Source organism: Mycolicibacterium aurum (genome assembly GCF_900637195.1).
GTDB classification, from domain to species: Bacteria; Actinomycetota; Actinomycetes; order Mycobacteriales; family Mycobacteriaceae; genus Mycobacterium; species Mycobacterium aurum.
The window spans coordinates 344,523-402,193 of the sequence record NZ_LR134356.1 but is presented as its reverse complement, the minus strand read 5'-3'; the positions used below and the strand labels follow the sequence as shown (position 1 = coordinate 402,193).

Sequence of the window (57,671 nt, the reverse complement as noted above, 5' to 3'; positions counted from 1 at the left end):
TGGTTCACGGGTCTACCGGCGTCGGGTAAGTCGACCGTCGCCGTGGCGGTGGAGCGGGCGTTGGTCGATTCGGGTCAGGTCGCCTACCTGCTCGACGGCGACAACATCCGCCACGGCCTGTCCGACGACCTCGGCTTCTCCGCGGGTGACCGCGCCGAGAACATCCGCAGGGTCGGGCATCTCACTCGGTTGTTCGCCGACGCGGGTGTGGTCGCGCTCGCGTCCCTGGTGTCGCCGCTGAAGTCCGACCGTGAGATCGCGCGGGCCCTCAACGACGCGGCGAAGCTCCCGTTCATCGAGGTCTATGTCGCGACGCCGCGGGAGGAGTGCGAGAAACGTGACCCGAAGGGGCTGTACGCCCGGGCGCGGGCGGGCGAACTGAAGGGGCTCACCGGCGTCGACGCGCCCTACGAGCCTCCCGACAACGCCGACCTGGTGCTCGACACCACCGGCGCAGACATCGATCAGCTGGTGGCGCAGGTCATCGAGCTGCTCGACCAGCGCCGCTAGTCCTTCACCTGGGCGACAACGAATATCCGCCGAAACGGGAAGAACGTGATGCCGTCGGAGCGGACGGGATAGGCGACGTCGAGCACGGGGATCAGCTCATCGCGAAACTGCGCCCACTGCTCGTCCGACAGGGCGGCGCGCACCGGCCGCAGCGCCGTGCCGTGGATCCATTCCAGCACCGGGTTCGCCCCGGTCAGCTCGTGCACATAGGTGGTCTCCCAGGCGTCGACCGCGCAGCCGGCGTCGGTCAGAAGCCCGGCGTAGCCGTCGGCCGTCCTCACAACTTCCGACTTCTCGAAAGGAAAGTCGCGCAACAGTTCTGACCACTCCGGCCGGCGCACCAGGTCGCGCACAGCCTGATGGGACGGCGCATCGAAGTTCCCCGGGACCTGGAAGGCGAGCCACGACCCCTCGGCGAGTTGCGCGGCCCAGCGGACCAGCAGCTCGGCATGCTCGGGCACCCAGTGCAACGTCGCATTGCTGACCACGACGTCGGTGTCGGGCGCCGGAGTCCAGTCGCGGACGTCGCCCACTCTCGCGTCGACGCCCCGTGCCCGCGCGGACTCCACCATCTCCGGGGACGAGTCCCAGGCCTCGATCGCGGCGTCGGGCCAGCGCACCGACAGCGTCTCGGTGAGATTGCCCGGCCCGCAGCCCAGATCGACGATGCGGCGTGGAGTGCGGGCCCCGACCCGTGCCAGCAGATCGTAGTAGGGCCTGCCACGGTGGTCGGCGAAGGTCAGGTAGACGTCCGGGTTCCACATGGCGACAGTCTGACACTTCGCATCGACGCGCGGTTAGCATGCCAGACGTGGAACCCGACAGTGTGCCCGATGAGGCGCCGCCCATCCCGGTTCCGGACGTCCCCGGCGCAGACGCCACCGCGCGCGGGTTGCCGCGCCGGATCGACCTGACCACGCGGCAGCGGCTGATCGTGGATTCGTCGGCCGTCGCGGACCTGGCGCTGCGCACGTCCATCGCGTCGCTGTTGAGCGCCACGATGCTCCCATCCGTGGCCACCGCACTGCGCCGTTCCGAGACCCGCGCCGAACAGGACCATCTGAGGTTCTATGCCGAGCTGGCGGCGGCCAAGGACCCGAACCTGTCGTTTCCCGCCCCGGCGTCACCGCCGCGGGTGTCGACGCGGCCCGCGAACCCGATCGCCGAGTGGTTGGCGCACGGCAACGTCCGCAACATCCGGTTCGAGAGCAGCTTCCAGGCCGTCAACCCTGCCCTGCGGGACCAGTGCGCGCGCTACGTGCGCAACAACGTGGTGCACGCCCAGCACTGGCGCCACGACGACGGCCCGCGGCCGACGCTGTGCCTGATCCACGGGTTCATGGGGTCGGCGTATCTGTTCAACGGACTGTTCTTCTCGCTGCCGTGGTTCTACCGCTGCGGTTACGACGTCATGTTGTACACCCTGCCGTTCCACGGCCGCCGCGCCGAGAAGTACTCGCCGTTCAGCGGGCACGGGTACTTCGCGCACGGGATGGCCGGTTTCGCCGAGGCGATGGCACAGGCGGTGCACGACTTCCGCTCGATCATCGACTATCTCGAGTTCACCGGCGTCGATCGGATTGCGCTGACCGGAATGTCACTCGGCGGCTACACCTCGGCGCTGATCGCCAGTGTCGACGACCGGATCCAGGCGGTCATCCCCAATGTCCCAGTGGTCACCCCCGACCGCACGGTCGATGAGTGGTTTCCCGCGAACAAGGTTGTCGCGCTGCGTGATTGGCTGGCCGGTTCGGACACCGAACTGGCCGACGCCGCAACCATGTACTCGTCGCCGCTGAACTACCGTCCACTGCCCGCCAAGGAGCGGCGGCTGATCATCGCCGGGCTCGGCGACCGCCTGGCACCTCCCGAGCAGGCCGAGCTGTTGTGGAAACACTGGGATCACTGCGCGTTCCACTGGTTCCCGGGCAACCATGTGCTGCACGTCAGCCAGCCGGACTACCTGCGGCGGATGACGCGCTTCCTCGGGGAGTTCATGTTCGACTGAGCGCGGCGCCGGCCGGCCAGCTCAACCCGGCAGGCAGCCCCGACGGAACCGGCACCGGATGCGCGGACAGTCGCAGATCCGATCCCGGTGCGAGCGCGGTGAGCGAGGAACCGTGCACGCCGTGCTGGGGTGTCAGACCGGCGACCGGTGCACGACTGCCCGGCCGTTCACCCGTGCGCAGTGCGCACACTGCCGCCACCTCGGGACGGGTTCTGCTGCCGGAGAACTCGAGGGCCGTCCAGGTCTCGTCGGCGCCCGACGACCACACCGACGACAGGGTCTCGGCCAGCTGCTCGTCGACCGCGATCCGGTACGCGGCCAGATGGCTGCGACCGTCGGTGACACCACGCCAGGTCTCCCTGCCCCCGTCTTCCACCGGTACGTCCGGTGCGTCGTCGAGGGACACCTCCCACCCGATCTCCCGGAGGTGATCGGCCAACCGTCGGGCAGCCAGCTGGGCGGTGGCGTGCAGCGGGATCTGCGGGGACCGCGCGGTCAGAGCCGCCACGTTGTCCGCCGCGCCGAGGGTCAGCGCGATCCAGGTGGTCCGCACGGCGCCGCGGTCGCGGCCGGTGATCCGGACCTTGTCGAAGCTGATGCCGTACCGATCCAGGTAGCCGGCCACCAACGCCACCGGCAACTCCGACGTCTCACGGGGGGTTACGCGGAGCGTCACGGTGGCGTACTCGGCCGAGCTGCTGGTGCCGCGGGGAACGCGACGACGGGTCAGCATCGCGAGACGGCGCGCGACAATGGTGGTCACGAACATGCCACGCCACCAGGCGAACAGCACGACGACGATCGCGACGGCGACACCGAGCAGCCAGCGCTGTGATGTGGACTGCCACGGGAAGGCCATCGCCGCCGGGATGACGACCAGCGCGGCGAGGGTGAGCCGGACGTTCATGACCGGGTGTCCTTTCGATTTCTGTTCCACAGGAGCGCAGCCAGCGCGACGAGTGCCAGAACCGCGGTGCCCGCGAACGCGACGACGCGTGGCAGCGGATCCTGCGGCGCAGGCAATGCCGGAGCAGCGACCTGCGTGGCAGCCGCGGAATCGGCGTCGGGGCCGGCAGGTACGTTCCACGTCAGCGCCGCCACGGGATCGACGCTGCCGGCACCGACCAGGTTTGACGGTGAGCGGGCGGCGGCGTGCGCGGTCCCGGTGAGACGGTCCACCACCTGCGGGGCGGTGAGTTCGGGAAACCTGCTGCGCACCAACGCCGCAACGCCTGACACATAGGCCGACGCGTAACCGGTGCCGCTGATGGGGACCAGCTGCTGGTCGGCGCCGGGCAGCCCGTTGGCCAGGCCGCCTGCCGCGTCGTTGCTCACCGACGTGATGTTCTCTCCCGGTGCGCCGATCCCGAGCCACGGTCCGGCCATGGTGAACGGGGAGGGCTGCCCACCGGGCCCCAGCGAACCCACCGACAGCACGTACTGCTGCCACCAGCCGGGAACGGACAGGGTGGCCACACCAGACCAGTTGCGGGGGTCCGAAGGCAGCGCGGGATCGGACAGGGGGTTGGACTCGCACGCGGCACCCGCGCCGGCGTCACCGGAATCTCCTGCCGCAGCGATGATCACGGCGTCCTTGTCCACAGCGGCGTACCGGAGGGCGGCGCCGAGTTCGCTCTGGTCGAAGTTCTTGCCGACGGGAATGCAGCTGACCGTGGAGATGGTGATGACGCGCGCGTCCAGGTCGGCGGCGCGCACGATCGCACGAGCCAGCGTCTGCGCGTCCAGGCTGGCGCGCGCGAGCACCGGGTCCTCTCCCGGATCGCTCGGGGCGTACCGGGACGACGACTGCCGGATGGACAGGATCCGCGCGGCCGGCGCGACTCCCGAGAACCCGTCCGGACCCGGCTGTCCGGCGATGAGCCCTGCCACCAGGGTGCCGTGGCCGTCGCAGTCTGTCAGGCCGTTGCCCGACTCGATGAAGTCGCCGCCGGCCTCGACGTTGGGCAGCCGTGGACCCGGCGCGACCCCGGTATCGATGACCGCGACCAACTGGCCGTCCCCACGACTGTGCCGCCAGGCCTCGGACAAGTTGAGCGACAACTGGTTCGGGCTCGGCACCGTCGTATCGGTGCCGGGGATGGCGCCCCCGGTTGTGCAGGGGTTGCGCTGCGTCATCGACGCGACGGGCCCGGCACTGCCCGTCGGCGGGGCGACCGCCGGATCGGGCTCGGGGGGCGTGACCGCCGCGGCGGACGGTCCGCTGACCGCGACGACCGCCGCGACGACCGCCAGCACGGTACCCACGCGACGGATCACCGACTCACATCCCATGCCTGCGCACCCACGCTCAGAAGCCGTTCAGTACCCACGCGAACAGTCCCACCAGGTAGGCCATCACCGGGATCACCGACGCGTCGAGAGCCGCAGCCACGAAGCCCAGCACCCGGCGCATCGGCAGCGAATAGCTGTCGGGCCGCGTGATCTGCGGGTTCAGTGCCGCCACAACCCACACGGCCACCAGCACCACCAGTACGCCCAGCGCCCACCAGGCGGCGGCGTAGTTCCCGTGTGCCGCGAACATCGCGAGAAGCACCGAGGACACGAGGTAGGCGTGTCCCAGCAGCCAGGCTTTGCAGGAGACCGAATCCCACACTCGTGCCCGCAGTGCGGCGGCGAGCGCGGTGGCCACCACCAGATACCAGGCCCACGGCGACGCTGCGCCGTCACCGGTGACGGCGGGCCACAACAGGATCACCGACCCCGCCACCGCCAGCAGAACGCCCGCGGCGATGAACCCGGTCTGGTGCGCGTCGGTGACGCGGATGCGGCGCGGCAGATCCGCGAGTACCCGCAACGGAGGGGCCGACGGCGCAGGATCGCCGGGCGCGGGGATGACGGGTACCGGTAGGCGCGCGCACAGAGCCGACAACTGCGCGGCCTGCACGGTGACTACCAGAGCCACCAGGATCAGGCCACAGCCCACGCTCACGGTGTCCAACGTCCACAGCGACGCGGCCCCAGCGGCCGACAGCACACCCAGCGCCGACGCGGCGGCGGCGGTGAAGAGCGCGACCGCGCGTTCGCCGACGGTGATGCTGATGATCGACCAGGCGGCCACGCCCGCCGCTCCCAGCAGGACACTCGCGGGGCCGAAGGCGCCGGGCACCGCCAGCGCGAACGCGGCGGCGACGGACGGCAGCGCGGCGGCGGCAAGCGCGGTCGCCAGTCGCGGTGACCCCGTCCGTGCCACCAGAGCACCCAGGACGGCGGCGATCGCCACGCCGCTGACGGCGAACAAGCCGATCAGCGAGCCGGTGACGGCACGGTGAGCCACGGCCAGCGCGGTCGCGACGAGGATCAGCCCGACGGCAGCAATGGTGGCGCCGTTGCGAATGTGGGCGATACCCCAGGGTCGTTCGCGTGCCGCCGAGAAGATCATCGCGGCGTCGGCGATGTCCTCGACGATGCGTGGGGCAGGCGGGCCCGACGGGACGGGCTGCAGCGCCAGCAGGTCGCCGTCGACCACGCCCACCGTGTTCAGCGTCGCGTCCAGGCTGAACGGCGCGCCACCGATGGGCGCGAGGCTCAGCAGCTCCGCCGCCCCGACGGTTTCGTCGGAGGGCGCCACGATGCGCTGTACAGCAGGGATGACCTCACGCAGGGGAAGCTCGGCGGGCAGCGCGATCTCGGTGAGACGTCCCGCGCCGTCCGCGGCGCCGTCGTCGTCCACCGTCGCGGTGAGGACGGCGACCCGCACGATGGGCATCACCGTGCCACCCGCACCGAGAACGGAACTGGTGCTCAAAGCCGACTCTGGCATTTCTCTTCTCTCTGGCCTGTTCGTGTTGACGTGGGTTCGTCGAAGTCTCGGGTGACCGCCTGGTCGGGGAACCAGCGGCCGTCGGGCAGTTCGGCGGTCAGACGCTCGACCGCCGCCGCGATCGCCATCGGGATGCCCGGGGCGAACGTCGATATCCATTCGCCGTCATAGGCTTTGGCCGGGCTGACCAGGACCCGGCCCAGGGTGGTGTCGACGATGCTGACCCCGATGTCGGTGCTGACCCGGTGGCCGTCACGGTGCGCTCCGGCGACGATCTCGACGTAGCTGCGGGACTCCTCGAACGCGGCCACCACCACGGGGCGCGCGGATGAGGGGACACCCAGGAAGTCGAGCAGGTCATGGGCCGAGGCACCCTTGCGGATCTGATCGTCGGCGGATGCGCCGACGCGGGCAGGCAACGCAAAGCTCTCGAAGCGGGCGGGTGTCTGCCCGGACAGCCCGATGGTGAGCACCGGCACCAGCGCATGCGGGTGGTCGATGTCCATCTCGGTCAGGGTGATCAGTCCGCCGGTGCGCAGCGCCACGACGGTTCCCGCGGCACTGCGGGCGACGATGCCGCGCAGCATCGCCCCGCGGTCACCGACGAACCGGAGCTCAAGCCACTGAGTGGGCCTGCAGACCAACCGGATCCACCGCGCCACCGAGATGTCCACCTCGCGGGCGGTACTCATGACCCCCATTCGGGTCAGCTGCTCGGTCTGGTCCTCCTCGAATGTCTCGCGATGCGCGAGATCGCTGTAGGGCGGCGTGATCGCCAGTACCCAGGGGAACGACCCGGCACCAAGGACATCGGCCAGGAACCAGGCCGCGTCGGCGGTCAGCTCGACGGCGTTAGCGCCCACTGGAACCGATCAGCCCCACTTCGCACCTTCGGCCTGATCGCGTGCGGCCATCGACGTGGTGTTCATCTCGTGGGTGCCGGCCATCGCCCGGTAAGCCCGGACCAGCTCCTCGAGGCTCGTGTTCCATTGCGCCTGCCACGCCTGGTAGATCACGCCGGTATCGCCCTGCCAGGCGTTCTGCAGCGCGGCCTGCTCAGCGGCGATATCGGCGCCGACGGCGTGCAGAGCGCCCGCGTAGCTGTTCATCTCGCCGGCGTGAGCGAGCATCGCCGGATAGTTGTACATGATCTGTGACATCGAGGTTCTCCCTGGTGCTGTCGGTGCGCCGGATCAGATGGCGGTGTAATTGCTTGCGGCTGCGGCGTCTTCGGCCACATAGGAGCCTGCGGCGTCGCCGAGGTTTGCCTGCGCGATGTCCAGGAGCGCGTTGACCTTCGCCGAGACCTCCACGAAGCGGGCGTGGGCGGCCTGGAACGCGGCCGACGACTCGCCCATGTGGAATGCCTGCGCGGACTGCGCCGCCTGCTCGGCCTGCGCGATGGTGCTGCGCATCAGCGCCGTCTTGGCGCCGAATGCCGCCTCCGACGCCACGATCTGCGGGATGTGAGCATCCAAGAGGCTCATGGTTTTTCCTTCCGGTGGTGGTTATCTGGTGGATCGTCGGTGGTGGCGGCGCCATCGGGGTCGGCCGACGGATCCCATGTGCCGGGGAGCATGGGCGAGGTGGGCCCGCCGCCGTATCGGTCGCCGGCGAGTGTGGTCAGGCCCGTCGCCGCGTCGGTGGAGGTGCCGACGGTGCCGGAGAAACCCATCGGACCGGCGCCTCGTCCGGAGGCGGTGACCCGTGGTTCGGTCCGCGGCGGCTGCTCCACATCCGGTTCGTCCTCGTAGTCCAGATAGGCATCGGCGAATCCGCGCCCCTTGATGTCCTCCTGCTGCTTGCGGCGGCGCTTGCGCCGCGCCGCGGCGGAGGCGGCGGCACCGGAGGCGGCCGCGGGGATGGTCGCGGCCGGGGCCTTGGCCCCCGTCGTGTCACGCGCCGTCGGCGAGAAGCCTTCTCCCGGGTCCCGGCCCGCCACCACATACGGCACGATCGGCGCCGCGGCAGCAGCCGGCGCACCCGGGGCGGGCGCCGTTCCGGTGCTGACCGTGTTGGCCGAGATCGGGGCACTGCTCGGCGCCGGGGGCGAGGTCATCACCGGGGGAACGTTCTGCTGATCGGCCCGGGCCGGCGCCGGGGACTGGGTGGCGGGCTCTTCGGCCGGAGCCTCTGCCGGTGGCAGGTTGAACAGTTCCAGCAGGCGCTCCAGCACACCCGCCACGATCGCGAGCGTCGTGATCAGCAGCGGGAGCAGTAGAAGCGACGGGTACAGGATCGAGGCGCCGATCCAGGAAATGGCCTGGTAGGCCACCGCGAAGAGGAAGGGGCCCCATGTGATGAGTGCCTGGAGGGGGTTGGTGAGGAAGTCGGTGATCAGCTGGATCGTGTTGCCGATCGGGTCCATCAGGAACCTGATGATGGGCTCGAATAGGAACCTCAGGATCTCACCGTAGAACTTCAGCAGTTCTTCGATGATGTTCGAAACATTGAGTGCCGCTCCGGATTCGACAGCTCGCGCCTGGGCCGCGAAGGCGGTGCCGGTGGCTGCGGCGGCGCCCGCCTCGCCGACTCCGGGTAGCAGCACGAACGGAGCAGGGGTGGACGCGGGCGTCGCGGCGAGCGCGGCGCTCGACACCGCCTGGTAGGTCGCCATCGTGGTGGCCGCCTGGATCCACATGCGGACGTAGTCCGCCTCGTTCACGGCGATCGGGATGGTGTTGAGCCCCAGGAAGTTCGTCGCGACCAGGACGGCGTGGGTGGTGTGGTTGAGCGCCAGTTCCGGCAGCGTGGGCATGGTCGCGACCGCGGTCGAGTAGGCGGCGGCCGCGGTCTCGTGCTGGACGGCGGCGGCGGCGCTGGTGGCGCTCTGCTGGGCCAACCACGCGAGGTAGGGGGTGTGGGCGGCGACGTACCGCTCTGCGCTCGGACCTTCCCAGGAGCCGGCCTGCACAGCAGCCAGGATGCCGGTGAGTTCTGCTGCAGCAGCGGAGTATTCGACGCTCATCGAGTGCCAGGCACCGGCCGCCGCGAGCAGCGAGCCCGGCCCGGGGCCGCTGCTGAGCAGCGCCGAGTGGACCTCGGGCGGCAGCGCCATCCATACCGGTGCTGTCATGTCAGCCCCGGGCGATCACGTAGGTCGAGGCGGCCATCGCGTCGCCGCTGGCATAGCTGGCCGCGGACTCACCGACACCGATCCCGGACCGGCCGAGTTCCTGGACGCCCTGGGCGGCCACCGTCTGATGCTCAGCGCCGCTGAAGCTGAATCCGGCGGCGGTCTGCAGTGACACCGCGTCGGCCGCGGGCGGCAGCACAGCGGTCACCAACGGAGCGGCAGCGGCGTGGGCGGCGGCCATCCGGGCGGTCAGCGCCTCCACGGCCGCGCCGGCCGCGGTCAGACCTTCTGGGACTACTCGCAGGGTCATCAGCTGTATTCCTTTCCGCTGCGTCCCGACTGGGCGGCCGCACCGTCGGCGGCGTGGGGGTTGACAAGCTGGACGAACGTCGGCGTATCGGTGGCGTCGAGCAGCATGCCGCGCCCGACGGGCAGCCGGCTGAACCGGTGCCCCCGAATCTTGCCGCTGTCCTGAGGATTTCCCGACAGCATGAGGGTGGTGGCCTGCAGGTCGTTGAGACGGCGCAGCAGCGGGGCCGTCATGACCGCGTGGGCCGACCCGGCCGCTCTGGCAGTGACGATCACCCGCAGACCCAGGTCGGAAGCCTGCGCCAGCAGCCCGATCAGCGCGGTCCACGGACGTTGGCCGACGAAGGGACCGCTGACCGCGGGACCATCCGGAATCTGGTCGACATCGTCGATGATCAGGTAGTGCAGGTGGTTACCCGCGCCGTTCCCGTTCCCGTTTCCGTTCCCATTCCCTGAGCGGTACGTCCAGCCACTCAGCTCCTGCGGGCTCAGACCCGCAGGCGGCCTTCGGTTCTCGAGCAGCGATGACAAGCCCAGCATGGCGGGCAGGACCCGGTCGATGTTGGGGGTGTACTCGTTGTCGGGGAAGATCGGCTCGTCGACCAGTTGGAGACGCCGGTCGATGACCGTGAAGGCTACCTGGTCGGAACGCGAGTTCTCCCGGATGGTGCGGATGAGGTGGCGCAGCAACGTCGTCTTGCCAGTCTTGGCGTCGCCGAACACCATCAGCAGCGGATTGTCGGTGAAGTCGACGGTGACCGCAGCCAGATCCTCTTCGCGCTGCCCGATGGCCACCTGCTCCGGGGCCGGATACAGCGTCCCGAGAGCCGACGGCGCCAGGTTGGTCGGCAGCAGCCGGATCGGTGGCGCGCTCTGTCCCGGATAACGGGCGTTGAGTGCGGCGATGGACCCGAGTGTCGGTCGGGCGAACAGGAAGTGCTCGGCGGCCATGGTGAGACCGCGCCCGGGCTGGTCGACCGGCACGCTGTCGGCGGGCCTGCGAAGCGCCCCCACCACCCGCACGTTGCTGTCGTGCGAATCGTGCAACCGCAATTCCAGCCGAAGCCCGAGACCGTCGCGCATCGCCAGCGGCACCTCGAGCCAGTTCGGGGTGGTGATCACGACGTGGATGCCGTAGGACAGACCGGTGTTGACAAGCTCGGTCACCCTCGCGAGCAACGGGTTCCGGGTGTTGAAGGTGTCGGTGTTGTCGCGGCTGAACGCGTAGAGGTTGTCGATCAGCAGGAAGACCTCGCCGTAGCCGTCGCGGTAGTCGCCGTTGCGGGTCGCACCGTGCCTCTGCCGGGCCCGCAGCAGCTGCTCGAGCTCGCCGAATGTGCGGCGGATCCGCTCCGGTTCCAGTGGCGAGGCCACGCTGCCCACGTGCGCGAGATCCTCCAGGGTGCGCAGTTGACCGCCGCCGTAGTCGAGGCAGTAGAACGACACGTCGCCAGGGGCGTGCAGCGTGGCGGCGGAGAGCACGAATGTCTGCAGTGCCGTGGACTTTCCGGACTTCGGTCCACCGTGGATCACCATGTTGCCCGCCGCGGACGTCGCATCGAACACCAGCGGATCGCGCCGCATGTCGAACGGGCGGTCGATCTCGCCGAGCGGCCAGCGCAGGTGTCCGGCTCCGATCCCTGAGCGTTCGAGCAGATTCTGCAGCGGGATGGCCGCCTCCAGCGGGGGCAGCCACAGCTGGGGTGCACGGGGTCCATAGTGGGCCAGCTGGTCGCCGATCGTCGCGATCAGTTTGCGTGGCGGCAACACGTCGACATCGGCGCCGTCGTCGACGATGACGGTGTCCGGTTCGGGGTCGACCCAGCCGGCGCTGAACAGCTGCGGTGTCGGAATCGCATGCACAACAACGGATCTGTCCACTCGCGGCGGCTCGTAGATGCCGTCGACATAGGTGCTGCGGAACTTGATCGGCAGGGCGCCCGGGGCGGGCACGAGGAAGCCGATGCCCTTGTGCTCCCGACCCGACTCGATGTGATACGCGTCCTCCACACCGATGATCTGGCGGGAGACACTCGGGCTGGCCACCTTCAGGCCGATCCGGTATGACGTGTTCTTGTCGATGTCTTTGATCCGGCCGACGTCCAGCGTCTGGGAGGCGAACAGGATGTGGATGCGGAACGACCGACCCTTGCGCGCGACGTAGTCGAACAGGTCGGCGTACTCGGGGTGGTCGGCGAGCATCAGGGTGAACTCGTCGGCGACCACGAACAGGGTCGGCAGTGGCGGTAGGTCGTGGCCTTCCGCGATCGCATTCTCGTATTCGGTGACCGAGTTGAACGCGCTGCCCTGGACGCGGCGTCCGGCCTCCTTCAGCAGTTGTTCGCGCCGGGCGACCTCGCCGCGCAGGGTATCGGCGAATCTGTCTGCCAATGACTTTTTTTCGGCCATGTTGGAGATGACGGCGACGACCTGGGGGAAGTGACGGAAGATGTCGGCGCCCGCCTCGCCCTTGAAATCGGCATAGATCACGATCAGGCGATCGGCGGAATGAGTCGTCAACAGCGACAACAGAATCGACATCAGGGTCTGGGACTTGCCCGAACCGGTCATGCCGATCATCAGGCCGTGCGGGCCCATACCGCCTTCGGCCTCGTCCTTGAGGTCGAACATCAGCGGCTCACCGGTGGATGTCACACCGATGGGGACCCGCAGCTCGTCGTCGCGGTTGCGCGGCGCCCACAGCGCGGCGACGTCGAGCGCGGACGCGTCGGGAATTCCGAGCATCGTGGTGAACGCCGCCCCGCTGGTGCTCGCCGACCGCCCGTGGCTGGGATTGGAATCCCACCGAGACAGCCGTCGTGCGATGTGCCGCGCGTCCGCGGACCGGAGCCGGTCGGCGGCATCGACATAGGCGACCCATGCTCCGTTCTGCCAACGCTGGATCCGGCTGCCGGTGACGCGCAGGATGGGTCGCTCCGGATCCGAGTACTGCTCGCGGTGGGGATCTGCGGAACGGCGATGAATCACCGTCACCCCGGCCAGATCGCGTCCGACGACATCATCGGGATCGGCGTCGGGATCGTCGAGCACGATGAGCAGATGCTTGGAGTTCGCCGTGGCGTCGCCTGCGAACGGGCCACGCCCGGCCAGCGCGGGCTCGAGCAGCCGGCGCAACTCCGCGGGCCCGGTGGCCAGACAACGGGCGGGGCCGACGCCGTCGATCTGGCCGGGCACGTCGGCGTGGGGCAACCACTTCAACCATGACCAGGCATTCGATTCCAGACCTGCTCCGGCGTAGGCGATTCCGAGGACCGTGGGGTCATGCCAGGTCACCGCCTGCGCGATCCACGCCCGAAGCGCGCCTGCGACGTCGGCGTCGTCGCCGATGACGGTGATCCGCGCCAGTCGTTTGAGGTCGATTCCGGATGGGGCGCGGTGCAGAGTGCGCTGCGTCTGCAGAAGACCACGCAGGGTGGTGTGCGACACCGGTTCCAGATCGATCTCGTCCGCGGTGTCCTTGACCCGCAGCGTGGCATCGAGGGTCTGGTCATGCAGCCCGGCCCGCAGCACCAGGAAATCCGGGTCGTGCGGGTCGCGTTCCCATTGTCTGCGGGTGCCCGGAATGCTTGCCAGGGCGGCTGGTTCGGGGTGTGACCACTGCAGCGCGGCACGCTGTTCGTCGGCGTGAGCCCGGACGTTGTCCCGGACCACCGACAGGTAACGCAGATAGTCCGCGCGCTCGGCGTCGACTTCCTCTGTGCGCATCTTGTTGTCGGTTCCGCGATACATCGCGGTCGCCGCCAGCAGCAGGACGAACGGGAAGAACAGCGTGGTCGGTGAGATCAGCCGCAGACCGGTCGCCACCAGGGCCACGATCATCCCGACGATGAGGATGACGATCAGGTAGGGCAGCGCTCGGCGCAACAGGGACGGCGGCACCACCCGCGGCAGCTCGGGAGGCGGCTCGATGGTGATGGTGCCCTGCCGAACGACCGGTGCGGCAAGTCGCTTCCGGTGCTCGAAGATCAACCTGCTCATGGATTCTCCAACCGGGGTGTGGTCTCCACGCGGGCCGGCTCCGGGTTGGGCGCCAGCGTGTCGTGGGCCAGCAGCGCGTCGGTACGCGACAGGGTCGGACCCGCGGCGAACTGAGAAAGCACGGACCACGGGATGGGCAGCGGCGCAGTGGAAAGGCCCAGGGCGGCCACGGTGTCGGTGCCGGCGGACTCGCTGTCCTCGATGCCGTACCGCACGCCGGTGTCGCTCACCCAGAACAGCGATCCGCCGCTGTCGACGAAGTACCCGGTTCCGGGCGCAAGGGCGACCCGGTTCGCGGGTCCGCCGTCGGCGCCGGAGCTGACCAGCGCGACGGTGCGCTGCCCGTCGGGCACGGGCAACATCGCCCCGGACCGCAGAATCAGCGAACCCTCCTGTGCACCTTCCGGTTTCGCCCATGTCGCACAGGTCACGGGAGCGATGGCCGGGTCCACCAGCGTGACGCGGTCGGCCGGGTAGGCGTCGACGTCCACGGCGGCGGCTTCCGGGATGCGCGCGACGACGTCGGCATCGAGGCGGGGTGGCTGCGCCAGTCCCCAGGAGTTCGTGTTGCGCAGGATCGCCGCCACCACCGGTGATATCGGCTGGAGACCATCGGTGAGCACGACGTAGTGCCGCAGCGTGTTGTCGGCGTCATAGGCGACCACGACGGCGCCGACCGGCACCTGCTCGGGCAGCGGGAGGTCGGAGAGCAGACCGGCATCGGGGATCACCGGCGTCACCAGCGCAGGCCCCTCGGGGATCGCGTTGAACAGGCCGGTGGCGATCGGTCGCGGCGCCACGATGTCGACGCCGATGCCGAGTCCGGCGGTGACGGCGCGGTCGGCCAGGTCGACGACGCTTCGTCTGCCGTTCCACAGCAGCCAGGTGCGCCCGCCGTTCTCGGCGAGCACCGCGGTGCCTGCGGGCAGCGCCGCCGCACGTTCACCGCCGTCGGCGGGCCGCCCTGCGATCACCGTGACGCCGGCGTCGTCGCCTGCCGCCGCATCACACACGGTCCAGTACGCATCACGAGTCATGTTGGCCACCATGCGTTCCGGAGCACCCGGGATACCGAGCAGGTTGCCGCGCGGGAACCGGTCGAGCTCGCTGCTCTTGACCATGGCCGGGTTGTCCGGCCGGCCGGTGATGAGCCGCGCCGACGTCAGGTTAAGCACGGGGTGCAGTTGGTCGCCGAGTTTGACGTACAGCGCCGCGGTGTCGCGGTCGGCGAGCACCGCATCGTCGCCCGCGGACCCGGAGGGCCGGATCAGCGAGAAGAGGAAGCAGCCGATCACACCGGTCACCAGGATGAGTGCGCCGACGAGCACCGACCGCGACTGGGTGCGCAACGGGTCGACGAGCATCCTGGTGTCGTGCAGTGCCACGCCGGAGGCGATGCGGCGCATGACGAAACGCCATCCCGTGACCTGGTGGCGGGTGACGAAGCCACGACGGTAGGTGACGTGATCGGGATTCTCGTTGGCCGGGGTCCGTGAGGTGAACGAGCGCCGGTCCCCGTCGGGCGCGCTCACCGGGAGTCCGTGAGGCGTTGTGGGACAGTCAGGCCTTCGGGTATCGACAGACCAAGGCCGCGCAGCTGCGGACCCGCCGAATTGCCGACGTCGGCCGCGGTGATGGTCATCAGCTCGTCGTCGGTGAAGTCGTCGGACTCGGAGTGGTCCAGCCGGTATTCGCGCTCTTCCTCGGAGCGCTCGACCAGGTTTCGGACGAAGCGGCCGTTGCCGGCGATGTCCAGACTGCGCCGTTCGACACCGTTGGCATCGGGGGTGGACGACGCGGCGAGGTGGGCGAACAGCCTTTCCATGTCGGCGCGGGCGTTCTCCTCGAAGCGCGAATCGCGCTTCTCGGCCATCCGCGTGGCGATTTCGACGAGCTCCTCGGGTGAGTAGGACGGGAAGTCGATGCTGCGGGTGAAGCGCGATCGCAGACCTTCGTTGGCGTCGAGAAACGCGTCCAGGTCCTTGCGGTAGCCGGCGACGATGACGACCAGCCGGTCGCGGTCGTTCTCCATCCTGGCCAGCAGTGTGTCGATGGCGACAAGACCGAAGTCGTTCTTGGCGCCGGTGGACACCAACGCGTACGCCTCGTCGAGGAACAACACGCCGTCGAGGGCACTGTCGATGATGGCGTTGGTCTTGGCCTCCGTCTCCCCGATGTGCTGGCCGATGAGGTCGGCGCGGTGCACCTCGCGGACGGTTTCCTTCTTCAACAGCCCCAGCCCGCAGTAGATCTTGGCCACCACCCGGGCGATCGTGGTCTTGCCGGTGCCCGGCGGCCCGGCGAAGACGAGATGGTTGGTGCGTTGCGCGACCGCCAGCCCGCGCTCCTGACGCCGGATCGCCATGGCGACGGAACTCTTCAGCCGGGCGACCTGATACTTGACCTCGTCGAGGCCGATGAACTCCGCGAGTTCCGCCTCGGCTTCGACGAGTAGATGCGCCTTGCGGTCCTTGGCGCCCGGGTCGACGAAATCGGCTTCTCCGGGCTCGGTTTCGGGATCCCACGGGTTGCTGCGTGCCTCGATACGGGCTCCGGTGGTGGTGGGGATGCCGAAACTCGTGTCCGAGAGCGCCTCTTCGACCTGGGTGTTCTCCGGATTGCCGGCGTAGAGCTCCTGCAGGAGCTCATGGGCGTCGTCCTCGTCACCCTGGGCCCGCAACGACAGCGCTTTGGCCAGGGCACCGTCCACTGCTGCCACCGCGATGGGGCCGTCGGTCCGCTCGAGATGAGACAGCGCGGGGGCGAACATCCCCAACCGGGCGAGCGCGATACCGAGGGTGACGCGGGCGGCATGAGCGGTGGTCTCGTCGAGCGTCTGGTCGGTCACCAGTGGGGTCAGCATCCGCACCACCTCGGCCCAGCGGCCGGCCCGGTAGTAGATCGCGATCTTGACCCACCGCGCGTGCAGCCAGCCGGGTCGGCGGCCGAGCAGGTCGGCGATCAGTTCGTCGGCCTCCTCGTAGCGCGCGGCGTCGCTGAGGCACACCGCGTAGGCGAGCGCGAAGTCGTCGGGGGTGGCCGCACGGAACTGGAGGTACAGGCCGGTGTCGTAGGTGAAACCGAGCGCTTCCGGCGCGAGCTCGATCCGGCGCTGCAACACCCCTGCGGTCGCAGAAGTTTGCCAGACCACCTCGATCACCTCGGGTGTCACCGCGCCCGCCGCGGCCAGTCCCGTCCACGCGTCACACTGGTCTCCCGCGATCCGCGTCAGCGCGGTGAACCCTTGCGTGGCAGCCACCATATCCGCAGGTCGACGCCGCTCGTGCACGGACAGCCCCAGCGCTCGGCAGCACGTGGCGAACCGGCTGACCACGTCCTGATCGACGCGGTTCGTCCCCGCTGGAACCACGAGTGTGTCACTTCCCAAGTCCATGATCGTTTCGACGGCGCCCAGCTCCAGACGTTTGCCTGGGCGTCGGCCCCCGCCTTCTCCCTTGCGGATTCTTATGTATGGCTAAGCTAACTTGCGCTGAAGTTAGCACCGCAGAGGCAGGGTGTCGAGACGCACGGGTGGCGGCGACGACGGCCGGCCCGCACTGACGATTCGGTGTTCCGGGCGTGCCGGTCAGACCAGCGGTCGGCCGGCGCGCATCCGCCGGTCGACGTCCTTGAGCAGAACGTTGAACGGGAACTGGCGCACCACAGTGGGCGAGACGGTGTTGACGGTGCGTAGCACTGCCATGAGTCGGTCGAACCTGCGCTGCCGTCTCGCATCCCACGGAAGCCGCATCTCGTCCCGGAAGCGTTGCGGCAGAAAGCCCGTGGTGATCAGCAGGGCAAGCTCTTCCGATCGCCGTTGCAGCGGAGCGGGCAACGTGACCCCGCGCAGCCGGGACGCCGCGATCGGATAGAGATAGTCGCGCACGGTGTCGTCGATGTGCACGTCGTCGAGCGCAGCCTGCCAGTACCGGTCGAACGCCGCGCGGTCGGCGGGCCACATGGTCTCGGGGACCTGCAGCATCGTCGCCAGGGCGCGGCCCTGCAGGTAGAGCCGGTCCGCGGTCTCGTCGTCCATCTCCCCGACGAACAGTCGATGCACGTCGACCACACCCTTGTAGAGGCACGCACCCACCCAGAGCTGCAGGTCCCTGTCGAACGCGTGATACTCGACCGGACTCTCGTCGGTGGAGAACACCTGCGCGTGGGCGCCGTTGACGGCCCGGCGGAACGCGGCCTTCTGCGCGTCGGAGCCGTTGGTCGATACGGCGAGGTAGGTGAAGGTGGTGCGGGCCCGCTTGATCGGGTGGCGGTCCACCCGGCCGCTCTCGACCCGGCTCTCCAGCACGCCGTAACCGACGCCCGGACGGGCGAGCTGCATGATCACGTTGGCCGGGCCCGCAAGCAGGCCGAGGCCCAGCATGCCGTCATCGGCTCCGGCGGACTTCCCGCTCCTGCGGCGCACGCCGATGGTGTTGTCGCTCACCGGACGTTCCACCAGCGGGACGGGTGCGTTCACCGACTCATTCAGCGTCATGGACAGCTCCTCCGGGCGACAGCGGCAATCTGCGAACCTATGTTTCCTGATATTGCTCTCGACGCCGGTCAAGTGTCAATATGGGTCGCATGGGCCAGGTTCGTCCGTATCGCGGGGTGGACGCCCCGCAGCGGGTCGCCGAGCGCCGGCGCCGGCTGCTCGAGGCAGGTCTCGACCTGCTCGGTGCCCACCACACCCCCGCCGACCTCACGGTCCGTGCCATCTGCGCGCAGTCGGGCCTGGCGGCGCGCTACTTCTATGAGAGCTTCACCGACAAGGACGAGTTCGTCGGCGCCGTCTTCGACTGGGTCATCGCGGACATCGTCGCGACCACGCAGGCCGCGGTCGCCGCCGCTCCCGCGCGGGAACAGAGCCGTCAGGGCATGGCCAACATCGTGCGCGCCATCTCCGATGACGTCCGGGTGGGCCGGCTGCTCTTCAGCGCTCGCCTCGACAACCCCGTCGTGGTCCGCAAGCGTGCGGAGTCCGGCGCCTTGTTCGCGCTGCTCTCCGGTCAGCACGCAGGGGTCGCGCTGCAGCTCGACCCGAACGAACGAATCAAGGCGGCGGGGCATTTCGTGGTCGGCGGGGTGGCACAGACACTGAGCGCGTGGCTGGCGGGGGATCTCAGATTCACCCCTGCCCAGCTGGCCACCCAGTTGGGCGCGCTGATCGACCGGCTCGGCGATCCGAAGCTGTACCGGGACTAGCGCGACACCGGTACCCGGCGATCGGCCGCGGTCTTCGGCACCGTCCCGGTGTCGCTGTCGCCGAACTCCTTGGTCCAGCAGGCGAACTCCAGCGTGATTCCGTCGGGGTCGAGGAAATAGAACGACCGCACGTACACGCCGGGATGCACGGTGGCCGAGACCTGCGCCGGGCTCTCGTCGTGGTTGAGAATCGGCCCGACACGGACGCCTTTGGCCTTGAGCCGCTGCCGATACTCGTCGAACTTCTCGGCGGGAACGTGGAAGGCGAGGTGGTTCATCGTGCTCACCGCACTGACGATGTCCCCGATTCCCGGGATCGCCTCCGGCGACGAGATGCCGGCGACCCGGTCCGGCGCAGCGACGAACCAGAAGAACGCGACGCAGTCGCCGTTGCCCGCGTCGAAGAAGAAGTGCTGCCCCATGCCACCGGGCAGATCGAGCGACTTGATCAACGGCATGCCCAGCACGTTGCTGTAGAAGTCCACGGTGCGTTCCATGTCCGAACACACCAGGGCGACGTGATTGATGCCGCCCAGTTCGAACTCGGTGTTCTCGTTGTGCGGCTTGATCACGATCGCGTGCCTCCCAAAAATGCTGGCCACAGGCTGGATCTGAATCTAACATCAGGGTCAGTTTCGAGACAATGATCGGAGCGCGGCAGGTCGTGAGCCCTCGTGAACAGTCGCCGACGCTGCGCGGCCGCCAGACCCTGGTCCCCATCGGTTCCTCTGCCCGCACTTCGCCCGCCGCGCTCAGCTGGTCACCGGCCAAACAGGCTCAGCCACAGGACTTTCATCCAGACGGGGACGTACTCATCGCGACCCAGGCCCGGTTCTTCCTTCGAACCATCCATCATGGGAAGGGCCGACAGCGGTGAGCCGAACAACCTCTACCCAGACACCGGGCGTGACACGTGAATTCGTCGGCCTGGATTCACCTACCGCGCGTCGGGCGGGCTCCGGTGGACACCCCTGCCAGGGGCTCTACCACCGGGGCATGGGACGTAAGCCCAAGGTGGGCATGATCGCCACGCACTATCAGATCGATTTCTCCGAGCACTACCTCGCCGACTACATGGCCACCCGAGGAATCGGGTTCCTCGGCTGGAATACCAGGTTCCGGGGATTCGAGAGCAGTTTCCTGCTCGACCACGCCCTCGTCGACATCGGCGTCGGCGTGCGCTGGCTCCGCGAGGTTCAGGGCGTCGAAACCGTGATACTGCTGGGCAATTCGGGGGGCGGCTCGTTGATGGCCGCCTACCAGGCCAACGCCGTCGACCGACATGTGACCCCATTGGAGGGGATGCGGCCGGCGTCCGGACTCGACGACCTGCCCGCCGCCGACGGCTACGTGGCCAGCGCGGCGCACCCCGGCCGCCCCGACGTCCTCACCGCATGGATGGACGCGGCGGTGGTTGACGAAAATGACGCTGTGACAACCAATTCCGATCTCGATCTGTTCAGCGAACGCAACGGCCCGCCCTTCACCGACGAGTTCGTCGCGCGCTACCGGGCGGCTCAGGTGGCGCGTAACGAGGCCATCACCGACTGGGCCGAGGCAGAGCTCGTCCGGGTCCGCGCCGCCGGCTTCTCCGACCGGCCGTTCACGGTGATGCGCACGTGGGCGGATCCGCGCATGGTCGACCCCAGCCTGGAACCCACGAAACGCCCCGCCAACATGTGTTACGCAGGCGTCCCGGTCAAGGCCAACCGATCCACGCACGGCATCGCCGCGGCGTGCACGCTCCGCAACTGGCTGGGCATGTGGAGCCTGCGCCACGCGCAGACGCGCGCCGAACCGCATCTGGCCCGCATCACCTGCCCGGCGCTGGTGCTCAACGCCGAGCAGGACACCGGCGTGTACCCCTCCGACGCCCGGCGCATCTTCGACGCGCTCGGCAGCGAGGACAAGACGCTCTGCTCGATCGACACCGATCACTACTTCACCACCCCGGGAGCGCGATCGGAGAAGGCCGATACCATCGCCAAGTGGATCACGCGCCGCTGGTGAGAGTTCTCGCGCATTTCGTTCCAGGCTCCACTCACAGCAAGGTCGCGGATTTCCTTGCACCGCATCAGGATTGGCTGGACATTCGGTACTGCTCCGAGGACGACGACGACACCTTCTACCGGGAGCTGCCCGACGCCGAGGTGATCTGGCATGTGCTGCGACCGATATCAGCAGACGATCTCGCGAAGGCGAGCAAGGTGCGACTCGTGCACAAGTTGGGCGCGGGGGTCAACACCATCGACGTGGAAGCCGCGACGGCGCGCGGCATCGCGGTGGCGAACATGCCCGGAGCGAACGCCCAGTCGGTCGCCGAGGGCACACTGCTGCTGATGCTGGCGGCGCTGCGCCGGCTGCCCGAGTTGGACCGCGCCACTCGTGCGGGCACCGGCTGGCCGTCGGATCCCACGCTCGGTGAGACGGTTCGCGACATCGGCGGCTGCACCGTGGGACTCGTCGGGTACGGCAACGTCGCCAAGCGCGTCGAGACCATCCTGGCCGCAATGGGCGCCGACGTCGTGCACACCAGCACCGGTGACGACGGACACCCGTCGTGGCGAACCCTGCCCGCCCTGCTGGCCGAATCCGACATCGTCTCGCTGCACCTGCCGCTGACCGACTCCACCGCGGGGCTGGTGGGCCGGGAGGCGCTGGCCCGCATGAAACCCGACGCAGTACTCGTCAACACCTCCCGCGGTCCGATCGTCGACGAGGATGCCCTGACCGACGCCCTGCGCACCGGCAGGCTGGCCGCCGCCGGCCTCGACGTGTTCGCCGCTGAGCCTGTTCGCGCCGACAATCCGCTGCTCACGCTCACCAACGTGGTGCTCACCCCGCACGTGACGTGGTACACCGCCGACACCATGCGCCGCTACCTGGAGTTGGCCGTGGACAACTGCGAACGGATCCGTGACGGTCGCGACCTAGCCAACGTGGTGAACCAGGTGGCGGGGTAACGTCGGTCCCAACCAACCGGTTGGGACCGACCACGACGACGTGAAGAACAGGTGCAGTAGCCATGCCCATCGCGATTCTCGAAGAGCACAACGCCCTCGCCGACTCGGTGCGGTCCCTGGTGGCCCGCGCCGTCCCGTCCGAAGTGCTGCACGAGGCACTCGAAACGCCGATCTCCAATCCGCCCCCGTACTGGAAAGCGGCCGCTGATCAGGGGCTGCAGGGTGTGCACCTCGCGGAGTCGGTCGGCGGCCAGGGCTTCGGCATTCTCGAGCTCGCCATCGTCGCCGCCGAGTTCGGCTACGGCGCGGTGCCCGGGCCGTTCGTGCCCTCGGCAATCGCCAGTGCACTGATCGCCGCGCACGATCCCGAGGCCGAGATCCTCACGGGTCTGGCCGCCGGTGACGTCATCGCCGCCTACGCGATCGACTCGGGCCTGACCGCGACCCGCCACGGCGACGGACTCGCCATCCGCGGTGAGGTGCGCGCTGTCCCCGCGGCCGCGCAGGCCTCGGTGCTGGTGCTGCCCGTGTCCATCGAATCCGGCGAGGAGTGGGTGGTCATCGACGCCGACCAGCTCGAGATCGAGCCGGTGGCCAGCGTCGACCCGCTGCGTCCCATCGCGCACGTGCGGGCCAACGCGGTCGAGGTCGGCGACGACAGGGTCCTGAGCTCACTGGGTCGGTCGCTGGCGCGCGCGCTGATCACCACCACGCTTGCGGCCGAGGCCATCGGTGTCGCGCGCTGGGCCACCGACACGGCGGCGGCGTACGCGAAGATCCGCGAACAGTTCGGCAGGCCGATCGGGCAGTTCCAGGCCATCAAGCACAAGTGCGCAGGCATGATCGCCGAGACCGAGAGGGCCACCGCCGCTGTCTGGGATGCGGCACGCGCCATCGACGAGCATCGTGAGAACGCACGCGGCGACAGCGCTTTCGAGTTCGCCGCTGCCGTCGCGGCGACACTGGCCCCGGTGGCCGCCCAGCACTGCACGCAGGACTGCATCCAGGTGCACGGCGGCATCGGCTTCACCTGGGAACACGACACCAACGTGTACTACCGGCGCGCGATCGTGCTGGCGGCGTGCTTCGGCCGTGCGGCTGATCATCCGCAGCAGGTGGTCGACACCGCGACCACGACCGGTATGCGTTCCATCGACATCGATCTGGACCCGGACACCGAGAAGCTCCGCGAGGAGATCCGGGCGGAAGTGGCTGCGCTCAAAGCGATCCCGAAGGAGGAGCGCTTCACCGCGATCGCCGAGGGCGGATGGGTACAGCCGCACCTCCCCAAGCCGTGGGGCCGGGCGTCGAACCCCGTGGAGCAGATCATCATCGCCCAGGAGTTCTCGACCGGACGGGTCAAGCGGCCACAGATGGGAATCGCGGCATGGATCATCCCGTCCATCGTCGCGTTCGGCACCAACGACCAGCAGCAGCGCTTCCTGCCGCCGACATTCCGCGGCGAGATGATCTGGTGTCAGCTGTTCTCCGAGCCGGGTGCGGGCTCCGACCTGGCCAGCCTGACCACCAAGGCCACCAAGGTCGAGGGTGGCTGGCGCATCACGGGACAGAAGATCTGGACCACCGGCGCGCAGTACTCGGCGTGGGGCGCCCTGCTGGCCCGCACCGACTCGAGTGCTCCGAAACACCAGGGCATCACCTACTTCCTGCTCGACATGAAGTCAGAAGGGGTGGAGGTCAAACCGCTGCGCGAGCTGACCGGTAACGCGATGTTCAACACCGTCTTCATCGACGACGTGTTCGTGCCTGACGACTTGGTGCTGGGCGAGGTGAACCGCGGCTGGGAGGTCAGCCGCAACACTCTCACCAACGAGCGCGTCTCGATCGGAAGCAGCGAACCGCCGTTCCTGGCCAGCCTCGACCAGTTCGTCGAGTTCCTCCGCGACGGACAGTTCGACCAGATCGAACAGCACGAGGCCGGCCGGCTGATCGCCGAAGGCCACGCCGCCAAGTTGCTCAACATGCGCTCGACGCTGCTGACGCTCGCCGGCGGTGACCCGATGCCGGCCGCCGCGATCTCCAAGCTGCTGTCGATGAAAACCGGTCAGGGATACGCCGAGTTCGGTGTCTCGTCGTTCGGTACCGACGCGGCCATCGGCGATCACGGCGAGCTCTCCGGGAAGTGGTCGGAGTACCTGTTGGCGGGCCGCTCGACGACGATCTACGGAGGCACGTCCGAGGTGCAGCTCAACATCATCGCCGAACGCCTCCTCGGGCTACCCCGCGATCCGTAATCTCAGGGTGCCGGGTGCCGGGTAAGCCCACCCTGGCGTTTCGGGGGATCGCCTGCGGGGCAATCCCCCAACGCGCGCAGCCCGCGCGTGTGGTAATCCTCGCGGGGATAGCGGGGACAAGAAGGAAAAGGGTCCATGATGGCGCTCGACGACGATGACATGACCACATCCTCCGCAGGCGGCGGAGAAGGCCCCGCCGACGGCGGAAGCAACCCCGAAGGCCACGACGGCGGCGCCGACGGTAGCGCCGGCGGGGAAGGCCCGGCCGACGGCGGAAGCAATCCCGAAGGCCACGACGGCGGCGCTGACGGCACCGCAGGCGGCGAAGGCCCGGCCGACGGCGGAAGCAATCCCGACGGCCACGACGGCGGCGCCGACGGCACTGCCTGAGGTCACGGCGTGCTCAGCCGCTGCATCGCGATCGACCCCCAGCTCTTCGCCACGGAGTACTGGGGGCTCAAGCCGCTGCTGAGCGCGTCCGGCGCGCTGCCCCGCGACTTCGGTGACCTGTTGTCGACCGGCATGGTCGACGAACTTCTCGCCGAGCGCGGGGTGCGCGCGCCTTTCATCCGGCTGGCCAGAGAAGGCGAGGTCCTGGGTAAAGACACCTATCTCGGACCCGGCGGATTCGGCGCGGAAATCACCGACCAGGTGGATCCGGCCAAGGTGCTCGCCCAGTTGCACGACGGTGCGACCGTGGTCCTGCAGGGTTTGCACCGGCTCTGGCCCCCGGTGGTCGACTTCGTCCGGCACATGGTCGACGACGTCGGGCATCCGGTCCAGGCGAATGCCTACATCACGCCACCCGGCAACCGGGGCTTCGACTTCCACTACGACGTCCACGACGTGTTCGTCCTGCAGGTGGCCGGCACCAAGCGCTGGGTGGTGCACGAGCCGGTGCACGCTCACCCACTGCCGTCGCAGCCGTGGACCGGCTACCGCGACCGGATCGCGGAGCAGGTCGGAGGCGACCCCGTGATCGACACCGTCCTCGCCGAAGGCGACGCCCTGTATCTGCCGCGCGGCTGGGTGCACGCCGCGCAGGCGCTGGACACCACGTCGATTCATCTGACCATCGGGGTTTCGGCCACCACGGTGCTCGATGTCGCCCGGGCCGTCATCGACCAACTGGCTCATGACGAAACGTTCCGCGCCCCTCTGCCGTTGGGCGTCGACCACTTCCGGCGAGACGACACAGCGGCCGCCGCGGCGAAGGTGATCGCCCAGATGGTCGACCGACTGCGGGACAACGCCACCGAACTCGGTTCGGCCGCGGCCGAACAGCTGGCGTCCCGGCACGCGCTGCGCACCCGCCCCGAACCTGTTCGTCCTCTCGCCACGCTCGCAGCCGCAGAGCGGGCCGGCACCGTCGCGGTCCGCTGGCGCCGCGGCCTGGACGCCGTCATCGACCCCGTCGGCGATGACAAGGTGATGCTGCGCCTTCCGGACAAGACGATCACACTGCCGTCGATGTGCGCGCCGGCTCTGCACCAACTGCGCACCGGAGGTGTCACCGAGGCGCGCACAGTCGACGGCCTCGACACCGCCGACGCCACCGTGCTGGTGCGGCGACTGCTCCGCGAGGGCGTGCTGGTACCGGCCACCGAACACTCGCCCGGTCCCTAGGCTGACCGGGTGACGCTTGCCAAGCGCCCGCCCTGCAGCGACCAGTCGCTGGCGCGGGACGAGCCGATGTACGGCACCGCGTCGGCAGGGTCGTCCTGGCTGCTGCTCGAGGTGTGCGGCGGCTGGGGGCCGTCGGCGTTTCTGCAGTCGCCGGGAGCGATCGACCCTGCACTCGGGCGTGCGATCGTCCGCCGCGCCGAGTCCGCGGGGATGCGCATCGCCGCGATCCGGCGGCACGGACGTCGTCCGGAGACACCGCGCTGGCGGTGGTTCGTCGCGAAATCGGACGTGGGACGTCACGCCCTGTTTCACGGCGAGGTCGGCGACGCACGGGATTACCTGGATCTGGCCCTCGATGGGAGCGACGGCAGCCGGTCCGCCGATCCCCTGGTGGCGATCTGCGCACACGGCAGGCACGACCAGTGCTGCGCGGTGCGCGGACGCGCGGCGGCCGACGCGATCGCCACCGCCTACCCCGAATTCACCTGGGAATGCTCACATCTGGGCGGGGACCGGTTCGCCGCGACGATGCTCATCCTGCCCGAGGGTCTGTGCTACGGCCGCGTCGACCACGCCGACGCCGCCGGACTGGTCCGGCGGTACCTCGACGGGCGGCTCGATGACCGCTTCCTGCGCGGCCGGACGTCGGTACCCCACGCCGTGCAGGCCGCCCAACATTTCGCCCGCCGGGCCTACGGCGACGACCGCATCGACGCGTTGCACCCGTTGGCCGTCGAACCCGGCGAGGGCGTGGTCCGGGTGGTGCTGAGCGCCGACGATGCGCCCATCGAGGTTCTACTGGACGAGACGATGTCGGAACCGCTGTTCTCGCAATGCCGCGCCGTCACCGCGGGACGGGTGCGTACGTTCACGCTGCGGGCGATCGGCCCCGTGTCCTGATCAGGCTCGCCACCGTGGTGATCACCAGGGTGGCGCCGATGACCGACAGCGACAGCGCGGTGGAGATCTCCGGTACCGCGACATGCTCGCCCCCGTTGACGAACGGCAGGGTGTTCTCGTGCAGCGCGTGCAGCACCAGCTTCACCCCGATGAAGGCCAGGATGAACGCCAGCCCGAACGACAGGTAGACGAGGCGGTCCAGCAGACCACCGATCAGGAAGTACAGCTGGCGCAGACCCATCAGCGCGAACGCGTTGGCCGCGAACACGATATAGGGCTCCTGGGTGAGGCCGTAGATGGCGGGGATCGAGTCGAGGGCGAACAGGATGTCGGTGAACCCGATCGCCACCAGCGCCAGCAGCATCGGGGTGACGAACCGTTTGCCGTCGATCTTGGTGGTCAGCTTGGCGCCGTCGAACTCATCGGTGGTGGGCAGGAACCGTTTGGCCAGCGCGATGATCCGGCTGTCGCGTTCCTTCTCGTGTTCCTCCTCGTGTCCGCCCTCGCGGGCGAGCTTGACCGCGGTGAGGATGAGGAAGATGCCGAACAGGTAGAAGACCCAGCTGAACGCGTTGATGGCGGCCGCACCGATGAAGATGAAGACCGCCCGCATGGCGAGTGCCATCACGATGCCGATCAGCAGCACCCGCTGCTGGTGCTCCCGGGGCACCGCGAACGAACTCATGATGATGGTGAACACGAACAGGTTGTCGACCGACAGCGCCTTCTCGGTCACGTAGCCGGCGAAGTACTCACCGCCGTAGCCGCTGCCCCACTGCCACATCACAAACAGGCCGAACAGTATCGCCAGCGCAATGTAGATGGCCGACCACGCCGCCGATTCCTTGAACGAGGGCGCGTGCGGCACCCGAGCGTTGGTGACGAAATCGAAGACGAACAATCCGATCACGACAGCACACGTGACAGCCCAGACCACCGCAGATACATCCACACCCGCCATTATCCGGATGGCGAACAGTGCTTCCCGCCCAGCAGCCCCTCGCCGCTTACCGATCTGTGACGTTTCCCCGCCGACACCGGTGCCGCGCGAGGGCCCGGGTACAAGTGGTCCATGAGTGTCCGGCCTGGTGACGACTGCGACGTGCTCATCGTCGGAGCAGGGTTGGCGGGTCTGCGGTGTGCGTCGGTGCTGGCGGCGAGTGGACTGTCGGTGCTCGTCTGGGAGGCCGGTGACCGGGTGGGCGGACGCGTCCAGACCGACGTCGTCGACGGATTCCGGTGTGACCGCGGCTTCCAGATCCTCAATCCGGCGTACCCGGAACTTCAACGGGCCGTTGATGTTTCAGCACTGCACCTACAACCCTTCGAGGCCGGGGTCGCCATTCGTCGCAGCGAAGGCCCGGCCGTCTGGGTGCATCCGCTGCGCAGCCCGCAGCGCCTGCCGCGAATGCTGCTCGGTGGAGGTCTGGGTCCGCGTGACGCACTGTCGCTCGGTCGCTGGGCGGCGCCTGCCCTGAGGCCCGGGGCGCTGAAGGCAGCCGAGCACGACGTGTCGCTGACGGAGGCGCTGGACCGGGCTCGCGTCCGCGGCCTCGCACGCACCGTGGTGCAACGTTTTCTGGCCGGTGTGCTGCTCGAGGATCACGGCTCGACGTCCAATGCGTTCACGCTGCTGCTGGCCCGGATGTTCGCACTCGGTGTCCCCGGCCTGCCGGTAGCGGGTATGCAGGCGTTGCCGGAACTGCTCGCCGCGCCGGTCCTGGATCGAATCGTCCTGCACCGCAGGGTGTCCGCCGTGACCCGTGACGGACAGGGCTGGACGGTCACCACCGGTGACGAGACCGTGCACGCCCGCCACGTCGTCGTCGCCACCGACCCGCGGACGGCCGCGGCGCTGACCGATGCGCCGCCGCCGGCGATGAAGGGGGTGGTCACCGACTGGTGGGCCGCCGACAGCGTGCCTCCCGGGCCCGGCATGCTCTGGGTCGACGGCCGCTCGACAATGCCCGGGCCGGTGGTCAACACCGCGGTCATCAGCCGCGCGGCACCCAGCTACGCGCCCGCGGGACGCCATCTCATCGCCGCGTCGGCACTGGTCGGGGCAGACCGGCGGACCCCGTCGGAGACCGAAACCCGGGCGCACGCCGCCGACATCCTGGGTGCCGACGCGACCGGGTGGTCGCCGGTGATCCGTCACGTGATTCCCGATGCTCTGCCCCAACAACCTCCACCGTTGCGGGTCCGCCGGTCGGTCCGCACGCCGACAGGCCTCTGGGTGTGCGGCGATCACCGCGACACCGCGTCGATCCAGGGAGCCCTGGTCAGCGGACGGCGGGTCGCAGAAGCGATCGTGCGCGAGAGCTGACCGGGTTACCGCCCACATTCGCGGGAACTCCCCGATCATGACCAACGATCGTGACTTCACCGAGAAGCGATTCGACAAGCCCGGCGCGTTCCGGGCCGCCGCGCTCTACGCGTCGATCGTCGTCGCGGTGGCCGCGCTGGCGTTCGCGCTCTACGCGTTCGGCGCCCGGGACTCGGTGTACGCCGCCGTTCTCGTGCCCGCGGTGCTGTTCATCGGTGGTGTCGGGGCACTGGTGCAGGCGTACCGCGTCTGGAAGGCCGGCGGCGGGTGGTTCCCCTGGCAGGGCGTGGGCTGGTTTCTGCTGTTACTGATGCTGGTCGCGCTGGCCATCCCGGGGTCAGCGTTCATGGTCGGCGGCGTCGAGTAGGGGCTACGGCAGGATCGCGTCGACGTATCCGCCGTCGACCCGCAGCGCACCACCCGTCGTCGCCGACGCCAGCGGCGACGCGAGGTAGGTGACCATGTTCGCGATCTCCTCGGGCTCGATCAGCCGCTGGATCAGTGACTGCGGGCGGTGCAACCGCATGAATTCGCGCTGCGCTTTCTCCCACGGCAGGTCGCTGTCCACCAATTGGTAGACGAAGTCCTCGACACCGGCGGTGTGGGTCGGTCCCGCGATCACCGAGTTGACGGTGACACCGGTGCCTGCGGCGTCCTTGGCGAACCCGCGCGACAGCGCGAGCAAAGCGGTCTTGGACACCCCGTAGTGGATCATCTCCACCGGGGTGACCACCGCGGAGTCGCTGGCGATCTGCAGCACCCGGCCCCAATGCCGGTCCACCATGCCGGGCAGATACGCACGGATGAGTCGGGCCGCGGCCAGGACGTTGACCTCGAAGTAGGTGCGCCACTGCTCGTCGGTGATCTCGAGGGCCGGCACCGCACCGAAGATCCCGAGGTTGTTCACCAGGATGTCCACAGCGGGAAACTCCGCGAGCAGCGCGTCGACACCGTCGGCGGTGGTCACGTCGGCGGCGACCCCGCGGACGTCGCCGTCCACGGTCGCGACGGCATCGTCGACCCGCTTACGGTCCCGCCCGTTGACGATGACGCGCGCGCCACTCGAGGCGAGCCCTTGCGCGATGGCCAGGCCGATGCCCTGCGTCGAGCCGGTGACGAGCGCGGTCTTTCCGGTCAGATCGATGTTCACGCAGAGGTACTACCACCGCGCGGGGCACGCTATTCCTGCGTGCCGTCCGTCGAGTCTGAACTTGTGTTCGAGATTCTCGCCGAATCTCGGTCATAAGTTCAGTTTCGGCGCCACCGCGCGGGGCAGGCTATTCCTTGCCGGTGTCCGGTTCCATCTCCCGCAACTCCCGCTTGAGGATCTTGCCCGTGGGGTTGCGCGGCAGCTCGTCGATGAAGATGACTTCGCGCGGCACCTTGTAGCGCGCCAGGTTCTCGCGCACGTAGGCCTTGATGGCGTCCTCGTCGACCGTCGCACCCTCGACCTTGACGACGAAGCAGCGCAGCCGGTGGCCCCACTCCTTGTCCTCGACACCCAGCGCGGTGGCCTCCACGACCTCGGGATGGCCACTGACCAGATCCTCGACCTCGGCCGGGAAGACGTTCTCGCCGCCGGAGACGATCATCTCGTCGTCACGCCCGCTGACGTAGAGCAGATCATTCTCGTCGAAGTAGCCGACGTCGCCGGACGACAGCAGACCGTCGATGATCTGCTTACCTCCACCGCCGGTGTACCCCTCGAACGGGAAGAAGTTGCCGACGAAAATCCGGCCGACCTGTCCGCGGGGCACGTCCTGGCCGTTGTCGTCGAGGATCCGGACCTTCATGCCCTTGACGACCGGACCGACGGTCGAGGGATCGATCGAAAGGTGTTTGGGCCCAGCAATACTCGCGAATGCCACCTCGGTCGACCCGTAGAGGTTGTACACGACGGGGCCCAGTTCCTTCAGCGCCCTGGTGGCCAGCTCGGCACCGAGTTGCGAGCCGGAGACGAACACGATGCGCAGCGACGACAGGTTGGGCTTGGGTGAGGTCTTGTCGAGTTCGTCGAGCATGCGCGACAGCATCACGGGGACGACGACGATCGCGGTGGCCTTGTGCTTCTCGATGTCGGCCAGCACCGTCGCCGGCTTGAACTTGCGGCGCAGCACCAGCGTCGAGCCGAGCATCATCGCGATGGTGCCGTGCAGGAAGCCCAGCGCGTGGAACATCGGCGCGGGCAGCGAGGTCACCTCGTTTGCTTTGAACGGCACCGACGACAGCACGCCGCCGATGGGGGCGAGCGACGGCGGGGCACTGCGGTTGGCGCCCTTGGGCGTTCCGGTGGTGCCACTGGTCAGGATGATGATGGACGAGTGCTTGGTGGCCTTCGGCGGCGGGGCGGCACTGGTGCGGGCGATCAGTTCCTCGAGGGTTTCGTCGGTGCTGCCCGACGGCTCGTCCTTGTCTGGGTTGACGCCGAGGGCGCGCAGCTTGCCGAGTTCGGGATCGGCCTGCGCGACGGCACCGGTGTATTCGTCGTCGAAGATGATGAGTTTGGCGCCCTCGCGCTCCGAGACCTCTTTGATCTGCGGGCCGGAGAACTCGCTGTTGAGCAGGATGATGCGGGCACCGATCTTCGCGGTGGCGTATACCGACACCAGGAACCAGCGATGGTTTCTGGCCAGGATGGCCACCCCGTCGCCGCCCTTGACGCCCTTAGCGAGCAGGCCGTTGGCGACGGCGTTGACCGCGGCGTCGAGTTCGGCGAACGTCATCTCGCCGAAGTCGTCGATGACGGCGAGGCTGGTCGGGTACCGACGGGCATTGAGCGTGGGGATCATGCCGATCTCACCCCAGCGGCGAATGTCGGCGAAGAACGCGGCGATGTCTTGGGGCGGCTCCAGTTTCAGCGCGCCCGCTTCGAACATCTTGCGGGCATAGTGCAGCTCGGCCGAGCCACGCTCCCAGTACTTGACGGCGGTCTTGCCGACCGACTCCTGAACCTTGGCGAGCGCCTGCAACGGAAGATCGCTGAGCTTGGACATGCGTCAACCTTATGTGACGGCGGTCGCAGTGTGGCCTGGAACATACGATGAAGGAATGGCCGCGCGCGAGTCCTATGAGATCGCCGGACAGCAGGTGCCGATCACCAACCCGGACAAGGTGATCTTCGGCGATCTCGGACTCACCAAACTCGACCTGATCCACTACTACGCCTCGGTGGCCGACGGTGCCCTGCGTGGGGTCTACGACCGTCCGATGATCCTGAAGCGATTTGTGAAGGGCATCTCCGAGGAAGCCGTCTTCCAGAAGCGGGCCCCGGAGAAACGTCCTGACTTCGTCTCTGTCGCCGAGCTCAAATATGCGTCCGGGACCTCGGCCAAAGAAGCGGTGCTGCACGACGCCGGAGGTCTGGTGTGGGCGGTCAACCTCGGCTGCGTCGACCTCAATCCACACCCGGTCCGCTCCGGCGACCTCGAGCACCCCGACGAATTGCGAGTCGACCTGGATCCGATGCCGGGGGTCGGGTGGCGCCAGATCCTCGACGTCGCCTTCGTCGCAAGGGAGGTGCTCGAAGACCACGGTCTGGTGGCGTGGCCCAAGACGTCAGGCTCACGCGGCTTCCACATCTATGCGCGCATCCACCCGCGCTGGCCGTTCAAGCTCGTCCGGCTGGCGGCCGAGGCGGTTGCACGTGAAGTGGAACGCCGGGCACCGGAGTCGGCGACCGCACGCTGGTGGAAGGAGGAACGCCACGGCGTGTTCGTCGACTTCAACCAGAACGCCAAGGACCGCACCGTCGCCTCGGCGTACTCGGTGCGTGCCACCCCGGATGCGCGGGTGTCGACGCCGCTGTTCTGGGACGAGGTGGCCGGGTGCCGGCCCGAGGAGTTCACCGTGGCGACCGTGCCGCGCCGCTTCGCCGAGCACGGCGACCCGTGGGAGGGCATGGACGACGCAGTCGGCGGTCTGGAGGCGCTCCTCGACCTCGCGGACCGGCTGGGGCCCGCAGAAAAGGCGCCACGGGGCGCCGCCAAGTCTGCCGACGGGCGACGGCAATCGATCATGCCGTTGATCGAGATAGCCAGGACCAAGACCAAGGACGAGGCACTGGCCGCACTGGCGCAGTGGCGTGACAAGTACCCGGCTGCAGCCGAAAAGCTGGCGCCCGCAGATGTTCTCGTCGACGGTATGCGCGGGCCCAGCTCCATCTGGTACCGGATTCGGGTCAACCTGCAGCACGTCGCCGAGGATGCTCGCCCGCCTCAGGAGGACCTGCTGGCCGACTACAACCCCTGGGTGAACTACACCGGATCGCAGCAGCAACGCAGGGATTGACCGCAGAGTTACCGGCGGGTTTGCTGTCCGATTCCGCTCCAGGTTCTTACCGAAGTATTAGTCGTTACACCCAGCGGCCTTAAATTGGCTCACTAACTTGGCTTGTGTGACCCCGAACAGACGGGTCGTGAAGGCACGAGATCGAGGGAGGCTGCAATGTACGGTAATCCGACGTTCCACTGCGACGGTGCCGGCATTCGGGCGCACTGCCGTCAACTGGCCACCGTCGTGACCATCGCGGGCCACCTCGACGTGGTCAACGTCGAACGGGCGGCCCGGTACATCGATCGGTTCATCCTCGCGGAGAAGCCCTTCGTCCTGGACCTCACCGACGTCGATTCCTTTACCGAGGAAGCCATTTCGCTGCTGTTCACCATCGACGACCTCTGCTCCGCCGCCGGTGTCGAGTGGTCGCTGATCGCCAGCCGTGCGGTCGAGCAGACACTCCATGACGCCGGTATCGAGTTCGACGGGGCCGGTTCGGTCCCCGAGGCGCTCAACCATTTCGCCGATGCGATGGTCGCCCGCCGTCAGCTGCTCCCCCTGCTCACCAAGTCTGCGTAAGGATCCCCCGTGTTGCTTGATGTTCGCTGGCTCCGGTTCCTGCTTCAGCGTCGCCATAGGGCGCACCACCAGCACCTCGCTCTTCCCGCCTGACCTCACAGGCACACCGACTGTCGAGTTGACCGTCGGCCGCCCCGGGCGCTGCTTTAGTCTGCAGCTATGGGCACTGATGCCGATGCCGACCGGATCGCCGACGCCGCACGACGGGTAGTCCAGACGCACGACCCGAAGTCGGTCCCGATCCCTGAATTTCTGGGCGCCTGTTTTGACGCGGGTCTGTCGTGGGTGCATTTCCCCGAAGGATTCGGCGGCCTCGGGGTGTCCCGCGGACTGCAGGCCGTCGCCGACCGGATACTGCAGGGTGCCGGCGGCCCGGTCCCTCTCGGCCTGAATCCGATGGGGTACGGCATGGCCGCGCCCACTGTGCGCGAGCACGCCCAGACCGACGACGTGCGCAAGCAACTCCTGCGGCCGCTGGCCACCACCGAGGACATCTGGTGCCAGCTGTTCTCCGAGCCGGGTGCAGGCTCGGACCTTGCCGGCCTGGCCACGTCGGCGGTGCTCGACGGCGATTCCTGGGTGGTCAACGGGCAGAAGGTCTGGACCAGCCTGGCCCATCGCGCCAAGTGGGGGCTCCTGCTCGCCCGCACCGATCCGGGCGTGGCCAAGCACAAAGGCCTGACCTACTTCGTGATCGACATGCACGGCGAGGGCGTGCAGACCCGGCCGCTGCGCCAGTTGACCGGTCATGCCGAGTTCAACGAGGTCTACATGACCGACGCGCGCATCCCGGACACCTTCCGGCTCGGCGGTGTCGGCGACGGCTGGCGAGTGGCGATGACGACGTTGATGAACGAACGCAGCGCGCTGGGCGGCAGTGGCAACAGGCGCGGCGCGGGCACCATTTCCGACGCCGTCGCGCTGTGGGCGTCGCGCCCCGATCTGCACACCCCGGTGCTGCGCGATCGGCTGACCAGCCTGTGGCTGCGCGCCGAAGCGCAGCGGCTGACCTCCGAGCGGTCCAGGGCCTCGGCGACCGTCGGCGGACCCGGTCCGGAAGCCTCGATCGGCAAGTTGGTGGGCGCCGAGCTGAACCAGCACATCTATGAGTTCTGCATGGACCTGCTCGGTCCGGAGGGGATCCTCTACGACGGCTACGGAATGCGAGGCGCGGACGCCGACGGCGGGGATTGGCGCGGTCCGATCCAGCAGCGGTTCCTGCGCAGCCGAGCCAACACCATCGAAGGCGGGACGTCCGAAGTGATGCGCAATATTCTCGCCGAGCGGGTGCTCGGTCTGCCCGGGGATCTGAGGGCGGATGCCGGGATGGCGTGGAAGGAGATCCCGCGTGGCTGAGGAGCTTGCGGATCAGCCCATGGGCACCGCTGAGGAGCTTGCGGATCAGCCCATGGGCACCGCTGAGGAGCTTGCGGATCAGCCCATGGGCACCGCTGAGGAGCTTGCGGATCAGGAATTCGTGTTCACCGAGGAGCAGGCACAGCTGCGCGCGGCGGTACGCAAGTTCTGCGCCGACCACGTCGATGAGAGCGCGGTCCGCAGGTGGATGGAGTCCCACCCGCCGTTCGACCCGAAGGTCTGGGCGCGGCTCGGCTCGGAGTTGGGCGTGCTGGGCATGTCGGTGCCCGAGGCCGACGGCGGCGTGGGCGGCACCCTGATCGACCAGGCAGTCGCGGTCGAGGAGCTCGGCGCCGTGCTGGCCTGCGGCCCGCTGTTCGGCACCGTGTACCTCGCGATCCCGGCGCTCGTCGCCTCCTCGCAAAGCCCTGCGCGCAGCGCACTACTGGCTCAGCTGCTCGACGGCACCCGTACCGCCGCGTTCGCGGTCGCCGACGACGCAGGTGCGTTCGATCCGGCAGCTGTGGCCGTGGAAGCGGTCGACACCGGCGGCGAGTGGACTCTCAACGGCACCGTGGAGCGGGTCGTCGACGCCGGGGCCGCGGACGTGATCCTGGTGGCCGCTACCGGCCCCGACGGTCTCGGCCTGTTTGCGGTTGACGCCGATAGCGTTGGCGTGCAACGTATTTCACTGGGCACACTGGACCTGACCCGACCGCAGGCCACCGTCGGTCTGGTTGGCGCGGCGGCGCAGCTGATCGCAGGCCCTGACGAGGCGGAGCGGGTGATCACGCACGCGCTGCAGGTCGGGGGCGCACTGCTGGCAGTCGAGCAGGTGGGCGCCGCCCAGCACCTGCTCGACCTGACGGTCGACTACGCCAAGGCTCGACTGCAGTTCGGCAGACCGATCGGTTCTTTCCAGGCGGTCAAGCACCGCCTGGCCGATGACCTGGTCGCGATCGAACACGCCAGATCATCGGCCTATCACGCCGTGTGGGCGCTGGCACACCGCCTCGAGGTGCCCGACGATCCGGCGCTGGCGGTCAGCATCGCGCAGGCGACCTGCTCGGCAGCGGGCGTTCGGGTTGCCTCCGACGCCATCCAGGTACACGGTGGTATCGGATTCACCTGGGAGCATCAGGCCCACCTGTACTACAAGCGGGCCTACACCGATGCCGCACTGCTGGGCAACGCCGAACAGCACCGCACCCAGGTGGCCCGGTTCGTGCTCGACGTCGCGCCGGACAGAGATGCACCACGCGTGGCCACCGGGATTCCGACTTGAGGGGGAACGAAGTGACACAACCTATCTCGCGCTTCATCGGTGCGTCGGCCATCGCCGCCGCCGCCGTCGCGGGCCCGCTGCTGGCTGCCGTGAACACCTCGCCGCCCACCTCCACCGCGCAGTGCCCGGCCGGACAGACCGGCGTCATCTACGGGTGCTCACCGTTCTGCCTGCCCGGTAAGTACCTCGACACCCAAACGGGGCTGTGCATGCCGGTACCGCCCCCACCGCCACCGGCGCCGCGCTACTAGGCAGGCCGCAACGTGAATCCAGTGGACCGCTTCTTCGAGATCACGGCCCGCCAGTCGACCCTGGGCACCGAAATCCGCGGTGGTGTCGTCACCTTCATCGCGATGGCATACATCATCGTGCTGAACCCGATCATCCTGTCGGGTTCGGCGGACGTCAGCGGCAACACGCTGGACTTCGCGCAGGTGTCGGCGACCACTTCGCTGGCCGCGGGCGTCATGACGATCCTGTTCGGCCTGATCGCCCGGCTACCGTTCGCCCTCGCCGCGGGCCTGGGCATCAACTCGTTCCTCGCCACCACCGTGGTCGGCACGCTGACGTGGGCCGAAGCCATGGGCCTGGTCGTCATCAACGGCATCATCATCGTCCTGCTCGCGGTGACGGGTCTGCGTCGCATGGTGTTCGACGCGGTGCCGATGCAGCTCAAGCTCGCGATCACCGCGGGCATCGGGCTCTTCATCCTGTTCATCGGTCTGGTGGATGCGGGATTCATCGCCTCGACCGGTGTTCCGTCGCCGCCGGTGGGCCTTGGCACGGGCGGGCTCGGTTCCATCAGCACCGTGCCGACGCTGGTGTTCGTCTTCACCTTGCTGCTCACCGCCATCCTGGTGGCCAGGAAAGTTCGCGGCGGCATTCTGATCGGGCTGGTGGTCGGCACCGTGATCGCCGTCGTGATCGAGGCGATCTGGCATCTGGGATCGGCTACCGAAAATCCCGGCGGATGGAGTCTTTCGGTGCCGTCCCTGTCGGGTTCGCCGTTCTCACTGCCCGATCTGTCGCTGGTCGGCGAGTTCAGCCTGAACAGCTTCAGCCGGATCGGCGTCCTCGCGGCGGTGATGCTGGTGTTCACACTCGTGTTCGCCAACTTCTTCGACGCCATGGGCACGATGACGGGTCTGTCCCGCGAAGCGGGCCTCGCCGACGACCGGGGCACGTTCCCGAGGCTGCGGGCGGCGCTGGTGGTCGAGGGCGCGGGCGCGGTCGTCGGCGGTGCGACGTCGTCGTCGTCGAACACGGTCTTCATCGAGTCGGGCGCGGGTATCGAGGAGGGTGCGCGGACGGGGCTGGCCAACGTGGTGACCGGTGTGCTGTTCCTGGCCGCCATGTTCATCTCACCGCTGGCTTCGGTGGTCCCGACGGAGGTGGCTGCCGCTGCTCTGGTGGTGGTCGGCGCCATGATGGTGTCGCACCTGCGCCACATCGACCTGGCCGAGTTCTCGGTGGCGTTGCCCGTCGTGCTGACGGTCGCGGTCATGCCGTTCAGCTACTCGATCGCCAACGGTATCGGCGTGGGTTTCATCGCCTGGGTCGTGATGCGCACGGCCGCAGGCAAGGCCCGCGAGGTCAGCCCGCTGCTGTGGATCGTGGCCGCCGGGTTCGCGGTCTACTTCGCGCGCGCACCGCTGGAGTCGGTCATCGGAGCGTGACGCACTCCCGGCCTCAGTACACGTCGCGGAGATAGCGATGTGTGGTGATGAGGTTGTTGACGTAGTCGTGGGCGCCGTCGTCGTTCAATCCCCCTGCGGTGGATACGATCTCGTGTAGCGCGCGGTGGACGTCTCTAGCCATGTGGTCGGCGTCGCCGCAGACGTAGACGTACGCCCCGTCTTCCAGCCAGGCGTATACCTGCCCGGCGTTGGCCACCAGATGGTGCTGGACATAGTCTTTGGATTCCTGATCGCGGGAGAAGGCGCAGTTCAACCGAGTCAGCACCCCGGCCTCTCGGAAACCGACGAGGTCGTCGCCGTAGAGGAAGTCGGTGGCACGGTGCCGATCGCCGAAGAACAGCCAGGACCTGCCCGTCGCCCCGGTGAGTTGGCGCTCCTGCAGGAAGGCCCGGAACGGCGCGATGCCGGTGCCGGGACCGATCATGATGATGGGCACATCCGGAGCCGGCAGACGGAATGTGTCGTTGGGTGCCAAGTGGATTCGCACCGTCTCGGCCCTGTCTGCGAGGAAGCCGGATGCGGCGCCGCGGTGCGCCCGCCCGCGGGCTTCGTACTCCACCGTGGCGACGGTCAGGTGGATGTGCGCGGGATGGGCCAGCGGACTGGACGCGATCGAATAATCGCGATGCTGCAGGGGTCGCAGCGTGGCCACCACCTCGTCGACGCCGAGATCCGCCAGCTCGAGCAGGTCGAGTACGTCACGTCCGTGCAGCCACGCCGTCAGGGCGGCCGAATCGGCTCCGCTCAGGACGGCCGCCGCGTCGGCATCGGTGGTTCGCGTTGCCACGAGGCTTTGCAGCGCTCCGCTAGGAACCCGCAGCTCGAGGTGGTCGGCGAGCAGCGTGCCGAGTGGCTGTTCTCTCTCTGACACAACCTGATCGGCGTCCACTCCGAGCCTGGCCAGCACGGCGTCGACGAGTGCGGGATCGTTGCGTGGATGGACACCGAGCGAGTCGCCCGCCTGGTAGGTGATGCCGCTGTCGCCGAGATCGATCTCGTAGTGCCGAACCGACTTACCGGAGCCCACCGCGATCAGGGACCGGTTCGCCACGACGCGCGCCTCGTACGGATTCCTGCGGTCCCACGGCGAATCTTGCTGTACCGGAGTCAATTCGGGACCTTCAGCAGGCAGTGCCGACGAGGTCAGCGGCGCCAGGAGCGCGACGAGGGCGGCGGTCCACGCCTCGGAGGGCTCCTCGAACTCGAGGTCGCAGTCGACCCGGTCCATCAGCCGGGTCGCGCCGAGCTCGTCGAGGCGGGCGTCGATGACCTTGCCCGCGTTGCAGAAATCGGGGTAGTAGCTGTCGCCCAGGCCGCAGACCGCGAAGGTCAGGTGGTCGAGGCGTTCGGCACCGTCGGCGCTGAGCTCTTCCCAGAAGACCTCGGCGTCGTAGGGCATCTCCCCTTCGCCGTAGGTCGCGGTGATCACCACGAAGTGGGTCGCCTCCAGCAGCGACTGCACGTTGAGATCGTTGAGGTACTGCGGCTCGACGTCGATGCCTACACCACGCGCGGCCTGCGCGAACTTCTTGGCGACCATCGTGGAGTTGCCGGTCTCCGTCGCAAATCCCAGGACCAGCGCAAACGGTTCACTGTCAGACATCGGCGGAGCCAGCCCTTTCCAGGCGCCACGGGTAAGTGCGGCCTTAGTTAGGGCAACCTTACTGGGTGACGGGGATCTGTGCCCGCCTCCCCTCTCCGGTGGACTCACGCTCAGCGGCCACCCCGATGATCACCGCCCGAATCTGCCGCCGGAGATCGTCCCTGCTCACCTGGCGGGGCGAGTCGTGGAGGAAAGAGACTGCCAGACCCCCGAGGAAGGCCAGCAGCACCGATGCCTGCTCGTCACACAGCGCGCGGTCCAGCGGCGCCCCGCCGGCGGTCTGGGTGGCGATCACCACACGCTCGGCCAACGCCCGGAATCTCTCATCCAACTGCTGAAAGCCCATCACAAGATCCGCGTCACGCCTGGCCGGCATGGTCAATGCCAGGCGGGCGCGCATACGCGACTGCTGCGGTTCCGTGCGAATGGACAGGATCTGGTCCGCCAGCGTTCCCGCGATGGCGGCTTCGCTACCGTGGGTCACGTCTTTACAGGCCTGCGTGAAGGCCTCCGCGTCATAGCGGGTCAGTTGATCGGCGACGCCGTGCAGGAGCGCCGCCCTGGTGCGGTAGTAGAACGACGTCGTGCCTGCGGGTACCGCGGCCCGGTGATCCACTTTGAGGTGGCTCAGACCGTGGGGACCGTCTTCGGCCAGCAGAGCGATCGCGGCGTCACACAACAGGCGCCGGCGTTCCGGGGCGTTGTGCTTTCGTCTGGTGTCAACACCGTGGATCGTAGAGGTGACTCGATGGCCTGTGCGGGCTGCGCGGACCGTCGGCATGTCGCGGCGTCTTCGCGACCGCGGCGCAGATCGACGCAGCGACGCCGAGGCCCCCGACCAGCGCCGCGACGGCCAGCCACCGCCCGCCCGACCAGGCCACTCCGCCGAGCCACCCGAACACACTGGAGCCTGTGTAGTAGCCGATCGTGTACAGCGCGGTGGCCTGAGAGCGCCCGCACTCGGCACGCGCGGCCACCATGCTGGAGGCCACGGCGTGCCCGACGAAGAACGCGGTGGTCAGCACGGCCACCCCGGCGACGATCGCCACGAGAGGACCGGACAGCGTCACCGCAGCGCCGAGCGCGATCGCCAGGCCGGCCGTACCGAGCACAGCGGGTGCGCCGAAGCGACCACCGAGCCATCCGGCGGCGCGAGAGCCCGCGGTACCACCCAGATAGGTCAGGAAGACCAGCGAGATCGCGGCGGGAGCAAGACCGTACGGGGCACCGGCGAGCCGGAACGGTAGATAGTTGAACACCGTCATCACGGCACCGGACAGGAGCATGCCGACGACAAGAATCGGCCAGATTCCGGGGTTGCGCAGATGCAAGATCAGCGCAGGCGCCGCGCCGCGGGCGGGGCGCCGTACGCCCGGCCGCGGGAGCAGGCCGATCATTGCGACCATCAGTACGGCGACGGTGGCATCGAGAACGAGAAGTCCTGTCCGCCAACCTAACTGGTCAGCAGCCGGCACTGCGAACATGCGGCCACCGAGACCACCCAGGGAGGTGGCAGCCACATAGCTGCCGGTCACCGTCGCAGCCCGAGCCGGGCTGACGAGGTCGTGCGCCAACGTCATCGCCAGCGCCGGGATGCCACCGAGCGCGACACCGTGCACCAGCCGGCCGGCGAGCAGCAGCTCGAAGGTCGGCAGGAAAGGCACCACGACAGCGCACACCGCCGCCGCACCGGCGGCCGCGCGCATTGCCGTTCGCAGCCCCACCCGGTCCGCCGCCCACGACCAGGGCAACACCGACACAGCGAGGCCCAGCGTGGCGGCCGAGATCAGCAGCGCTGCCTGGGATGCCTCGACCGACATGTCCCGGGCGATCAGCGGGAGCAGTCCCTGTGGTGCGTACATCGCGGCGAACGCAGCCAGACCCGCACACCACAGCGTCACCACGAGACGCCGCTCGCCACGCAGTGTGGGAGCGGAGATCGTCAGCACCCGACCATTGCACCCAAGATGATTTATCGTGTGAAGGTCGAATCAGGTCTTTCAGTTATAGGGAATGGCTTTTAATGATCGAGGTCAGGGAGGCGCGCTACTTCATCGCCGTGGCGGAGGAGCTCAATTTCGGCAGGGCTGCCGAGCGCTTGCAGATGTCACAGCCTCCTCTGTCGTCGGCGGTGAAGGCGATCGAGAAACGCCTCGACGTGCTGCTCCTGAACCGGACGACTCGGCACGTGGCGCTCACCTCGGCAGGCACGGTGTTCCTCGACAGATGCCGAAAGCTCGTCGCCGCCGCCGGGGACGCCGAGTCCGCGGCCCGACTGGCTGCCGAAGGTCAGCTGGGCGAGCTTCGTATCGGCGCTGTGACAACTGCTTTCACCCACGTACTGCCGACGGCGTTTGCGGCGCATTCGCGATCACATCCTGGCGTCGAGGTCAGCGTCCGCGAGGTGGACACACATCTGGGATCAGAGTTGTTGCAGCGCAGGGAGATCGATATCGCGGTGGTGCGGCACGGCCCCGCCCGGCCATGGCTCCGCCACGTCACGTTGACGAGCGAGCCGTTCGTGCTTGCCGCGCCCGCCGGCTGGGAACTGCCGCGCGCCGTCCACACTGATCTCGCCTCCGCCGCGGATCTGCCGTGGGTATGGATTCCGCGTTCCGGGACGCCCGACTATCACGATCAGGTCGCATCCTGTTGCCGCAACGCCGGATTCAGCCCGGTTGCGCGACATACCGCCCTGTCGATCAGCAGTCAGCTGACGATGGTCGCAGCCGGCCTCGGCGTCGCGCTGGTGCCCGAGAGTTCGGCGGCCCGGCAGGACGGGATCCAGACGGTGCGGGTGCAGACGCCGTTGACCATCGCGATGAGCGCTCTCTTCCGTACTGATGCCGACCTGCTGGTCGCCGAGTTCATCGACGCCCTCGTCGCCGCTTCCCGGTAGCGTCGAAACGGTATTCCCTGCCCGCATTCGACGCTCTGCCGCGTACCCCTACCGTTCGACGAACCGGTGTTTGGTGATGTAGTCGGTCATGGTTTTGAGTTGGTAGCGCGAGACCTCATGGGCGGTTTCGTCTTCGGCGAAGACGCTGGAGACCATCACGGTGTCGTCGCGGTCATAGAAGCCGAGCCTTGCCAGTCCGCCGAAGAACTCATCCCAGTCGACGTCGCCGTCACCGATCTTGAGATGCTGGTGCACCCGCACCGGATTACCCGGCGGATTGGTGATGTAGCGCAACCCATGCGATCGGTGATGATCCATCGTGTCGGCCACATGGACCAGCCGCAGCCGCTCCCCTGCCGCTGCCATGATCTCGGCCACCGAGCCACCCATGTGGAACGAATGGCATGCCACGAACACCATCCCGATATTGGACGAGTTCACCCCACGGATGATCCGCAGCGCCTCCATGCCGTCTTCGACGAAATCGTCGGGGTGCGGATCGATGCGCACGTCGATGCCCTCGCGCTCGAAGAGCGGCACCAGTTCCTCCATCGACCGGAAGAAGCAGCGCTCCGATTCCTCGGCCTTCTCCGGGCGCCCCGAGAACTCGGTGTTGATCACGTTGACCCCGAGGTCGACGGTGATCTGCACGACGCGCTTCCAGTTGCGTACCGCGGCTTCACGGGCGTCCTCGTCGGGGCCCGACCACCGCAGTACGGGCAGCACCGACGCGATGCCGACGCCGGCGTCAGCGCACGCGGCACGGAACTTGGCCACCAACGCGTCATCTGCACGCGGATGGTTGAAGAACGGGATGAAGTCCCGATGCGGTGTCAGCTGGAGGTACTCGTAACCGAGATCGGCTACCACAGCGGGCAGTTCGAGCAGCGAGTGATCGTGGTGAAACGGCGTCGGATCCAGCGCGATTTTCATGGTCACGCCCCCAGGATCGATGTACGGTCGACCATGGTCACCGCAACCGGCAGGCCGCTGGTGAGCGACTCGACACCGGCCTCACACACAGCGGCGGCGGCATACCCGTCCCAGGCGCCAGGCCCGTCGGTGTAATTTCCGGTACGGGCTCCGCCTCGGACGGCGTCGACCCATCGCTGGAATTCGGTATCGTACGCCTGGCCGAACCGTTCTTTGAAGCTCGGCGCGATGGTCCCGCCCCAGGTGCCCGGTGCGTTCCTGCGTACCAGACCGACGTCCAGACCGATTATCGCGCTGCCCTTTTCGGCGACGACCTCGGTGCGGACCTCGTACGCCACACCCGTGGTCACGAAGAGTTCGACGTCGACGTGCTTGCCAGATGCGGTCCGCAGGATCGCGATCTGAGGATCGGCGAGCCCCTGCGGTGCACCGGAATTTGCCGACGGCTTGACGATCTGGATGGAGATGATCTCCTCGTCGAAGAGGAAACGCGTGACGTCCACCTCGTGGACCAGCGAGTCGCGCACGATCATCGCACTGTCGAACGACGGTGGGACGGCCGGGTTGCGGTGTGCGCAGTGCAGCACGAGCGGGCGACCGAGGTCGCCTGAGTCAAGCAACGCCTTCAGGCCGGCGTACTCGTGATCGAAGCGACGCATGAAGCCGACCTGGATCAGCCGCTTGCCGAGTTCAGCCTCGCGCCTGACCACGTCCAAAGACGTTGTCACATCGTTCGTCAGCGGCTTCTCGCACAACACCGGCTTGCCGTGCTCCAGGCAGGCGAGCAGCTGAATCTCGTGGGTGGGACCCGGCGTCGAGAGCACCACGGCGTCGACGTCTGTATCGGCGATCGCGTCGAGCGGGTCACCGATGGCACGGCAGCCGGGGATTTCCGCGGCAATCTGCTCGGCCTTCTCGGTCACGTAGTCGTTGACCACGGCGACTCTCGCACCGGAGATCCGCGCCTCGATGCGCGCGGCGTGGTCGGCACCCATCATTCCGACACCCAGGACGGCGATTCTCAAGTCGGACAAGGCTTTCTTCTCCTTCGAACCAAGGCCGACTAGCTGAACGTGACGGACGGGATGCCGCAGGACCCCAGGTACTTCCGGGTCCGTCGGGCGATGGGCAGGGGGGCGTCGACCGCGCAGGGATACATGTCCTGCTCGACGATCGCGAACACGTCGATGCCGAGCTTCTCGACCTCGGCCAGCAACGGCGGCATGTCCGGGATGCCCAAGGGCGGTTCGGTCATAGCGCCGAGCTTGACGGCCTCGCCGAACGGCAGGTCCTGCGCCTCGACCTTGTCACGTACCTCCGGATCGACCTGCTTGAGGTGCAGATAGCCGATGCGCTCCGGGGCGCGCCGGATGATGGCGATGTTGTCGCCGCCGCAGTAGCTGATGTGCCCGGTGTCCAGGCACAGATTCACGAACTCCCCGTCGGTGCCGTCGAGGAACCGGTAGACGTTCTCCTCGGTATCGACGTGGCTATCGGCGTGCGGATGGTATTGCGCACGTAAACCGTACCTCTCGAACATCGCCTTGCCGAGATCGTTCATGCCCCGGGTCTTTCTGCGCCACTGCTCGACGGTGAGGTTGCGGTCCTCCAGCACGGCGCCGGTGGACGGGTCGCGCCACATCTCCGGGATGACGACGACGTGCCTGCCGCCGACGGCGGCTGTCAGCCGCGCGACGTCCTCGATCTGCGTCCACACGGCATCCCAAGCGTCATCCTGGTGCAGGTGCTCGAATACCGTTCCCGCCGACAGCTTCAGCCCGCGTGAGGCCAGCTCGTCGGACAACAGCTGCGGGTCCGTCGGCAGGTAGCCGAACGGCCCGAGCTCGATCCACTCGTAGCCCGACGCCGCGACTTCGTCGAGAAAGCGCGCGTACGGTGTCTGTTGCGGATCATCGGGGAACCACACGCCCCACGAATCGGGGGCGGATCCGACGCGAATGGTGCTCATATAGAAGTCCTTTCGGTGAGGGCAGTGGACCCTTCGGCTTCGAGTCGCTCTTCGAGCTCCTCAAGCGAAGTGCCCTTGGTCTCCGGTACCAGACGGTGCACGAACAACCAGGAGCCGATGTTGACGAGGACGAACAGCGCGAACGTGCCGGTGGAGCCGAGCGCGTTGTTCAACAGGGGGAACAGGAAGGAGATGATCGCGTTGGTGCACCACAGCACGAACACGGCGATCCCCATCGCGAAGCCGCGCACCGACAGCGGGAAGATCTCCGACAGCAGCAGCCATACGCAGGTGCCGATGAACATCTGCACGAAGCCGACGAAGAGCACCATGGCGCCGAGGATCACGTAGCTGCGGGTGGTGTTCTCGGGCAACAGGAATGCGGCGGCCAGCGCGGCCTGGGAACCTGCGACGCCGGCGAACCCGATGAGCAGCATGGTTCGCCTGCCGATGTAGCCGAGCAGGATGATCCCGATGACCGTGGTGATCACCGACGTCACGCCGACGGCGATGGTGGCCACCAACGCTGCGCTGACGCCAAGGCCACTCTGCTCGAGGATCGTCGGCGCGTAGTAGTTCACCGTGTTGATACCGGTGGCCTGCTGAACGATGGCCAGCCCGCACCCGATCAGGACGACGCGCCTGATCCATGGAACGTCGCGGATCACCGAGAAGGGGGCGCTCTTTGTCTTGAGCATGTGGTTGGTGTGCTCGACGACAACCGCGAACTCGGTCTTGGCGTCGCGCGGAGTGCGGCTCAGGGACAACACATTCCGCGCCTCGGGCAGCCGGCCCTTGAGGGCATACCAGCGCGGCGAGTCGGGCAGGATGAGCATGCCGATCAGCAGGGCCACCGCGGGGACGGCGGCCACGGCGAGCATGGTGCGCCACACGTGCGCGTCGCGGATGAGTTGGTCGAGAAGCGCGTTGGTGGCGAAGGCCAGCATCTGACCGGTGACGATCATCAACTCGTTGATGGTGACCATCCGGCCGCGTCGCTCGGCGGGCGCCATCTCGGCGAGGTACAGCGGGCACGTCACGGCGGCAGCACCCACGCCGAGACCCAGAACGATGCGGGCGGCGACCATGATCTGGACGTTGGGTGCGAGCGCACATCCGATGGCGCCGATGAGAAACAGTCCCGCGCAGATCAGCAGCGTGCGCTTGCGACCGACCCGATCGGCAACCCGGCCGCCGAACAGCGCACCGAAGGCGGCCCCCGGGAACAACAGGGAGCTGACCACCGTGGCCTCACCGAACGCCGAGAGCGCGAGGTCGTCCTTCATGTAGAGCAGGGCGCCGGAGATGACGCCGGTGTCGTAGCCGAACAGCAGCCCGCCCAGGGTGGCGATCACGGTGAGCTTGGTCAGGAAACGCCCCGACGGATCGGGCTGGGTTCGGGCGGACACCGGTACCTCGCTTCTGCGACTAACGCGCGTTAGTAACGCGCGTGAGGTCTACTATGAACTCGCCTCGCTACCGTGTCAACCGTCACTCATCTGGAGGGATCCTCGCCGTGACCACACCTCGTCGGCGTCGCCCGAGCGCCGCACCGCGCCGGCCCACGATGGCCGACGTCGCGGAGCGGGCAGGGGTGTCACGCACGTTGGTGTCGTTCATCCTCGACGGCAAGCCGGGTGCCAGCGAGGAGACCAAGCAGCGAGTACTGGCGATCGCCGAGGAGATCGGCTACCGCCCCGATTCGGCCGCGCGGCTCCTTGCCCAAGGCCGCAGCCGAACCCTGGGCGTCATGAGCGACATCCGCCAGCTGTTCGAGGCGGAGCTGGTCACCGACATCTATCCGGCTGCCGAACACCTCGGCTACGAGGTCCTGCTCTCGGCGAACCTGCCCGGCCGCACCGAGGAAACGGTGGTCGAATCGCTGCTGAGCCATCGCTGCGGAGCGTTGATCCTGCTCGGCCCGAAGTCCGATCAGGATTTCTACCGCAAGGTCGCCGAACGTGTGCCGGTCGTGGTGGCCTGTCGTCGCCTGACGGTGCTGGACCACGTGACGCCACTGGCCACGGTGCGGACCAACGACACCAAGGGAATTCGGCAGGCGGTCGACTACCTCGTGGGCCTGGGACACCGGCGGATCCATCATGTCGGCGGCGGGAAGGATCCCGGCGCCGGTGAGCGGTTGCGGGCCTACAAGGCCGCGATGCGCGCCCACGGCCTGTCCGACGACATCGCGGTGACCGTCGGTGCCCACAACGAAGAATCCGGCGCCACGGCGGCGCGCGCGATGTTGGACGCGCCGACACTGCCGACGGCGGTACTGGCCGGCAACGATCGCTGCGCCTTCGGCATTCTCGACGTGTTCACCCGCGCCGGAGTCGACGTGCCCGGCCAGGTGTCGCTGATGGGGTACGACGACAACCGGTTATCCGAGAATCCGCGTATCGATCTGACCACCATCCACCAGGACGCACCCGGGATCGCCCGCAACGCCGTCGATCTGGCCGTGCAGATGCTTGTCGACGGACCGTCGCACGCGGCGGACGTGATCCTGGAACCGACGCTGGTCGTGCGTGGCACCACTGCGCCGCCGCGGGCGGCCGACTGAGAGGTCGTCGAGTTCGCTGTAAGTGAACGCGCCGGGCCCGACGGGCGAGTATCCAACGCGTCTCCGTCGGTCGCTACCGCGAATGTTCCCATTCCACACCCGGCATGCGGGGTCGTCCGTACGCTGCTGCTGATGAACCGGCTATCCAGCGTCGATTCCGCCTTCTGGTTCGCTGAGAACCTCAAATGGCACATGCACATCGGCGCGATCGCCGTCTGCGATCCTTCCGACGCACCGGCGTTCAGCTTCGATCTGGTGCGTGACCTGATTGTCAGCCGACTGCCCGAACTTCCCCAGCTGCGGTGGCGAGTCGAGGGCGCCCGACTGGGCCTGGACCGGCCCTACTTCGTCGAGGACGACGACATCGACGTCGACTTCCACATCCGCCGTATCGCGGTGCCCTCACCCGGCGGGCGCAAGGAGTTCGACGAGCTCGTGGGCCGGCTGATGTCCTACAAGCTGGACCGCACCAAGCCGCTGTGGGAGCTGTGGTTCATCGAGGGGCTGGAGAACGGCCGCGTCGCGATCGTCACGAAGATGCACCACGCGATCGTCGACGGCGTGTCCGGCGCCGGGCTCAGCGAGATCCTCCTCGACGTCACACCCGAGCCACGTCCGGCAGTGATCGACGTAGAACGCTCCCTGGTCGGCGTGAACCCGCCCCGCCGGGAGGTCCGGGCAGTCAACGGGCTGATCAACGTCTGGGTCAAGACCCCGTACCGCATCGCCCGCCTCGTCGAGCAGACGGTGCGCCAGCAGATCGCGGTGCGCGGGATCGACAACAAACCGCCCCGCTACTTCGATGCACCGAAAGTCCGTTTCAACGGCCCCATCTCGCCCCACCGACGGGTGGCGGGTGCCAGCGTGCCGCTGGACAGGGTCAAGGCGGTCAAGCGTGCCTTCGACGTCAAGATCAACGACGTGGTCCTCGCACTGGTGTCCGGGGCGCTGCGCAGTTATCTGAAGGAGCGCGGTGAGTTGCCGGACAAATCGCTCGTGTCACAGGTGCCGGTGTCCACGCGCGCCGAGGCCGACGACGCCGTCGGCAACCAGGTGAGCGCGATGACGGTCGTGCTGGCGACCGACGTCGCCGATCCGGCCCAGCGCATCAAGGCCATCTACGCCTACACCCAGGGCGCCAAGGAGATGACGAAAGCGCTTACCGCACACCAGATCATGGGGTACACCGAGACGACACCGCCGGGTCTGCTCGCGCTGGCATCGAGGGCGTACGCCGCCAGCGGCATCGGCCGCAACATCGCCCCGATGAACGTGGTGATCAGCAATGTTCCCGGGCCCGATTTTCCGCTGTACATGGGCGGTGCCCGGGTCGAACGACTCATGCCGCTCGGGCCGCTGCTCTTCGACGTCGGGCTCAACGTCACCTGCTTCAGTTACTGCGGCTCCGTCGACTTCGGATTCATCACCACACCGGAGATGGCGGCCGACGTCGCCGACCTGGCCGACCAGATCGAGACCGCGCTACACGACCTCGAAGTGGCGGCAGGGATCTTCGAGGACCCCTCGCCGAAGCCCCGCAAGCGAGGACGTCCCTAGGTCGACCCGCGGTGGCGGACCGCGCTGCTGCGACAATCACAGGATGGACGCCAGCGAGGAACCGGGGTTGCGGGAGCGTAAGAAGACCCGCACCCGCGAAACGGTGCGCCGCGAGGCTTTCCGATTGTTCGAGCTCAACGGCTACGCGCAGACCACCGTCGACCAGATCGCCGAGGCCGCCGACGTCTCGGCGAGGACGTTCTTCCGGTATTTCCCCACCAAGGAATCGGTGCTGTTCAACGACGACCTGCTCAGCCCGATCATCGAGGCGTTCCTCGTCGCACCTGCGGACCTGTCACCGGTGGCGGCGTACCGGCATGCCGCCGCCACGGTGTTCACCGCGATGGCAGGACCCGAGTACGACTACCTGATCGCCCGCCAGCGGCTTCTCTACTCTCTCCCCGAAGCCAAGGGCGCCCTGTGGAACGAGCACGTCAAAGCCATCCGACTGCTGACCGCCGCGATGGCCCAACGACTCGGGCGCCCCGAGGACGACGACCAGAGCCGGGTCACCGCCGGAGCGATCATCGGGGTGTTCATGTCCGTCACCGACGACGCACCGATGTCGGGCGAGTCCTTCCTGCACGCGCTCGACGTCCTCGACAAGGGGCTTCCGCAGTAGACACTCGGCCCGTCGGCCCGCGAGCGTGCGGAGTCATCCGGGACACCCCGGGCCGGGCGTATCGCAGCGCACACTCGACGTCCCGGCACACCCGGCCACTTACCGTTGCCATTACAGTAAGATCTTCCAGGAGCCCCTGGAGGTACCAATGACCCAAGTCGCCGAGCAGTTTCGGGATGCGCCCATCTTCGACGCCGACCAGCACATGTACGAGACGCCGGACGCGCTGACGAAGTACCTGCCGGAGCGGTACTCGCGGGCTGTGCAGTTCGGGCAGTTCGGGCGGCAGACGCGGATCGTCATCAACAACCGGGTGTCCGACTTCATCCCGAACCCCACGTTCGAACGGGTCGCCGCGCCGGGCGCACACGAGAAGTTCTTCGCCGGCGAGAACACCGAGGGCCTGACGCTGCGGGAGATGCAGGGCAAGCCGATCGAGGCGCCGGCGGCCACCCGCAATCCCGCAGACCGAGTGGCCGAACTGGACCGGCAGGGAGTCCGCGAGGCGCTCAACTACCCGACCCTGGCCAGTCTGATCGAGCACGCCACCGCGGACGATCCCGAGCTCACGCTGGCCGTTATCCATGCCTTGAACCAGTGGATGCTGGAGCACTGGAGCTTCGACTTTCAGGGCAGGGTCTTCTCCACCCCGATCATCAACCTGTCCGAGGTCGACGCGGCGCAACGCGAACTGGAGTACCTCCTCACCCACGGCGCCAAGGTGGCTTTGATCAAGCCCGGACCGGTCAACGGACTCCGCGGCTGGCGCTCACCGGCACTGCCCGAGTTCGACCCGTTCTGGCGCGACGTGCAGGCCGCGGGACTGCCGATCGTGTTGCACGCCAGCTACCCCCCGCTCGACGACTACGTCGGCACGTGGGAGCCGCCGCACACCCAGAACTTCATGGCGATGAGCGCGTTCCGCTGGATGGTGTTGGGGCACCGCGAGATCGCCGACATGATCACCAGCCTGATCTGCCACGGCACCTTGACCCGGTTCCCGGCGCTGCGCATCGCCAGCGTCGAGAATGGCAGCTCGTGGATCTTCCCGCTGTTCAACGACTTCGGAGAACTTGCCAAGAAGATGCCGCAGAACTTCCCCGAGCATCCCCTCGACGTCTTCCGCCGCAACATCTGGGTCAGCCCCTTCTGGGAAGGCTGTGTCTCCGACGTCGTTGCCACCGTCGGCTGGGACAAGGTCATGTTCGGTTCGGACTACCCGCATCCAGAGGGTCTCGCCGAGCCGAAGGGGTTCTGGAAGTACGCCGAGGGCATGGACGTTCGCCGCACGTACGACTTCATGGGCGACAACGCGCGCCGCTTCATGGGGCTGCCGCTCGCGAACCCGGATCCGTCGGCCGCGCAGCCACCCGCGCTCACCAACGCCTAGGCCCTTCAGCGTTCGCCTGAGGCCGACGCGCCTAGGGTGAACATCTATGACACTCACGTTGATCACAGGCGGCAACAAGGGCCTCGGCTACGAGTCGGCGCGCCGCCTCATCGAGCTGGGGCACACCGTCTACATCGGCGCACGGGATCTCGAACGCGGGAAGCAGGCCGCGGAGGAGCTCGGTGCCCGGTTCGTGCAGCTCGACGTCAGCGATGACGCGTCGGTGACGGCCGCAGCGGCCGAACTCACCGAGCGTGAAGGTCACCTCGACGTCCTCATCAACAACGCGGGGATCTCCGATGCGTTGCTCGCACCCGAGGACGTGACCGCCTCCGCCATGCAGGAGGTCTATGACGTCAACGTCTACGGCATCGTTCGCACGACGCACGCCTTCCTACCGCTGCTGCGCGCCGCACTATCGCCCGTCATCGTCAACGTCAGCAGCGGGCTGGGGTCCTTCGGGGTGGTGACCAACCCGGATCGCTTCGAGTCGGGTTTTGCCACCGTGGTGTACGGATCGTCCAAAGCGGCGGTCGGAATGTTGACCCTGCAGTACTCGAAGGCGTTGTCCGACATCAAGATCAACGTGGTCGACCCCGGTTACACCGCCACCGACATCAACGGCAACAGCGGCCATCAGACCGTCACCGAGGGCACCGACGCGATCGTCCGCCTGGCCACCATCGGCGCTGACGGGCCCACGGGCACCTTCTGGGACCGCCACGGCGTCCTGCCGTGGTGACAGTGCCCGTCCAGTTCGTCGGCGCGGGACCGGGGGCCGCGGATCTGCTGACCGTGCGCGCCACGCGCATGCTCGGCGAGGCCGACCTCGTCCTGTACCCGGGCAGTTACCTCGACCCGGGCGTGCTTGCGGGGTGCTCACCCGAAGCCGAACTCGTCGACACCGGTGACCTCGACCTCGACGCGATCATGTCCCGTCTGGTCGACGGCCACCGTGCAGGACGCAACGTCGTGCGGCTGGTGTCCGGCGACCCGTCGGTGTACTCGGCGGTCTCCGAGCAGACACGCCGACTCGACGCCGCCGGCGTGCCGTGGGCGGTGACGCCCGGCGTCCCCGCCTACGCCGCTGCGGCGGCCCGGGTGGGCCGCGAGCTGACGGTCCCGCTCGTCGCCCAGTCCGTGGTGCTCACGCGTACGCAGAAGCAATCCACGCAGATGCCGGAAGCGGAGTCGCTCAAGGCGTTTGCGGCCACGCAGGCGACGTTGGTACTGCACCTGGCCATCACGCGGATCCGCGATCTGATGGCAGAGATCGAGGACGACTACGGAACCGACTGTCCCGTGGTGGTGGTGTACCGGGCGTCGCAGCCCCAGGAGCTGGTGCTGCGCGGCACGATCGCCGACATCGCCGACGCGGTCGACGCGGCCGGCCTGCGCCAGGCGGCCGTGATCCTGGTCGGTCGGGCCTTGGCGGACCGGCCCGACCCGCACGCCGGGGAGAGCCACCTCTACGACCCGGCCCGGGACCGGTCGGCCGGCCGGAGGGAGGGCCTGCAGTGAACACCCTCTACGACGTCATCGGCCGCCGCCGCGACACCCGCCGCGAGTTCACCGGCGCGCCGGTTCGTGACGACGTGCTGCAGCGTGTGCTGCTCGCGGCGCACGCTGCTCCGTCGGTCGGCATGTCACAGCCGTGGGACTTCGTGCTGGTGCGCTCACCGGAGACGCTGCGGACTTTCCGGGACCACGTCTCGGGCGAGCGTGCGGAGTTCGCGAAGGATCTCTCCGGCGAGCGGGCTGAGACATTCGCGACTATCAAGATCGAGGGGATCTGTGAGTCGGGGCTGGGCATCGTCGTGGGCTACGACCCGACCCGCGGCGGTCCCCAGGTGCTCGGCAGGCACGCCATCGGAGACGCCGGGCTGTACTCGGTGGTCTGCGCCATCCAGAATCTCTGGCTCGCAGCGACTGTCGAAGGACTGGGCGTCGGCTGGGTGTCCTTCTACCGCGAGGACTTCCTGCGCTCGCTGGTCGGTATGCCTGACCACGTGCGGCCCGTCGCGTGGCTGTGCGTCGGCGCCGTCACCGAGCTTCCCGACGTCCCCGACCTGGAGCGCTTCGGCTGGCGCGCACGCTCCTCCCTGGAGACCGTGCTACACGAGGAGCGCTACCGGGCGCGCCCGACGTGAGCGACCCACCGAAGACGGACGACGGACACTACGTCGTGATCGACGGCCGCCGATGGCGCGCGACGGACCCGGCCATCCCCGAGGAGCGCCGGGCCGAACTCACCCACATCCTGATGGCCTGGCGGCGCGAAGTGCGACGGACCCGCGGCACCGACGGCGAGAAGGCCGCACGCGCGGGCGTCAACGCGGCCAAGGTCGCCTTGGGTGAACGCGGGACGCCGCCCTGGTGGGAGCAGACCGACACGCAGCGACGCCAACGGTGGGAGGCCGACGTGCCGGTGCCGGCGACCTGACCTACCCCGGACCCGGCTGGCAGCTGGGACACCACCACGTGCGGCGTCGCTCCGGGTCGTTGGCGACCTCGGCACGCACCAGAATCGTTGTGCCACAGCGCAGGCACGGCCGACTCGCCCGCCCTGCGACCCAGTGTGTCTCGCCTTTCCTCCGGTTCCCCGTCGTCACCTGCATCGCACCCGGCACTGTCGCCGAGTGGCGCAGCGCCCTCGCCCCGAGTTCCAGCAGTCGACGCGTGTCCACCGCACCCACCGGCGTCCACGGGTTGTGGCCGCGCAGGAAGCAGAGTTCGTTGGCCCACAGGTTGCCGAATCCTGCCACGCAGCGCTGATCGAGCAGCGCCGCCACCAGCGGCCGATCCCGATCCTGTCCCACGCGCCGGACCGCCTCGTCCAGATCCCAGTCCTCGCGCAGGGGGTCAGGGCCGAGGTGGCCGACGACGTCCACCTCGTCGCGGGTACGCAGGAGTTCGACCACGGGGAGCCGCACACCGTAGGCCGCGGGACCGTCGGTGCGCAGCACCACCCGCACATCGGGCATGACCGCGCGCGGCAACCAGCGCCCGCTCGACGAGATGGTCCACGAGCCGGACATGCGCAGGTGGGTGTGCAGCGTGACACCGCCGGACAGCCTGGTGAGCAGGTGCTTGCCGTGCGTGCCGTGCGCCAGCACCGTCCGCCCGGACAGATCATCGCCTGCGTGCGCGGCGACCCGCACCTGGCCGTGGGTCAGCACGCGATCACGCAGCGCACCGTCGAGCCGGCGCGCCAACGCGAAAACCGAGTCCCCCTCAGGCACGTCGTTCCCGTCAGATCCTCAGAACCCGGCCTGCGATCACCAGGTGCACTTCGTCGCACACCACCGCGACCCGCTGATTCACCATGCCGAGCAGATCGCGGAACAGCATTCCGGAGCGGTGCGAGGGCACCACGCCCAGCCCGACCTCGTTGGTCACCACGATCGACTCCTGTTGTGCGGCAAGCGCATCACACAGCTCCGTGACCCGGGCATCGACGGCATCGTGGGCGGCTCGGGAGGTGGCGTCCCACAGGCCGTCGTCCAGCACCGCGACCAGCCAGGTGCCGAGGCAATCGACGAGGACGGTGCCGTCGGCCTCGCGGACGGCGCCGGCCACATCCGTGGTCTCGACGGTGCGCCAGTGCGCCGGACGGCGCCCGCGGTGCAGAGCGACGCGTGCGTCCCAGTCGGGATCGCTGCCGTCGGCGGGGCGGCCCGGCGCGATGTAGGTGACGTGCTCCGCGTCGACGAGCAGTCCCTCGGCGTGACGGGACTTTCCGGAGCGCACGCCGCCGGTGACCAGGACCCTCACCGGGAACCCCCACGTAGTAATCGCACCCAGGCCGCGGCCTCGGGCACGGCGTGCACGGTCGGCACCCCGGGCTCCCGGGGCGGGCGCGCCACGACGACCACCGGCACGCCGAGCTTCCCGGCGGCGTCCATCTTCGGCCACGTGTACGGGCCGCCGGAGTCCTTGGTGATGAGCACGTCCGTGCGATGCCCCGCCATCAGGTCCAGCTCCCCGTCCAGCGTGTAGGGGCCGCGGTCCATCACCAGCTGCCAGGTGGCGGGCATCTGCACCTCCGGGGCCTGTACGACGCGCGCCAGCACAGCACGGTCGCGCAGGTCCGGGATGAAGCGGTCCAGTTCCTGTCGGCCGACGGTCACGAACGGTCGCTCACCGAGGAGGCGCGCGGTGCCCGCCGCCTGCTCGTGGCTGTCCACCCAGTGCCACGAACCGGTGGAGCGGTCGGCCCAACCGGGCCGTTCCAGCCGCAGCAGCGGCACGTCGGTGCACGCGGCGGCGGCGTTGGCCGAGATGTTCTTCGCGAAGGGATGGGTCGCGTCGACTACGGCGTCGAACCCGGCCAGAGCCGCGCGCAGTCCGTCGACCCCACCGAAGCCGCCCACCCGGACCTCCCCCACCGGCAGCCGGGGACGGTCGACGCGCCCGGCCAGCGAGGTGGTCACGTCGATGCCGTCCACGGTGAGGAGTTCGGCGAGCGCGCGCGCCTCGGAGGTTCCGCCGAGCAGCAGGATCCGCATCACGGCGCCCCCGGAGGCAGGAACGGAAGGTGCTGCGGCGCGCCGTGGTTGGCTAGTTCGACGAGCGCGTCGACGTCGAGATGCTGCTCGACGAGATCGCCGAGCAGGTCGATGCGCGCTTCCCGGGCCCCGGCGAAGGAGACCCCCGAGGCGTCGAGGCCGAGCGCCTCGTGTAGGAAGGCTGCCCGCAGCGCGTCACCTTCGAAGGTGCCGTGCCACATCGTGCCCCACACCGACCCGCAGTGGCCTCCCCCGGGGAACTCCCCGACCTCGCGGCCCACCGTGATGCGGCCGTGGTGGATCTCGTAGCCTGTCGCCGGCACGCCCCGCCACTGTCCATGCGGAAGCCGAAGTGCTTTTTCGGCAACGAAATTCGTCTCGACGTCGAGCAGACCGAGTCCCTCGACCTCGGCGGCGTCGTCCCCCTCGATGCCTTCCGGGTCGCGGATGACCGACCCCAGCATCTGAAAGCCGCCGCAGATGCCGAGAACCGGCTTGCCTGCGGCAGCGTGGGCGAGGACCGCACGGTCGAGTCCGCGGGAGCGCAGCCACGACAGGTCCGCGATCGTCGACCGGGTTCCCGGCAGCACCACCAGATCCGCATCGGCCAGAGCGCTTGGCTGCGAGGCGAATACGAGGTCGAGGTCGGGTTCGAGGCCGAGCGCGTCGACGTCGGTGAAGTTGCTGATGCGGGGCAACCGCACGACGGCCACCCGTCGGGCGCCTCGCCGCGCGGACCGGCGGCTCTGGAGGTCGAGGGCGTCCTCGGAGTCCAGCCAGACGTCAGGCCGCCACGGCAGCGTTCCGTACACCGTCCTGCCGGTGACACGTTCGAGATCACGGAGCCCGGGCGCCAACAGGTCGAGATCTCCGCGGAATTTGTTCACGACGAAGCCGGCGATCAGCCGCTGGTCCTCGGGCGAGAGCAGGGCGACGGTGCCGAAGAACGCGGCGAAGACGCCGCCGCGATCGATGTCGCCGACGACGATCGCAGGCATATCGGCATGGCGCGCCAGTCCCATGTTGACGTAATCGCCTGCCCGCAAATTGATCTCGGTAGGGCTGCCCGCCCCTTCGGCGATAACGATGTCGTAGCGGGCGGCCAGGTCGTCGAACGCGGCATATGCGGCGTCGGCCAGCGCCCGTCGTCCCTCCAGCCAGTCGGACGACGACACGTGCCCCCACGGCCGGCCCATCAGCACGACATGGCTGCGGCGGTCGCTGCCCGGCTTCAGCAGCACCGGGTTCATCGCCGCTTCCGGGGTCACGCGCGCGGCGACGGCCTGAACCCATTGGGCCCGGCCGATTTCCACTCCGCCATCGCCGGACTCATCCCCCGGCTCTGCGCACACCATCGAGTTGTTGGACATGTTCTGCGCCTTGTACGGCGCCACCTTGAGTCCCCGGCGCGCCAACGCCCGGCACAGCCCGGTGGTGACCGCGGTCTTGCCCGCGTCACTCGTCGTTCCCGCGACCA

General features: G+C 68.2%; 54 protein-coding genes (2 of these 54 cut by a window edge). 26 read left to right on the top strand and 28 right to left on the bottom strand.

Translation table 11 applies throughout. The annotated features are described in order from the left end of the window. Nucleotides 1-510: the end of a sulfate adenylyltransferase subunit CysN gene (gene cysC / locus EL337_RS01895; protein WP_048632472.1), read on the top strand. It extends 1,356 nt beyond the left edge of the window; only the last 510 of its 1,866 coding nucleotides appear in the window; its start codon lies off the left edge, out of view; the stop codon is at nt 508-510. Here cysC and EL337_RS01890 read toward each other — a convergent pair. Continuing rightward, nucleotides 507-1,274: a trans-aconitate 2-methyltransferase gene (locus tag EL337_RS01890; RefSeq protein WP_048632473.1), complete on the bottom strand. Its 768-nt coding sequence runs from the start codon at nt 1,272-1,274 to the stop codon at nt 507-509. The genes cysC and EL337_RS01890 overlap by 4 nt on opposite strands. 38 nt (nt 1,275-1,312) lie before the next feature. On the opposite strand from EL337_RS01890, the gene EL337_RS01885 reads away from it, so the two are divergent. After that, nucleotides 1,313-2,518 carry an alpha/beta hydrolase family protein gene (locus tag EL337_RS01885; RefSeq protein WP_048632474.1) on the top strand — a complete coding sequence of 402 codons (1,206 nt, stop codon included), beginning with the start codon at nt 1,313-1,315 and terminating at the stop codon, nt 2,516-2,518. Here the strand turns inward: EL337_RS01885 and eccE are convergent. From eccE to EL337_RS01825, 12 genes are all read right to left on the bottom strand, one after another. Further along, nucleotides 2,505-3,425, bottom strand: coding sequence for a type VII secretion protein EccE (eccE, locus tag EL337_RS01880; RefSeq protein WP_048632475.1), 921 nt, complete (start codon nt 3,423-3,425; stop codon nt 2,505-2,507). The two genes, EL337_RS01885 and eccE, sit on opposite strands and share 14 nt — an antisense overlap. Further along, on the bottom strand, nt 3,422-4,810 hold the full coding sequence (gene mycP / locus EL337_RS01875; protein ID WP_109860106.1) for a type VII secretion-associated serine protease mycosin: 1,389 nt from the start codon (nt 4,808-4,810) through the stop codon (nt 3,422-3,424). Before mycP ends, eccE begins: the two co-directional genes overlap by 4 nt. 16 nt (nt 4,811-4,826) lie before the next feature. Further along, nucleotides 4,827-6,299 (bottom strand): type VII secretion integral membrane protein EccD, encoded by a 1,473-nt coding sequence (eccD, locus tag EL337_RS01870; protein ID WP_048632476.1) that lies wholly within the window; start codon nt 6,297-6,299, stop codon nt 4,827-4,829. Beyond that, nucleotides 6,281-7,162, bottom strand: a complete 882-nt coding sequence (locus EL337_RS01865) for an ESX secretion-associated protein EspG (protein ID WP_048632477.1) — start codon at nt 7,160-7,162, stop codon at nt 6,281-6,283. The genes eccD and EL337_RS01865 overlap by 19 nt, the downstream gene beginning before the upstream one ends. 9 nt (nt 7,163-7,171) lie before the next feature. Next, nucleotides 7,172-7,459 carry a WXG100 family type VII secretion target gene (locus EL337_RS01860; protein WP_048632478.1) on the bottom strand — a complete coding sequence of 96 codons (288 nt, stop codon included), beginning with the start codon at nt 7,457-7,459 and terminating at the stop codon, nt 7,172-7,174. 33 nt (nt 7,460-7,492) lie between these two features. Next, nucleotides 7,493-7,786 (bottom strand): type VII secretion system protein EsxG, encoded by a 294-nt coding sequence (gene esxG / locus EL337_RS01855; protein ID WP_048632479.1) that lies wholly within the window; start codon nt 7,784-7,786, stop codon nt 7,493-7,495. Further along, a complete protein-coding gene (locus tag EL337_RS01850; RefSeq protein ID WP_048632480.1) occupies nt 7,783-9,375 on the bottom strand; it encodes a PPE family protein in 1,593 nt (530 codons plus the stop codon). Before EL337_RS01850 ends, esxG begins: the two co-directional genes overlap by 4 nt. Before the next feature lies 1 nt (nt 9,376). Beyond that, the gene (locus tag EL337_RS01845) at nt 9,377-9,685 is read right to left on the bottom strand and encodes a PE family protein (protein WP_048632481.1); all 309 of its coding nucleotides are present in this window, start codon (nt 9,683-9,685) and stop codon (nt 9,377-9,379) included. Further along, nucleotides 9,685-13,683: a type VII secretion protein EccCa gene (gene eccCa / locus EL337_RS01840; protein WP_048632482.1), complete on the bottom strand. Its 3,999-nt coding sequence runs from the start codon at nt 13,681-13,683 to the stop codon at nt 9,685-9,687. The genes EL337_RS01845 and eccCa overlap by 1 nt, the downstream gene beginning before the upstream one ends. Further along, entirely contained in the window at nt 13,680-15,215 is a 1,536-nt protein-coding gene (gene eccB, locus EL337_RS01835; protein WP_048632483.1) for a type VII secretion protein EccB, read from the bottom strand. The genes eccCa and eccB overlap by 4 nt, the downstream gene beginning before the upstream one ends. After that, nucleotides 15,212-17,077, bottom strand: coding sequence for a type VII secretion AAA-ATPase EccA (eccA, locus tag EL337_RS01830; RefSeq protein ID WP_083443074.1), 1,866 nt, complete (start codon nt 17,075-17,077; stop codon nt 15,212-15,214). Before eccA ends, eccB begins: the two co-directional genes overlap by 4 nt. Before the next feature lie 192 nt (nt 17,078-17,269). Continuing rightward, complete coding sequence (locus EL337_RS01825; protein ID WP_048632484.1) at nt 17,270-18,178, bottom strand: oxygenase MpaB family protein; 909 nt, start codon at nt 18,176-18,178, stop codon at nt 17,270-17,272. A gap of 80 nt (nt 18,179-18,258) precedes the next feature. Between EL337_RS01825 and EL337_RS01820 the strand changes: the two genes are divergently transcribed. Further along, a complete protein-coding gene (locus tag EL337_RS01820; protein ID WP_048632485.1) occupies nt 18,259-18,888 on the top strand; it encodes a TetR/AcrR family transcriptional regulator in 630 nt (209 codons plus the stop codon). Here EL337_RS01820 and EL337_RS01815 read toward each other — a convergent pair. Next, complete coding sequence (locus EL337_RS01815; RefSeq protein WP_048632623.1) at nt 18,885-19,460, bottom strand: VOC family protein; 576 nt, start codon at nt 19,458-19,460, stop codon at nt 18,885-18,887. The two genes, EL337_RS01820 and EL337_RS01815, sit on opposite strands and share 4 nt — an antisense overlap. A 301-nt stretch (nt 19,461-19,761) precedes the next feature. On the opposite strand from EL337_RS01815, the gene EL337_RS01810 reads away from it, so the two are divergent. The 6 genes from EL337_RS01810 (at nt 19,762) to EL337_RS01785 (ending at nt 26,632) form a co-directional block, all read left to right on the top strand. Next, a complete protein-coding gene (locus EL337_RS01810) occupies nt 19,762-20,898 on the top strand; it encodes an alpha/beta fold hydrolase domain-containing protein (RefSeq protein ID WP_048632486.1) in 1,137 nt (378 codons plus the stop codon). Further along, nucleotides 20,895-21,851: a 2-hydroxyacid dehydrogenase gene (locus EL337_RS01805; RefSeq protein ID WP_048632624.1), complete on the top strand. Its 957-nt coding sequence runs from the start codon at nt 20,895-20,897 to the stop codon at nt 21,849-21,851. Before EL337_RS01810 ends, EL337_RS01805 begins: the two co-directional genes overlap by 4 nt. A 62-nt stretch (nt 21,852-21,913) precedes the next feature. Continuing rightward, nucleotides 21,914-24,106: an acyl-CoA dehydrogenase family protein gene (locus EL337_RS01800; RefSeq protein ID WP_048632487.1), complete on the top strand. Its 2,193-nt coding sequence runs from the start codon at nt 21,914-21,916 to the stop codon at nt 24,104-24,106. Between the two features lie 138 nt (nt 24,107-24,244). Beyond that, entirely contained in the window at nt 24,245-24,496 is a 252-nt protein-coding gene (locus tag EL337_RS01795; protein ID WP_048632625.1) for a hypothetical protein, read from the top strand. Nucleotides 24,497-24,505: 9 nt separating this feature from the next. Further along, on the top strand, nt 24,506-25,732 hold the full coding sequence (locus tag EL337_RS01790) for a cupin domain-containing protein (protein ID WP_048632488.1): 1,227 nt from the start codon (nt 24,506-24,508) through the stop codon (nt 25,730-25,732). A gap of 9 nt (nt 25,733-25,741) precedes the next feature. Next, nucleotides 25,742-26,632, top strand: coding sequence for a ferredoxin family protein (locus EL337_RS01785; RefSeq protein ID WP_048632489.1), 891 nt, complete (start codon nt 25,742-25,744; stop codon nt 26,630-26,632). Here EL337_RS01785 and EL337_RS01780 read toward each other — a convergent pair. After that, nucleotides 26,601-27,584: a TerC family protein gene (locus EL337_RS01780; RefSeq protein WP_048632626.1), complete on the bottom strand. Its 984-nt coding sequence runs from the start codon at nt 27,582-27,584 to the stop codon at nt 26,601-26,603. The two genes, EL337_RS01785 and EL337_RS01780, sit on opposite strands and share 32 nt — an antisense overlap. A 120-nt stretch (nt 27,585-27,704) precedes the next feature. On the opposite strand from EL337_RS01780, the gene EL337_RS01775 reads away from it, so the two are divergent. Both EL337_RS01775 and EL337_RS01770 read left to right on the top strand, forming a co-directional pair. Then, the gene (locus tag EL337_RS01775; RefSeq protein ID WP_048632490.1) at nt 27,705-28,958 is read left to right on the top strand and encodes a protoporphyrinogen/coproporphyrinogen oxidase; all 1,254 of its coding nucleotides are present in this window, start codon (nt 27,705-27,707) and stop codon (nt 28,956-28,958) included. Nucleotides 28,959-28,995: 37 nt separating this feature from the next. After that, complete coding sequence (locus EL337_RS01770) at nt 28,996-29,325, top strand: hypothetical protein (protein WP_048632491.1); 330 nt, start codon at nt 28,996-28,998, stop codon at nt 29,323-29,325. 3 nt (nt 29,326-29,328) lie between these two features. Here EL337_RS01770 and EL337_RS01765 read toward each other — a convergent pair whose 3' ends face one another. Together EL337_RS01765 and fadD2 are read right to left on the bottom strand one after the other, a co-directional pair. Continuing rightward, nucleotides 29,329-30,108, bottom strand: a complete 780-nt coding sequence (locus EL337_RS01765; protein ID WP_048632492.1) for an SDR family NAD(P)-dependent oxidoreductase — start codon at nt 30,106-30,108, stop codon at nt 29,329-29,331. 127 nt (nt 30,109-30,235) lie between these two features. After that, complete coding sequence (gene fadD2 / locus EL337_RS01760) at nt 30,236-31,951, bottom strand: long-chain-fatty-acid--CoA ligase FadD2 (RefSeq protein WP_048632493.1); 1,716 nt, start codon at nt 31,949-31,951, stop codon at nt 30,236-30,238. A gap of 55 nt (nt 31,952-32,006) precedes the next feature. Between fadD2 and EL337_RS01755 the strand changes: the two genes are divergently transcribed. From EL337_RS01755 to EL337_RS01730, 6 genes are all read left to right on the top strand, one after another. Then, the gene (locus EL337_RS01755) at nt 32,007-33,245 is read left to right on the top strand and encodes a DNA polymerase domain-containing protein (protein WP_048632494.1); all 1,239 of its coding nucleotides are present in this window, start codon (nt 32,007-32,009) and stop codon (nt 33,243-33,245) included. 156 nt (nt 33,246-33,401) lie between these two features. Continuing rightward, nucleotides 33,402-33,809 carry an STAS domain-containing protein gene (locus tag EL337_RS01750; protein WP_048632495.1) on the top strand — a complete coding sequence of 136 codons (408 nt, stop codon included), beginning with the start codon at nt 33,402-33,404 and terminating at the stop codon, nt 33,807-33,809. Between the two features lie 159 nt (nt 33,810-33,968). Continuing rightward, a complete protein-coding gene (locus EL337_RS01745) occupies nt 33,969-35,165 on the top strand; it encodes an acyl-CoA dehydrogenase family protein (protein ID WP_048632496.1) in 1,197 nt (398 codons plus the stop codon). Nucleotides 35,166-35,250: 85 nt separating this feature from the next. After that, nucleotides 35,251-36,450, top strand: a complete 1,200-nt coding sequence (locus EL337_RS01740; RefSeq protein ID WP_048632627.1) for an acyl-CoA dehydrogenase family protein — start codon at nt 35,251-35,253, stop codon at nt 36,448-36,450. Between the two features lie 11 nt (nt 36,451-36,461). Further along, nucleotides 36,462-36,701: a hypothetical protein gene (locus EL337_RS01735; protein WP_048632497.1), complete on the top strand. Its 240-nt coding sequence runs from the start codon at nt 36,462-36,464 to the stop codon at nt 36,699-36,701. Nucleotides 36,702-36,713: 12 nt separating this feature from the next. Then, nucleotides 36,714-38,126 (top strand): NCS2 family permease, encoded by a 1,413-nt coding sequence (locus tag EL337_RS01730; RefSeq protein ID WP_048632498.1) that lies wholly within the window; start codon nt 36,714-36,716, stop codon nt 38,124-38,126. Nucleotides 38,127-38,139: 13 nt separating this feature from the next. On the opposite strand, the gene EL337_RS01725 is transcribed toward EL337_RS01730, so the two are convergent. Genes EL337_RS01725 through EL337_RS01715 form a run of 3 tightly spaced genes read right to left on the bottom strand, consistent with a single transcriptional unit; the run spans nt 38,140 to nt 41,699 of the window. After that, nucleotides 38,140-39,750, bottom strand: coding sequence for a diflavin oxidoreductase (locus EL337_RS01725; RefSeq protein WP_048632499.1), 1,611 nt, complete (start codon nt 39,748-39,750; stop codon nt 38,140-38,142). Between the two features lie 58 nt (nt 39,751-39,808). Continuing rightward, nucleotides 39,809-40,429: a TetR/AcrR family transcriptional regulator gene (locus tag EL337_RS01720; RefSeq protein ID WP_232786796.1), complete on the bottom strand. Its 621-nt coding sequence runs from the start codon at nt 40,427-40,429 to the stop codon at nt 39,809-39,811. A gap of 40 nt (nt 40,430-40,469) precedes the next feature. Further along, complete coding sequence (locus EL337_RS01715; RefSeq protein WP_053086835.1) at nt 40,470-41,699, bottom strand: MFS transporter; 1,230 nt, start codon at nt 41,697-41,699, stop codon at nt 40,470-40,472. 74 nt (nt 41,700-41,773) lie between these two features. On the opposite strand from EL337_RS01715, the gene EL337_RS01710 reads away from it, so the two are divergent. Continuing rightward, complete coding sequence (locus tag EL337_RS01710) at nt 41,774-42,649, top strand: LysR substrate-binding domain-containing protein (protein WP_048632500.1); 876 nt, start codon at nt 41,774-41,776, stop codon at nt 42,647-42,649. Nucleotides 42,650-42,697: 48 nt separating this feature from the next. Here EL337_RS01710 and EL337_RS01705 read toward each other — a convergent pair whose 3' ends face one another. The 4 genes from EL337_RS01705 to EL337_RS01690 form a co-directional block, all read right to left on the bottom strand. Beyond that, on the bottom strand, nt 42,698-43,582 hold the full coding sequence (locus EL337_RS01705; protein ID WP_048632501.1) for a sugar phosphate isomerase/epimerase family protein: 885 nt from the start codon (nt 43,580-43,582) through the stop codon (nt 42,698-42,700). A gap of 2 nt (nt 43,583-43,584) precedes the next feature. Next, nucleotides 43,585-44,580, bottom strand: a complete 996-nt coding sequence (locus EL337_RS01700; RefSeq protein ID WP_232786801.1) for a Gfo/Idh/MocA family protein — start codon at nt 44,578-44,580, stop codon at nt 43,585-43,587. Nucleotides 44,581-44,645: 65 nt separating this feature from the next. After that, nucleotides 44,646-45,551 (bottom strand): sugar phosphate isomerase/epimerase family protein, encoded by a 906-nt coding sequence (locus tag EL337_RS01695; RefSeq protein ID WP_048632502.1) that lies wholly within the window; start codon nt 45,549-45,551, stop codon nt 44,646-44,648. Continuing rightward, nucleotides 45,548-46,960, bottom strand: coding sequence for a sugar porter family MFS transporter (locus EL337_RS01690; RefSeq protein WP_048632503.1), 1,413 nt, complete (start codon nt 46,958-46,960; stop codon nt 45,548-45,550). The genes EL337_RS01695 and EL337_RS01690 overlap by 4 nt, the downstream gene beginning before the upstream one ends. A gap of 158 nt (nt 46,961-47,118) precedes the next feature. Between EL337_RS01690 and EL337_RS01685 the strand changes: the two genes are divergently transcribed. The 8 genes from EL337_RS01685 to EL337_RS01650 all read left to right on the top strand — a co-directional run bounded on the left by EL337_RS01685 (nt 47,119) and on the right by EL337_RS01650 (nt 54,129). Next, the gene (locus EL337_RS01685) at nt 47,119-48,117 is read left to right on the top strand and encodes a LacI family DNA-binding transcriptional regulator (protein ID WP_053086836.1); all 999 of its coding nucleotides are present in this window, start codon (nt 47,119-47,121) and stop codon (nt 48,115-48,117) included. Between the two features lie 132 nt (nt 48,118-48,249). Further along, nucleotides 48,250-49,674 carry a WS/DGAT/MGAT family O-acyltransferase gene (locus EL337_RS01680; RefSeq protein ID WP_048632505.1) on the top strand — a complete coding sequence of 475 codons (1,425 nt, stop codon included), beginning with the start codon at nt 48,250-48,252 and terminating at the stop codon, nt 49,672-49,674. 43 nt (nt 49,675-49,717) lie between these two features. Then, entirely contained in the window at nt 49,718-50,296 is a 579-nt protein-coding gene (locus tag EL337_RS01675) for a TetR family transcriptional regulator (RefSeq protein WP_048632506.1), read from the top strand. Nucleotides 50,297-50,444: 148 nt separating this feature from the next. Further along, on the top strand, nt 50,445-51,686 hold the full coding sequence (locus tag EL337_RS01670; RefSeq protein WP_048632507.1) for an amidohydrolase family protein: 1,242 nt from the start codon (nt 50,445-50,447) through the stop codon (nt 51,684-51,686). A gap of 46 nt (nt 51,687-51,732) precedes the next feature. Beyond that, nucleotides 51,733-52,428, top strand: coding sequence for an SDR family oxidoreductase (locus EL337_RS01665; RefSeq protein ID WP_048632508.1), 696 nt, complete (start codon nt 51,733-51,735; stop codon nt 52,426-52,428). A 2-nt stretch (nt 52,429-52,430) separates the two neighbouring features. Beyond that, the gene (gene cobM, locus EL337_RS01660) at nt 52,431-53,207 is read left to right on the top strand and encodes a precorrin-4 C(11)-methyltransferase (protein ID WP_197724244.1); all 777 of its coding nucleotides are present in this window, start codon (nt 52,431-52,433) and stop codon (nt 53,205-53,207) included. Next, entirely contained in the window at nt 53,204-53,836 is a 633-nt protein-coding gene (gene bluB, locus EL337_RS01655; RefSeq protein ID WP_048632509.1) for a 5,6-dimethylbenzimidazole synthase, read from the top strand. Before cobM ends, bluB begins: the two co-directional genes overlap by 4 nt. Beyond that, nucleotides 53,833-54,129, top strand: coding sequence for a hypothetical protein (locus EL337_RS01650; RefSeq protein WP_048632510.1), 297 nt, complete (start codon nt 53,833-53,835; stop codon nt 54,127-54,129). Before bluB ends, EL337_RS01650 begins: the two co-directional genes overlap by 4 nt. Nucleotide 54,130: 1 nt before the next feature. Here the strand turns inward: EL337_RS01650 and EL337_RS01645 are convergent, their stop codons facing one another. The 4 genes in view from EL337_RS01645 to EL337_RS01630 are tightly spaced (at most 10 nt apart) and all read right to left on the bottom strand, a layout consistent with a single transcriptional unit that may run on beyond the window. Beyond that, the gene (locus EL337_RS01645) at nt 54,131-54,928 is read right to left on the bottom strand and encodes a DNA-formamidopyrimidine glycosylase family protein (protein ID WP_048632511.1); all 798 of its coding nucleotides are present in this window, start codon (nt 54,926-54,928) and stop codon (nt 54,131-54,133) included. 10 nt (nt 54,929-54,938) lie between these two features. Next, nucleotides 54,939-55,460: a bifunctional adenosylcobinamide kinase/adenosylcobinamide-phosphate guanylyltransferase gene (locus EL337_RS01640; protein WP_048632512.1), complete on the bottom strand. Its 522-nt coding sequence runs from the start codon at nt 55,458-55,460 to the stop codon at nt 54,939-54,941. Further along, a complete protein-coding gene (locus tag EL337_RS01635; RefSeq protein ID WP_048632513.1) occupies nt 55,457-56,194 on the bottom strand; it encodes a cobalt-precorrin-6A reductase in 738 nt (245 codons plus the stop codon). The genes EL337_RS01640 and EL337_RS01635 overlap by 4 nt, the downstream gene beginning before the upstream one ends. Beyond that, on the bottom strand, nt 56,194-57,671 hold the 3' portion of the coding sequence (locus EL337_RS01630) for a cobyric acid synthase (protein ID WP_048632514.1). Its footprint extends 13 nt past the window's final position; the window shows 1,478 of its 1,491 coding nt (coding positions 14-1,491); the start codon falls outside the window, past its right edge; it ends in the stop codon at nt 56,194-56,196. The genes EL337_RS01635 and EL337_RS01630 overlap by 1 nt, the downstream gene beginning before the upstream one ends.

Coding starts and splice junctions, on each gene's coding strand:
- EL337_RS01755 (WP_048632494.1), top strand. CDS start 32,007: ATGGCCGCGCGCGAGTCCTATGAGATCGCCGGACAGCAGGTGCCGATC.
- EL337_RS01775 (WP_048632490.1), top strand. CDS start 27,705: ATGAGTGTCCGGCCTGGTGACGACTGCGACGTGCTCATCGTCGGAGCA.
- EL337_RS01860 (WP_048632478.1), bottom strand. CDS start 7,459: ATGTCACAGATCATGTACAACTATCCGGCGATGCTCGCTCACGCCGGC.
- EL337_RS01675 (WP_048632506.1), top strand. CDS start 49,718: ATGGACGCCAGCGAGGAACCGGGGTTGCGGGAGCGTAAGAAGACCCGC.
- EL337_RS01795 (WP_048632625.1), top strand. CDS start 24,245: ATGGCGCTCGACGACGATGACATGACCACATCCTCCGCAGGCGGCGGA.
- EL337_RS01670 (WP_048632507.1), top strand. CDS start 50,445: ATGACCCAAGTCGCCGAGCAGTTTCGGGATGCGCCCATCTTCGACGCC.
- EL337_RS01800 (WP_048632487.1), top strand. CDS start 21,914: ATGCCCATCGCGATTCTCGAAGAGCACAACGCCCTCGCCGACTCGGTG.
- eccD (WP_048632476.1), bottom strand. CDS start 6,299: ATGCCAGAGTCGGCTTTGAGCACCAGTTCCGTTCTCGGTGCGGGTGGC.
- EL337_RS01695 (WP_048632502.1), bottom strand. CDS start 45,551: ATGAGCACCATTCGCGTCGGATCCGCCCCCGATTCGTGGGGCGTGTGG.
- EL337_RS01890 (WP_048632473.1), bottom strand. CDS start 1,274: ATGTGGAACCCGGACGTCTACCTGACCTTCGCCGACCACCGTGGCAGG.
- EL337_RS01850 (WP_048632480.1), bottom strand. CDS start 9,375: ATGACAGCACCGGTATGGATGGCGCTGCCGCCCGAGGTCCACTCGGCG.
- EL337_RS01885 (WP_048632474.1), top strand. CDS start 1,313: ATGCCAGACGTGGAACCCGACAGTGTGCCCGATGAGGCGCCGCCCATC.
- EL337_RS01845 (WP_048632481.1), bottom strand. CDS start 9,685: ATGACCCTGCGAGTAGTCCCAGAAGGTCTGACCGCGGCCGGCGCGGCC.
- fadD2 (WP_048632493.1), bottom strand. CDS start 31,951: ATGTCCAAGCTCAGCGATCTTCCGTTGCAGGCGCTCGCCAAGGTTCAG.
- eccA (WP_083443074.1), bottom strand. CDS start 17,077: ATGGACTTGGGAAGTGACACACTCGTGGTTCCAGCGGGGACGAACCGC.
- mycP (WP_109860106.1), bottom strand. CDS start 4,810: ATGGGATGTGAGTCGGTGATCCGTCGCGTGGGTACCGTGCTGGCGGTC.
- esxG (WP_048632479.1), bottom strand. CDS start 7,786: ATGAGCCTCTTGGATGCTCACATCCCGCAGATCGTGGCGTCGGAGGCG.
- EL337_RS01820 (WP_048632485.1), top strand. CDS start 18,259: ATGGGTCGCATGGGCCAGGTTCGTCCGTATCGCGGGGTGGACGCCCCG.
- EL337_RS01725 (WP_048632499.1), bottom strand. CDS start 39,750: ATGTCTGACAGTGAACCGTTTGCGCTGGTCCTGGGATTTGCGACGGAG.
- EL337_RS01635 (WP_048632513.1), bottom strand. CDS start 56,194: ATGCGGATCCTGCTGCTCGGCGGAACCTCCGAGGCGCGCGCGCTCGCC.
- EL337_RS01740 (WP_048632627.1), top strand. CDS start 35,251: ATGGGCACCGCTGAGGAGCTTGCGGATCAGGAATTCGTGTTCACCGAG.
- EL337_RS01685 (WP_053086836.1), top strand. CDS start 47,119: ATGGCCGACGTCGCGGAGCGGGCAGGGGTGTCACGCACGTTGGTGTCG.
- EL337_RS01665 (WP_048632508.1), top strand. CDS start 51,733: ATGACACTCACGTTGATCACAGGCGGCAACAAGGGCCTCGGCTACGAG.
- eccE (WP_048632475.1), bottom strand. CDS start 3,425: ATGAACGTCCGGCTCACCCTCGCCGCGCTGGTCGTCATCCCGGCGGCG.
- EL337_RS01770 (WP_048632491.1), top strand. CDS start 28,996: ATGACCAACGATCGTGACTTCACCGAGAAGCGATTCGACAAGCCCGGC.
- EL337_RS01710 (WP_048632500.1), top strand. CDS start 41,774: ATGATCGAGGTCAGGGAGGCGCGCTACTTCATCGCCGTGGCGGAGGAG.
- EL337_RS01825 (WP_048632484.1), bottom strand. CDS start 18,178: ATGACGCTGAATGAGTCGGTGAACGCACCCGTCCCGCTGGTGGAACGT.
- EL337_RS01745 (WP_048632496.1), top strand. CDS start 33,969: ATGGGCACTGATGCCGATGCCGACCGGATCGCCGACGCCGCACGACGG.
- EL337_RS01705 (WP_048632501.1), bottom strand. CDS start 43,582: ATGAAAATCGCGCTGGATCCGACGCCGTTTCACCACGATCACTCGCTG.
- EL337_RS01680 (WP_048632505.1), top strand. CDS start 48,250: ATGAACCGGCTATCCAGCGTCGATTCCGCCTTCTGGTTCGCTGAGAAC.
- eccCa (WP_048632482.1), bottom strand. CDS start 13,683: ATGAGCAGGTTGATCTTCGAGCACCGGAAGCGACTTGCCGCACCGGTC.
- EL337_RS01750 (WP_048632495.1), top strand. CDS start 33,402: ATGTACGGTAATCCGACGTTCCACTGCGACGGTGCCGGCATTCGGGCG.
- EL337_RS01700 (WP_232786801.1), bottom strand. CDS start 44,580: ATGATGGGTGCCGACCACGCCGCGCGCATCGAGGCGCGGATCTCCGGT.